Source organism: Mesorhizobium sp. M0808 (assembly GCF_040320025.1).
Classification (GTDB): domain Bacteria; phylum Pseudomonadota; class Alphaproteobacteria; order Rhizobiales; family Rhizobiaceae; genus Mesorhizobium.
In genome coordinates this window covers 1-53,114 of the sequence record NZ_JAMYOX010000041.1, presented here as the reverse complement: position 1 = coordinate 53,114, position 53,114 = coordinate 1, and the positions used below count along the sequence as shown (strand labels likewise).

The following is a 53,114-nucleotide window of genomic DNA, read 5'->3' as shown; positions in this document are numbered from 1 at the left end:
AGCACAAGAAGGAGAGCCTGAGGGCCTTGGCCGCCTGAGCACCGTCATGTGTCCGCCGCTCCGCTAAACACGGGGGCTGCGCGGCGGACACGCCGACGTCACCGCAATGCCACGCCATTTTGCAGAACTTGACGCACACAACTGGATTCGAGACGGGATTTCTGCTGTGACGGAAGGACTCGGTAGCGACGTCAAGCGGTCGTTCGATGTAAGCGGTCCCATTGTCGGCTTGGGGTCATGAGCGTGACTTCGGCCGCTGGCCAGCGAACTTTCCGCCAAAGGGTCATCTTCCGCCGTGACACACCGATACCAGTGTCGGATTTTTCCACTGGCCCACGACTGCAAGGTCAAGGCGCTATAGCGTCCTTTGCGCGCCCAAAGGACGCGCGGCTCTGTAGACCAGCGGCTTTGTCCCCCGAACTGTCCGCTTTGAACGCTTGAAGGGGCACTGTGGCTGTGCGATAGGCACTCCACAAAGTAGAGAACCTTGCGGAGAGCGCTGAGATGGCGGGTGGACGGGGCCTTATGGCCGGCAAGCGCGGCCTTATCCTTGGCATCGCCAACAATCGCTCGATCGCTTACGGCATCGCCAAGGCCTGTGTCGACCATGGCGCCGAGATCGCGCTGACCTATCAGGGCGAGGCGTTCAAGAAACGCGTCGAGCCGCTCGCGGCGGAACTGGGCGCGCATGTCGCCGGCCATTGTGATGTGACCGACCCGGCCAGCCTCGATGCGGTGTTCGAAAATGTCAGCAAGCACTGGGGTGGCAAGCTCGATTTCCTCGTCCACGCAATCGCCTTTTCCGACAAGGACGAACTGACCGGCCGCTATGTCGAGACGACGCGCGACAATTTCCTGCGCACAATGGATATTTCGGTCTATTCCTTCACGACCATCGCCAAACGTGCCGAGGCGCTGATGACCGACGGCGGCTCGCTGCTGACGCTGACCTATTACGGCGCGGAAAAGGTGATGCCGCACTACAACGTCATGGGTGTCGCCAAGGCGGCACTCGAAGCCAGCGTGCGCTATCTGGCCGTCGATCTCGGCGCCAAGAAGATCCGTGTCAACGCGATCTCCGCCGGCCCGATCAAGACGCTTGCCGCATCTGGCATCGGCGATTTCCGCTATATCCTGAAATGGAACGAATACAATTCGCCGTTGAAGCAGACGGTCACGCAGGAGGAGGTTGGCGATTCCGGCGTCTATTTCCTATCCGACCTTTCGCGCGGCGTCACCGGCGAGATCCATCATGTCGATTCCGGCTATCATGTCGTCGGCATGAAGGCGGTCGACGCGCCGGATATTTCGACGGTCAAGGACTGACGCCACCGCCTGACCTCTTCCGGAAGACCTGATGTACCCGCTCGTCTATATCGTGCGCCACGGCCAGACGGCGTGGAACGCCGAGGCCCGGCTGCAGGGGCAGGCCGATACCGACCTCAACGAGCTTGGCCGCGAGCAGGCTAGCCGCAACGGGCGCAGACTGGCCGAACTCATCGACAAGCCCGAAGATTTCGACTTTGTCGCCAGCCCGATGCGGCGCACGCGCGAGACGATGGAGCGCCTGCGCGCGGCGATGAAGCTCGATCCGCACGCCTATCGTACCGAGCCGCTGCTCGTGGAATTGAGCTTTGGCGACTGGCAGGGTTTCACCTTTGCCGAACTCGAGGCGAACAATCCCGGTTCGACCAGGCGCCGCCGCCTCGATAAATGGAATTTCCAGCCGCCCGGCGAGGGCGCCGAAAGCTACCAGATGCTGCTCGAACGGGTGAAGCCGTGGTTCGACGCGCTCGATCGCCAGACGGTCTGCGTAACCCATGGTGGCATCATGCGCGTAATGTTCCGCTTGGTACTGGGGATGTCCGAACAAGATGCGGTCAGCATGGAAGTGCCGCAGGACCGCGTGCTCAGGCTGGACGGCCGGCGCCTGGAGTGGCTTTGAGACCGATGACGTAGCCTATGTTGAGATCAGGTCGGGCCGGCCTCAGCTGAATATCGACGCGCCCTATTCCGTCGATCCGGTGTCCGGCAGTTCCATGTCGGTGACGACGTTCTCGCCATTCGTCACGTCGTAGGCGAGGACGATGTCCATGCCTGGCTTCAGCGCATCGAGGTCGGTTTCGGCGTTCAGCTTGTAGGATTTGCCGTCGTCCAGCGTCAGCGTCAGCGCATCCTTGTCGACCTTCTTGATCAGGCCTTCGGTCTGGCCGGCGAAGGCGGCGGTGGAAATCAACAGCGTGGCGGCAACAGCGCCAATCAGGATACGCATCATCGTCCTCTTTAATCATTGCCGGTACAGCGGCTCGGTCCAACGGAACGGAACTGAGCAGAAACCAATCGAATGTGTCAAAACTAAATCCGCGGGATCACAGTTTGACCACTGTGGAAAACGCCAATAGAAGGCAGGCGACAGCGCCGCGCGTCCTCCTGGACGCGCAAGGACGCTGTAGCACTTTTGATTTTGTGCATGATCCTTTCCGAAAATCGCTCCGATTTTCGGGGTCATGCGCTGAGCCGGCTCCGACGCTGGCAGGGCTGGTTCCATGTCGCACAACACGTTCGGCCATCTTTTCCGCGTCACCACCTGGGGCGAAAGCCACGGGCCGGCGCTGGGCTGCGTCGTCGACGGCTGTCCGCCCGGCATCCGCTTCAGCCGCGACGAGATCCAGGCCGAACTCGACAAGCGCCGCCCCGGCCAGTCACGTTTTGTGACGCAGCGTCGCGAACCTGACGAGGTCAAGGTCCTGTCCGGCTTCATTCTCGATGAGGACGGCGAGACGATGATCACCACCGGCACGCCGGTGTCGATGCTGATCGAGAATGTCGACCAGCGCTCCAAGGATTATGGCGACATAGCCCGTCAGTTCCGGCCGGGCCATGCCGATTACACTTACGAGGTCAAATACGGCCTGCGCGATTACCGCGGCGGCGGCCGCTCCTCGGCGCGTGAGACGGCGGCGCGGGTGGCGGCCGGAGCGCTTGCCCGCAAGGTCGTGCCCGGCATGGTGGTGCGCGGCGCGCTGGTGTCGATGGGCGATAAATCGATCGATCGCGCCAATTGGAACTGGAATTTCGTCGGCGACGCTGAAAACCCGTTCTTCACGCCTGATCCGGCGTCCGTCGCCGTCTTCACCAAATATCTGGACGGCATCCGCAAGGCGGGCTCCTCGGTCGGTGCGGTCATCGAGATCGTCGCCGACGGCGTTCCGGCGGGGCTTGGCGCGCCGATCTATGCCAAGCTCGACCAGGACATCGCCGCCGGCCTGATGTCGATCAACGCCGTCAAGGGCGTCGAGATCGGCAACGGTTTCGAGGCCGCCCGCATCACCGGCGAGGAGAATGCCGATGAGATGCGCATGGGCAATGACGGCAAGCCGGTCTTCCTATCCAACAATGCCGGCGGTATCCTCGGCGGCATCTCGACCGGCCAGGCGATCGTCGCGCGTTTCGCCGTCAAGCCGACCTCGTCGATCCTGACGCCGCGAAAGTCGATCGACAAGGACGGTAACGACGTCGAGATCATGACCAAGGGCCGGCACGATCCATGCGTCGGCATCCGCGCCGTACCGATCGGCGAGGCGATGGTTGCCTGCGCCATTGCCGATCATTATCTGCGTCATCGGGGACAAACGGGAGGGGAGTAGGGGAGTAGGTTACGCAACTCCCACAACAGCATTTTTTCCTTTCCCCTACTCCCGTACTGCCCTACTCCCCTATTCCCTGCGAGCGAAGCGAGCACTTATGCCTTACGACCAGAAGAAGATCGTTGAAGCCCTGCGCGCCTTCGAGCGCGGCGAGATCGTCGTCGTTATGGACGATGACGGCCGCGAGAACGAGGGCGATCTGATCGTCGCCGCCGTCCATTGCACGCCGGAAAAGATGGCGTTCATCGTCCGCAACACGTCAGGCATCGTCTGCACGCCGATGCCGCGCGAGGAAGCAAAGCGGCTCAACCTGTCGCCGATGGTGGCCGACAATGATTCGGCCCACACCACCGCCTTTACCGTCAGCGTCGACTTCAAGCACGGCACCACGACCGGCATTTCGGCCGACGACCGCACGCTGACGGTGCGCAATCTGGCCAACGGCAATGTCGGCGCCTCCGATTTCGTCCGCCCCGGCCACATCTTTCCGCTGATCGCGCGTGAAGGCGGCGTGCTGATGCGTTCGGGCCATACCGAAGCCGCTGTCGACCTCTGCAAGCTCGCCGGCCTGCCGCCGGTCGGCGTCATTTCCGAGCTGGTCAATGATGACGGCACCGTCATGCGTGGCCCGCAGGTGCAGGCGTTCGCCGAAAAGCACGGGTTGAAGCAGATCTCGGTTGCCGACCTTATCGGCTACCGGCAACGCAAGGAAACGCTGGTCGAGCGCGTCGCCTGTTCCGACATCGAGACGCCGGGCGGCAAGGCGCAGGTCTTCACCTACACGCTGCCCTGGGACTCCATGCATCACGTGGCGGTCGTCTTCGGCGATATCCGTGACGGCGTCGAGGTGCCGGTGCGCCTTCATTCCGAGGACGTGGTCAGCGACGTCTTCGGCACCAGCCACCGGCTGGACGCCATCATGAAGGCGATGGGCGAGCGCCAGCGCGGCGTCATCGTCTATCTGCGCGAAGGCTCGGTCGGCGTCGCCCATCAGGAGCGCAAGCGCCCGGCTGCCGGCGATCGCGAGGATCACGAAGAGGCTCGTCGCCGCGAAAACGAATGGCGCGAGATCGGCCTCGGCGCGCAAATCCTCAAGGATCTCGGCATTTCCTCGATTAATCTGATCGCCTCGCGCGAGCGCCATTATGTCGGCCTCGAAGGTTTTGGCATCCACATCGCCAAGACCGAGATTCTTTAGGCCATTCTCACGGTGCTGGTATGCGTCCGGCCCGGCTCGGGCCGGACGCACCGGAAACTATTCCGCAGCGACCGCGGCTGCGTCGCATGCAGCCATGTCGCAGCCCGGCGCGGCAAGGCTGCGCTGGCCGGCGAGCACGATGACCAGCGCGATTGTGCCCGATGCCACCGATACCCAGAACCCGTTCTGCGCGCCGAAAGCGTCCACCACCCAGCCGGCGGCGAACGAGCCGAGCGCCATGCCGATGCCGATGCCGGTCATCACCCAGGTCACGCCCTCGGTCAGCACCGCCTCGGGCACGCGCCGCTCGATCAGGCCGAATGCCGTGATGAAGGTCGGCGAGATTGCCACGCCGCTGACAAAGACGGCCAGTGCCAGCAGCGGCACGGTGTCGGCGACGAGCAGCGGCAGCGTGGTAAGCGCAATGATGGCGATTGCGATGGCAAGCTGAATCTGCAGCGGCACTTTCAGGTTCAGGGCGCCGATGATGATGCTGACGACGAACGATCCGAGCGCGTAGACGCCGATGACGAAGCTGGCGGCGCCCGGCTGGGCAAGCTCCTTGGTGATCGCCACGGTGCTCACCTCCGTGGTGGCAAAGGTCGCGCCGATGAAGATCAGGGCCAAGGTGATGATCTGGACCGGCCGCAGGCGGATTGCCGAGCCGCCTGAACCATGTTCCACCGGTCGGGCTCGCGGTTCGGTCGAGCGCTGCAGGATGAAGGCCGTCGAACCGAAGGCGAGGAACAATGTGCTCGCGAGCACTCCCGCTTCCGGGAAAAGCGCGACACTCAGTCCGACCGACAGCGATGCGCCGGCGATGTAGACCAGTTCGTCCGCCGCCGACTCGAAGGCGAACGCCGTGTTCAACTCGGGGCGGTTGCGAAAAATCTCGGTCCAGCGTGCGCGCACCATTGCCGGTATGCTGGGCACGACGGCGGCGAGCAGCGCCGAGACGAATAGCGTCCATATCGGCCAATGCTGATTGGCCGCTGCAGTCAGGATCGCGAAAGCGAGCGTGGAAATGATGGTGGTCGGCACCACAATCCGCGTCTGGCCGAGGCGGTCCACCAGTCGCGATACCTGCGGGGCGACGAAAGCGTTGGCCAGCGCATATGTCGCGGAGACGGCACCGGCCAGCCAGTATTCGCCATCGGTCTGCGACAGCATCGCGACGATCCCGATCGGAGCCATGGCCATCGGCAGCCGGGCAACGAAGCCGGCGGCGGCAAAGCCCTTGGCGCCCGGCGCGCGAAAGATCTGGGAGTAGGGATTTTGCATGGTCTGGTTCCTCGACAACGGCCGGTTCGGCGATTACATACGTGGCGTATGAGTCTAAATAGATCATACGCGGCGTATGTCAATTGGCATACGAGACGTATGTTAATAGGGCCAGAGCATGCATAGACCACGCAAGGAGATGATTGCCGAAACCCGCGCCAAGCTGATCGGGGCGGCGCGCCAGGCCTTCGGCACGCTCGGCTATGCCGAAGCCTCGATGGACGATTTCACGGCATCGGCCGGGCTGACGCGCGGTGCGCTCTATCATCACTTCGGCGACAAGAAGGGCCTGCTCCAGGCGGTTATCGCCGAGATCGACGCCGAAATGTCGGCCCGGCTGAAGGTCGTTTCGGCCAAGCCGGACAATCTCTGGCAGGGCTTTGTCGACGAATGCACCGCCTATATCGAGATGGCGCTGGAGCCGGAGATCCAGCGTATCGTGCTTCGTGACGGGCCGGCGGTGCTCGGCGATCCATCGCAATGGCCAAGCCAGAGCACATGCATCCGCTCGATGACAGAGAGCCTGCAAAGACTGAGCGACGAGGGGACAATTCTCGCCGTCGATCCCGAAGCCGCGGCAAGGCTGGTCAGCGGCGCCTCGTTGCATGCGGCGCAGTGGATCGCAACTTCGAACGATCCCGAAGCGACGTCGAAGAAGGCAGTGAAGGCGTTCAAGGTTCTTCTGGAAGGGCTGCTCAATCGCACCGGCAGGCTGCCTCAGCCTGATCGATCGTCAGCGAAGCAGCCCCAGATTGACCGATCACCGGCCTGAGGTCATTCTTTTCGCAGATCCCAGGCGGCTCGCGGTGGGCTCAGCCGACGCCGGTTGCCTAAACCCTGTTGAACATCGCCTCACCAGCGCGCGAAAACATGGCCAAAGCGGCGAGGCGCGCCTATATCGGGGCATGGTCACGAGACTTTACACCCACCCGATTTTCCTCGAGCACATAACACCGCCCGGTCATCCGGAGCGGCCGGACCGTTTGCGCGCCATAGAGCGTGTGCTTGACGACGAGGCCTTCGCGGCGCTCGATCGCGTCCAGGCGCCCGAAGGCGACGAGGCAACCATCCTCTACGCGCATCCGCCCGAATTCGTCGAACGTGTCCGCGCAGCGATACCGGACACCGGCATCGCCCGTATCGACGCCGATACCACCGCCAGCCCAAAGAGCTGGCAGGCGGCCGTGACCGCGATCGGCGCAGCCAACGCCGCGGTCGACGACGTCTTCACCGACCGTGCCGAAAACGTCTTCGTCGCCGCACGGCCGCCCGGCCATCATGCCGAAAAGACCACCTCCATGGGTTTTTGCCTGTTCAACACCGCCGCGATCGCGGCACGCTACGCGCAGAAGAACCATGGCGCCGACCGCGTCGCCGTCGTCGACTGGGATGTGCATCACGGCAACGGCACGCAGGACATTTTCTGGGACGATCCATCGGTGCTCTATTGCTCGACACACCAGATGCCGCTTTACCCGGGAACCGGGGCCGTGAGCGAAACCGGCGCCGGCAACATCGTCAACGCGCCGCTGGCGCCGCAGAGCGGCAGCGATAGTTTCCGCGACGCCTTTCTGTCGCGCATCCTGCCGGCGCTCGACAATTTTGCGCCCGACCTCATCATCATCTCCGCCGGTTTCGATGCCCACCACCGCGATCCGCTGGCCGAGATCAACCTGACTGAGGATGATTTCGACTGGGCGACCGGCCAGTTGCTCGAACGAGCCGGGCGCCATAGCCGCAACCGGCTCGTCAGCGTGCTCGAGGGCGGCTACGATCTGCAGGGATTGGCATTTTCAGTCGCCGCCCATGTCGGGCGGCTGATGAAGGGATAGACGATGGCTGGTGAGACCAACGAAGATGTCAAGGCGATGAGCTTCGAGCAGGCGCTCGAGGCGCTGGAGAGGATCGTCGACGATCTGGAGCGCGGCGACGTTCCGCTCGACCAGTCGATCCGCATCTACGAGCGCGGCGAGGCGCTGAAGGCGCATTGCGACCGGCTGCTGAAGGCGGCCGAGGACAAGGTCGAGAAAATCAGGCTGTCGCGTGACGGCAAGCCGGCGGGGACAGAGCCGTTGGACGCGGATTGAGGCGCGGCCTCGAACGACAATTTTGCTTACCGGCTTTGGACATCATCACGATTGAGGATAAAACTCATCCCGTTTGAAACGGCTCCAGGACGAGAGGAGATTGCGAACGATGTGCAGAAACATCAAAACCCTGTTCAATTTCGATCCGCCGGCAACCAATGACGAGGTCCGCGATGCCGCGCTTCAGTTTGTCCGCAAGCTGAGCGGAACGACGCGGCCGTCGAAACAGAACCAGCATGCGTTCGACCATGCCGTCGAGGCCATTGCCGCCTCGGCGCGCGAATTGCTCGACAGCCTCGAGACGACGCAGCACCCGCGCAATCGCGAAGAGGTGGCGGCCAAGGCGAAGGCCAAATCTGCACTTCGCTTCGCCTGAGGGGACCGCGTGAGCTTCTTTCCCGGAAACGATCCGCAGATGGGCGATGCCTTCGCCAGCGATCAGATCGAGCTGATGGTCATTCCGAACGCCAAAGATATTGGCGGATTTCAGGTTCGCCGCGCCTTGCCGACGGCCAGGCGCCGGCTGGTCGGACCCTTCATCTTCTTCGACCGCATGGGTCCAGCCGTTCTGCGAGCGGGCCAGGCGCTGGACGTGCGTCCGCACCCACATATCGGCCTGTCTACGGTGACTTACCTGTTCGATGGCAAGATCAGGCACCGCGATTCGCTCGGCACCGAGATGGTAATCCAGCCCGGGGACGTGAATTTGATGACCGCCGGCCGTGGCATCGTCCATTCGGAGCGGACGCCGGAAGAACTCCGCGGCGCGCCGATGTCGGTTTCCGGCCTGCAGACATGGCTGGCGCTGCCGGACGGCAAGGAAGAAGTCGCGCCGGTCTTCGAGAACACCCCGGCCCTGCGCCTGCCCGAAATCGATGCGGAGGGGGTTAGCGGCCGTGTGATCATCGGTGCGTTTTCCGGACTGCGCTCCCCGGTCGCCACCGCTTCGGACACGCTTTATGCCGATCTCAGGCTGGCGCCGGGTGCCAGCGTGAAAATCCCGGCCGATGCCGAGGAGCGCGCCATCTATACGCTGGAAGGCCAGGTTTCGATATCCGGTGACCGCTTCCCGGCCGAGCGGCTGCTGGTTTTCCGGCCCGGCGATGAGATCGTTGTCTCATCGGAACGCGGCGCCCATTTCATGCTTTTTGGCGGCGCTTCGCTCGGTTCGAAACGTTATATCTGGTGGAATTTCGTATCGTCCTCAAAGGAACGCATCGAGCAGGCGAAAGAAGAATGGAAGACGGGCCGCTTCGATATCGTTCCTGGAGACGAGCAAGAGTTCATCCCGCTGCCCGAAAGCTGATGCGCGTTACCGCCACATTTACATTCGCCGGCCAGCGGCATATTTCACGATGAACAGAAAATCTGACCAGGCTCGCAAACAGTGAACGCAAAGCCCGATACGCCGCTTCTCGACAAGGTCCGCGTCCCAGCCGATTTGCGCACGCTTGCCGAAGGCGACCTGCCGCAGCTGGCGTCAGAGCTTCGCGCCGAACTGATCGACGTCGTTTCCCACACCGGCGGCCATCTCGGCGCCGGCCTTGGCGTGGTCGAGTTGACCGTCGCGCTGCACTACGTCTTCAACACGCCGGACGACCGGCTGATCTGGGACGTCGGCCACCAGGCCTATCCGCACAAGATCCTGACCGGCCGCCGCGATCGCATCCGCACGCTGCGCCAGGAGGGCGGCCTGTCCGGCTTCACGCGTCGCGTCGAGAGCGAATACGATCCGTTCGGCGCAGCCCACTCCTCGACCTCGATTTCAGCCGGCCTCGGCATGGCGATGGCGCGCGATCTGTCCGATGGCCGCAACAATGTCATTGCCGTCATCGGCGACGGCGCCATGTCGGCCGGCATGGCCTATGAGGCGATGAACAATGCCGGCGCACTCGATGCCCGGCTGATCGTCATCTTGAACGACAACGATATGTCGATCGCTCCGCCGACCGGCGCAATGAGCGCCTATCTGGCCCGTCTGGCGTCGGGCAAGACCTATCTGGGCTTGCGCGATTTCGGCAAGAAGCTGACGTCGTATCTCGGCGAGCGCGCCGATCGCGCCATCAAGCGAGCGGTCGAGCATGCGCGCGGTTACGTCACCGGCGGCACGTTGTTCGAGGAAATGGGGTTCTACCACATCGGCCCGATCGACGGTCACAACCTCGAGCACCTGATCCCGGTGCTGAAGAACGTCCGCGACAATGCCGACGGCCCGGTGCTGATCCATGTCGTGACCCAGAAGGGCAAGGGCTACGCCCCGGCCGAGGCGGCGGCCGACAAATATCATGGCGTCAACAAATTCGACGTCATCACTGGCGCCCAGGCCAAGGCGCCCGCCAATGCGCCGAGCTACACCAAGGTGTTTGCCGAAAGCCTGATCCAGGAGGCCCGAGAGGACGACCGCATCGTCGCTATCACCGCCGCCATGCCGAACGGCACCGGGCTTGATCTGTTCGGCGAAGCGTTTCCGGCGAGGACCTTCGATGTCGGCATCGCCGAGCAACATGCGGTGACCTTCGCCGCCGGCCTTGCCACGGAAGGCTTCAAGCCTTTCGCGGCGATCTACTCGACCTTCCTGCAGCGCGCCTACGATCAGGTCGTCCACGACGTGGCGATCCAGAATTTGCCGGTGCGCTTTCCGATCGACCGCGCCGGCTTCGTCGGCGCCGATGGTGCCACCCATTGCGGCGCCTTCGACACGACCTTCCTGGCGACGCTGCCCGGTTTCGTCGTCATGGCCGCGGCCGATGAGGCCGAGCTGCGCCACATGGTACGCACCGCCGCAAGCTACGATGACGGCCCGATCGCGTTCCGCTACCCGCGCGGCAACGGCGTTGGCGTCGAGATGCCGCAACGTGGCTCGGTATTGGAGATCGGCAAGGGCCGGATCGTCAGGGAAGGCACTAAGGTTGCGCTGCTTTCCTTCGGCACCAGGCTGCAGGATTGCCTGGCCGCAGCCGAGGAGCTTGGCGCGGCCGGGCTTTCGACCACGGTCGCCGATGCCCGTTTTGCCAAGCCGCTCGACGAGGACCTGATCCGGCGGCTGGCCCGTTCACACGAGATACTGGTGACGGTGGAAGAGGGCGCGGTCGGCGGCTTCGCCAGCCATGTGCTGCAGTTCCTGGCCCATGAAGGGCTGCTGGAGAGCGGCTTGAAGGTGCGCCCGCTGGTGCTGCCCGACACATTTGTCGACCATGCCAAGCCGGAAAAGATGTATGCCGATGCCGGGCTGGACAGCGCCGGCATCGTGCGCACCGTGTTCGTGGCGCTGGGGCATACCGCGCAGGCCCAGCGCGCCTAGCTTTTAGACGCATTCCCGCGACGCCGACGCGATTCAACTTGGCTGCAAGATGCCAGTCTGAATCAAATTCTCAACTGCTTGAATAAAATTGCCGGCGGACGGTCGTAAGATGCTGTTTACGCTGCCGTTTGGTGATCTGCTTACCGTGTCCTTTGGCCGTTTTTCAACGCCGCCCTGCTAGAAGGCAACCAGGCAGCGGAAAGCAGACCAATGAGATCGCTTTTGGGCGGCATCGCGCTTGCGGCCATCTTCGTCTTGTCGGCTACAGCCGAAACGCGCTACGACCGCAAACTCGAAAAGGCGGTGATGGGCATCGTCGCCGGCAAGATCGGCGAAATCCGTGGCGGCTTTTCCTACAAGCAGGCGCCGCAATTCGTCGTCGTGCCAGATACCTTGCCGAAGGCGTCCAGTTCCGCTGACCGGCCGCACACGCAGGTGTCCGGCGACAGCAGCGACGGTCTGACGCCGGCCGTCGAACGGCGGGCTTCGCGGACCATATTCTAAAGCACGATCCCGAAGAGACTCTAGAACTAGAACCACATGTCGCGCACACAGCGACCATCTCTCGGCAAATCCTCGAATGTATCGAGACCATCGAAATGGTCGATCGGGAGATCGGCGACGGCCTCGGGCGGCGCAAGCCTCACATTGACGGCGACGCGGTAGCGCCCAGCCGCATCGGGATGCAAACCGCGCCAGGCCAGGACGCAAGCGCAGGTTGGGCAGAAGAGAATCTCAAGCGAAGGATGAGCCTTTCCGACGCGCCGATAGGCGCTTACGGGCCCGGCAAGGCGGATGCGTTCGTCGACATAGTCGTAAGCCCAGAGCGTGCCGTAGCGACGGCAAAGTGTGCAACTGCAGGCAGTGATCGAACCGGGATCGCCCTCCAGGGTCCAGTGGGCTGCCCCGCAGTGGCAGGTTCCCGTCAGCATGTTCCTCCTCCACGTTTCGACGGCTAAACGGCATCTCTTTCTTAGCATTGCTTCGGGTCTCGTGCGAGGTTCGACAAACAGCGCAGTGGCTTGATGCGTTCACCGCCTTTCCAACTATGCCTTGTCTGATCGCCAATCTCCTTGCCATCATCGTTGGCTTTCGCCATGAAGGCCGATGACTTCCCTTCCGCCAGCCAGCATACGCCAGCGGCTCGACGAATTGCTCGTCCAGCGCGGCCTGTTTGCCAGCCGCTCGCGTGCCCGCGACGCGGTCGAGCGCGGCACCGTGACGGTCGATGGCATCGTCGCCCTCAAGCCGGGCCAGGCCGTTCTGCCTGAGTGCAACATCGTCGTTGACGATCCGGCGCAAGGTTACGTGTCGCGCGCTGCACTGAAGCTGAAGGCTGGTCTCGACCATTTCGCCCTCGACCCCACCGGCAGCGAAGCGCTCGATGTCGGCGCCTCGACCGGCGGCTTCACGCAGGTGCTGCTCGAACGCGGCGCGGCGCATGTCACGGCGATCGATGTGGGGCACGGCCAGATGCACTCCAACATCGCCGGCGATCCGCGCGTGACGGTAATTGAAGGCCTGAATGCGCGCGAACTGTCGGCCGCCGATCTCGGCGGCCGTGTGCCGGATTTCATCGTCTCGGATGTCAGCTTCATATCGCTGAAACTGGCGCTGCCGCCGGCGCTTGCCTTGGCCAGGAATGGCGCAAAAGCTGTGTTTCTGGTCAAGCCGCAATTCGAGGCCGGCCGCGAGGCGATCGGCAAGGGCGGCCTGCTGAAGGACCCCTATGATGCGGCGCGCATTGCCGGCCTGATGCAGGACTGGCTCGATGCCATTCCCGGCTGGCGCTCGCTGGGGCTTTATCTGTCACCGATAGAGGGCGGCGACGGCAACCGCGAGTTCCTGCTCGGCGGCATCAAGGACGTCGAGACCCAGAAGCGATGAGCACCCGTTTCACGATCGCAAGGTTGGGCTCGCAGGGCGACGGCATCGCCGAGACGGAAACCGGCGAGGTTTTCATTCCGTTCGCGCTGCCGGGAGAGGTCGTCACCGCCGCGCGGGAGAAAGATCGCGCCACCTTGATGTCGGTCCTTCAGGCTTCGCCGTTGCGGGTCGATCCGCCGTGCCGGCATTTCGGCGCGTGCGGCGGCTGCGCCGTCCAGCATCTCGAGACTGAAGCCTATCACCGGTGGAAGCGCGAAAAGGTCGTGCATGCGCTGAAGAGCAAGGGCATCGCTTGCGATCTCGGGGCGCTGGTGCCGTGCGCGCCGCACACGCGCCGCCGTGTCGTCTTCACCGCCCGGCGGAGCGAGGTGGGAATGCAGTTCGGCTTCGTTCGCGCGCTGTCATCCGAGATCATCTCGATCGAGGAATGCCCGATCTCGCTGCCGCAGATCGTCGCTGCGCTCGACCGTTTGAGGATGCTTGCCGGACTGATCTGCACCACGACCAAATCGTTCCACATGGCGGTGACGGTGACCGGTTCCGGCCTCGATGTCGCGGTTCACGATTCCGGCAAGCTCGGCGAGAACCAGCGCCGCGTCGCCTCCAACTTCGTCATCGCCGAGGGGCTAGCCAGACTGTCGGTCGACGGCGAGGTCATTATCGAACCAAACAAACCGGTCGTCCTGTTTGGCGGCGTCGCCGTCGCAGTGCCTCCGGGCGCTTTCCTGCAGGCGACCGAGGCTGCCGAACAGGCGATGGCCAACATTGTCGGCCAGCATTTCGCGCGCGCCAAAAAGGTCGCCGATCTCTTCGCCGGCTGCGGCAGCTTCGCGCTGCGCCTGGCCGCAAGATCGGAGGTTCATGCGGTGGAAGGCGATGCGGCAGCACTCGCGGCGCTCGACCGGGCATTCCGTTTCGCCAGCGGCCTGAAGCGGGTGACCGGCGAACGTCGCGACCTGTTCCGGAGGCCGCTGACATTCAAGGAGTTGAATGCCTTTGACGGCGTTGTCTTCGACCCGCCTCGCGCCGGCGCCGAGGACCAGTCGAAGCAGATCGCGCGCTCCGACGTGCCGCTCGTCGCCGCGGTGTCTTGCAATCCGGTAACGCTGGCGCGGGACCTACGCATCCTCATGGACGGCGGCTACGCCCTGAAGAGCGTGACGCCGATCGACCAGTTCCTGTGGTCGCCGCATGTCGAGGCCGTGGCGCTGTTGGAGAAGCCGAGACGAAGGCGCTAGCAGCCAGGGCCTGAAACGCGCACCAAAAAAGCACATTTTTAGCGCACGTCGTTCAAACTGTGCCAGGAAATTGCCATGAGCACCGCAGCCTTCGAATTTCGGCATCGCGCTTCGGCGAGGAGCGGGCGCCGTTTCTCTCGCCAAGGCGGGTCGCTGAACTGCTAGGGGTCAATATGACAGAACTGGCGGGGCTGACCGGTCTCGCGCGCAACACGCTTGCCGCCAAGCCCGGTGCGCGCATGGTCGACGCCGCATTGAGTCCCATCGTCCGTATCCTGGCGATGGCCGGCGAGATGGCCGGTGATGAACATCGTGCGGCGATCTGGTTCAAGCATCAGCCGATCCCCGGTTGGGCCGGAAAGACCGCCTACGATCTGGTTCGCGAAGGCAAGACGGACAAGGTGCTTGCCTATCTGGAGGCAGTCCGCTCCGGCATCTATGCCTGAAACCAGGCTGACCCTGTGGCGCGCTTTTGTGCCGCGCTGGGCCGCTGTGAGCTGCTATGCTTCTTGCACGCGTTCGTATCCGGCCGCCTTCGCGGCCCTGACGAACTTGCGGTCAAAAGTCGCGAAGCCAGCGCAGTGAGCGGACTTGCCCAGATGCAGCGCATCAGCGAAATCCAACCCCTGTTCCGAGAGGTCGAGCGCGGACGACACGACCGCCCCGTCTTCCACCTCTACCGTGGGAAGCCCGCTAAACACCCGTAGCGTACGGGCGATTTCAAGAGGCGCAAAACCGTAGGCGCTGCGCAACACCCATTCGACTTCCAGCATCACCGTGACGGCGACAAAGACCGGCTGGCTATCGATCAGCGCCCGGGCGCGGGAAGACTGCGACGGGTGATCGCCCGTCAGGTAGCGGACGATCAGGTTGGTATCAATTGCGAGCATGGCGCCGCCGCGCTTCGGCGAGCACGCCCGCGTCCATTTCTTCCAACGTCTTCGGCCTGCCGCTATAGCGCAGCGATCCAAACACGTCCTCTGGCCGCGTCTCGGCGAAGACTGGCGCAGGCTTCAGTAGCACGCCCTCCGGGGTATCCTCGACCAGAAGGCGTGTGCCGGCATGCCATTCCCTCCGTTTCCGGATCGCGCTGGGCAGGATGACCTGTCCCTTGGTCGAGACCGTAGTTACGAGCTTCTCTGCGGCAGCCATCTCGGCACGTCCTTAGGTGTAAGACGAATGTAAGATAGTCGAAGCTCTCGGCAAATTCAAGGCGCAAGCTACTCCTACTTAAAGCGATGACAAGGCAGTGGGCGGCGGGGATTGGTTGTTCCGGAGCGGCGATAATTCGACGTCAACTCCATCAAACCCTGGTGCCGCCGACTGTCATCTGGTTCATCCTGAGATGCGGCTGGCCGACGCCGACCGGCACGCCCTGTCCGGCCTTGCCGCACATGCCGATGCCGGTGTCGAGCTTAATGTCGTTGCCGATCATCGCCACACGATGCATGGCATCCGGCCCGTTGCCGATCAGCATGGCGCCCTTGATCGGTTGCGTCACCTTGCCGTTCTCGATCATGTAGGCTTCGGTGCAGCCGAACACGAACTTGCCCGAAGTGATGTCGACCTGGCCGCCACCGAACGACACGGCATAGATGCCGTTCTTGACCGAGGCGATGATCTCGTCCGGCTCCATGTCGCCTGCTGTCATGTAGGTGTTGGTCATGCGCGGCATAGGCTCGTGCGCGTAACCTTGGCGTCGTCCGTTGCCCGTGGCTTTCATGCCCATCAACCGGGCGTTCTGGCGGTCCTGCATGTAGCCGACCAGCTTGCCATCGTCGATCAGCACGTTATGGGCCGATGGCGTGCCCTCATCGTCGACGGTAAGCGAGCCACGCCGCTCGGGCAGGGTGCCGTCATCAACGACGGTGACGCCTTTCGCTGCCACCTGCTGGCCAAGCAGGCCGGCGAAGGCCGACGTCTTCTTGCGGTTGAAATCGCCTTCCAGCCCGTGGCCGACCGCCTCGTGCAACATGACGCCCGGCCAGCCGCTCGACAGCACGATGTCGAAAGTGCCGGCAGGTGCTGGAACCGCTTCGAGATTGACCAGCGCTTGCCGCAATGCCTCCTTGGCCGCGTGCCGCCAGCTGTCCTCGATCAGGAATTCACCAAAATCCTTGCGGCCTCCCATGCCGTAGGAGCCGCTCTCCTGGCGGTCGCCGCCGCCGACCACCACCGACACGTTGATCCTGACCAGCGGACGGATGTCGCGCACCATCTGGCCGTCGGCGCGCACGATCTCGACATGCTGCCAGGAGGCGGCGAGCGACGCCGTCACCTGCCTGACGCGCGGATCCTCGGCCCGCAGCCATGCATCGATTTCCTGAAGCAGCTTGGCCTTGGCTTCGAAGGAAGGTGAGGGGATAGGGTTTCCGTCGCCGTAGAGATGGCGGTTGGTGCGGGCAGGCGCTGCGGCAAGCGTACCGGAATAGCCGCTCTTCACCGTCGAAACGGCATCGGCGGCGCGCAGCAGCGAGGCTTCGGAGAGATCGCTGGAATGGGCGTAGCCGCTGGCTTCGCCGGCGACGGCGCGCAGGCCGAAACCCTGGTCGGTGTTGAAATTCGCGGTCTTCAGCTTGCCATTGTCGAACATCAGCGATTCGCTTTCGCTATATTCGAGAAACAGTTCGCCGTCGTCGGCGCCGTTAATAGTCTCGGCAACGATTTGCTTGATGCGATCGTCGGAAAGGTCAAATTGGCCGATCAGGCTGTTCATGGCAGGTCCATTCGCAGGAGGATTGTTTCCCACGATGTAGGCGCGAAGGCCCTCACAGACAATCTGAAATGAGATTTGCCGTGACCCGGCCGGTCAACATCACTGGATCGTGCTACAAGACCCAGTCTCAAGGCAGGGCGGCGAAGCCGTCGGCGAAACCCTTGAGGTCGACGGGAATGCCGATGCCCTCTTCCGGCGTCTGGAAGACGATGAAGGTCGCCGACGTACCGGTCTTCAGCGTGTCGAGCAGCGGCTTTTCCAGGATGACCTCGGCATAGCAGCCGTCCTGGAAACAGCGCACGAAATAGGCACGGCCGATATCCTTGCCGTCGACATTGAGGCCGAGGCCGTTGGGCAACAGCACGCCGAGCGGCGCCAGCACACGCAGGATTTCGGCCTTGTTGTCGGCTGTGAGGAGCACGACGACGGAAAGCCCCATTTCCGGGCGGTCCTCGGCGACGACGTTCTGCATCATCACGCATTGTTCGGATGTAGCACCGGCCGGCGTATCGCAGATGATCGACCACGCCCCATGCGTCGACTTCACCGTGCCGCTTGGCTGCGCGGCATTGGCCAGGCCGGCGCCGGACAAGGCTATTGCGGCGGCAACAAAGATGACCTTCGCCAAGGTTCTCGAAAGCCAAGGGTTCATGACGGCTCCATTGCGAATCACGGCACTTTAAGCCGCACTAAACCCAAGTAAAGGACGAGACCCCGGCGATCTGCCCCGACACAGGCGACAATGCGCTTTTCAGTGCCAATTTCGCCCTAATTGCGACGGCTCCGCACGCCGCGCGGCTCATTCTACCCGGATGCCGCTCTGGTGATTCGCGGCAAGCAGTCACCGCACGAAGCCACAGCCGCGCTTGCGCGCAAAAATGCCGCACGGGTTCCGGCGCTCCTTTCTTGCGGAGGCAAATAGAGTATGGTTTGAACCAGCCTTGAATTGTCCGGGATTCCCGTCCCGGCATTGTTCGACATTCTTGCGGTCCGATCGCGAGGAACTGGGAGATGACGAGGGCGATGAGAAAATTCCTGGCAACCGCCAAAATCGTAGCTAGTGCCGCCGCCACGTTGTTTGCCGCTGCATCCGCTCATGCAGCCCAGCCCCAACCTTGGGAAACCAGTTTTCAGCCTCCGGCGACCGACATTATGCGGCAGATCGAGTGGTTCGGGAACTACTCGTTCGCGTTCATCATTGTGATCACCGCCTTGGTGCTTTTCCTGATTGCCTACTGCATTTTGCGGTTCCGGGCGAGCGTCAACCCGACGCCGTCGCGCACCAGCCACAACACGCTGATCGAGGTCATCTGGACTGTCGGTCCCGTGGTCATCCTGCTCTGTCTCGCCATTCCCTCGTTCCAGCTGCTGACCGCGCAATACACGCCGCCGGAAGAAGCCAAGCTGACCGTCAAGGCGACCGGCAATCAGTGGAACTGGGACTACGAATACCAGGTCGACAACACGCTTTCCTTTAATTCCGCGATCCTTCAGGATGCCGACAGGGCTGCTGCCGGCAAGGAAGATCGCGCCGCGTATCCGCGCCTGCTCGCCGTCGACAATGAGATGGTGGTGCCGGTCAACACCATGACCCGGGTGCTGGTGACGGCGACCGACGTCATTCACGCCTTTGCCATGCCGTCCTTCGGCATCAAGACCGATGCGGTGCCGGGCCGCATCAACGAGGTCTGGTTCAAGGCGGACAAGGAAGGCCTCTATTACGGCCAGTGCTCGGAACTCTGCGGCAAGGACCACGCCTTCATGCCGATCGCCATTCGCGTCGTCTCCGATGCACAATACAAGACCTGGCTGGCGGCAGCCAAGACCGACCTTCCCGGCGCCAACAAAGCGCTGATGGCCGAGGTCGATGGCACGAACAAGGTAGCGGCCGCCGGCAATTGATGCCGCGACCAGAAAAGATTCAGGGAACGGAGCCGACCATGGCGAACGCTGCAGCTCACGACGACCACGACCACAAGCCGTATCATGGCTGGGTCCGGTGGGTGTATTCGACCAACCACAAGGACATCGGTACGCTTTATCTGATCTTCGCGATCATGGCGGGCTGCATCGGTGGCGCCTTGTCGGTCGTCATGCGCATGGAATTGCAGGAGCCGGGCATCCAGATCTTCACTGGCCTGGCGCAGATGGTCTACGGCATGAACGGCGACGCCGCCATCGACGGGGGCAAGAGCATGTACAATGCTTTCACCACCGCGCATGCGCTGATCATGATCTTCTTCATGGTGATGCCGGCGCTGATCGGCGGCTTTGCCAACTGGATGGTGCCGATCATGATCGGCGCGCCGGATATGGCCTTCCCGCGCATGAACAACGTCTCGTTCTGGCTGCTGCCGCCGGCTTTTATCCTGCTGATTTTCTCGGCCTTCGTCCCGAGTGCGCCCGGCGCCTACGGCGTCGGCGGCGGCTGGACGCTTTACCCGCCGCTGTCGACATCGGGCCAGCCTGGACCAGCCATGGATCTGGCGATCCTGTCAATCCACATCGCCGGCGCCTCCTCGATTCTTGGCGCCATCAACTTCATCACCACCATCTTCAACATGCGCGCGCCCGGCATGACCATGCACAAGATGCCGCTTTTCGCCTGGTCGGTGCTGATTACCGCCTTCCTGCTGCTGCTGTCGTTGCCGGTGCTGGCCGGCGGCATCACCATGCTTTTGACCGACCGCAATTTCGGCACCACCTTCTTCGCCCCGGACGGCGGCGGCGATCCGATCCTGTTCCAGCACCTGTTCTGGTTCTTCGGCCATCCGGAGGTCTACATTCTGATCCTGCCGGGTTTCGGTATCATCAGCCATATCATCTCGACCTTTTCGAGGAAGCCGGTGTTTGGCTATCTCGGCATGGCCTATGCGATGGTTGCCATCGGCGCGGTGGGCTTCATCGTCTGGGCCCACCACATGTACACGACGGGCCTATCGCTCGACACCCAGCGCTATTTCGTCTTCGCCACCATGGTCATCGCGGTGCCGACGGGTGTGAAGATCTTCTCCTGGATCGCCACTATGTGGGGCGGGTCGATTTCGCTCAAGACCCCGATGCTGTGGGCGATCGGCTTCATCTTCCTGTTCACTGTTGGCGGCGTCACCGGTGTGCAGCTGGCCAATGCCGGCCTCGACCGCCCGCTGCACGACACCTATTTCGTGGTCGCGCACTTCCACTACGTGCTGTCGCTGGGCGCGGTCTTCGCGATCTTCGCCGGCTGGTACTACTGGTTCCCGAAGATGACCGGCTACATGTATTCGCCGGTGATCGCCAACACCCACTTCTGGGTCACTTTCGTCGGCGTCAACCTGGTCTTTTTCCCGCAGCACTTCCTCGGCCTTTCCGGTATGCCGCGTCGCTATATCGACTATCCGGATGCCTTCGCCGGCTGGAATATGGTGTCGTCCTACGGCTCGTACATCTCGGCTGTCGGCGTCGTCATCTTCCTGTTCGGCGTCTTCGAGGCGTTCCAGAAGAAGCGGGTCGCCGGCGCCAATCCTTGGGGCGAGGGTGCGACCACGCTGGAATGGCAGCTGCCTTCGCCGCCGCCGTTCCACCAGTGGGAACAGTTGCCGAAGATCAAGTAGGCGGTTGCCTCCTTAATACGGAACCGCCGGCCGGCCGGCGGTTTTGGCCAACGGAATGATGGACTTTAAGTACGCATGGCCCTTGCCGAAGACAGACTGATTGACGAGCCGGGCTTCCGCATGTCGGAAGCGACGGCGGGCGATTTCTTCGCCCTGCTGAAGCCGCGCGTCATGTCGTTGGTGGTGTTCACTGCGTTTGTCGGCATGGTCGCCGCCCCGGTGACCATCAATCCGCTGCTGGCGGTGATCGCGATCCTGGCTATTGCCATTGGCGCCGGCGCGTCCGGTGCGCTCAACATGTGGTACGACGCAGACATCGATGCGGTGATGACGCGCACCGCCGGCCGTCCCGTGCCGGCCGGCCGCATCCGGCCAGGCGAGGCATTGAGTTTCGGGTTGGTGCTGTCGGTTCTGTCGGTGATGACGCTCGGCGTGCTGGTCAACTGGTTGGCAGCGTCGCTTCTGGCCTTCACCATCTTTTTCTATGCCGTCATCTATACGATGTGGCTAAAGCGCTGGACGCCTCAGAACATCGTCATCGGCGGGGCTGCCGGTGCCATTCCGCCGGTCATAGGCTGGGCGGCGGTAACCGGATCGGTCAGCCTCGAAAGCTTGGTGCTGTTCCTGGTCATCTTCCTGTGGACGCCGCCACATTTCTGGGCGCTCGCGCTCTTCAAGTCGGAGGACTATGCGAAGGCAGGCATTCCGATGATGCCGAATGTCGCCGGCCAGGCCTCGACCAGACGCCAGATCTTTGCCTATGCGCTGGTCCTCGCGCCGGTTGGCGTGCTGCCCTGGGTTCTCGGGTTCACCACGCCGGCCTATGGCATCGTTGCATTGCTGCTCGGCGCCGGCTTCGTCTGGTATGCGTGGAAGGTGCTGCAAATGGCCGATGACGACCGGGCGATGAAGCCGGCCAAGGCCTTGTTCGGCTATTCGCTGCTCTATCTCTTCGCCATCTTCGCCGCCTACCTTGGCGATTGCGTCGTCGCGCGCGCGCTGACCATCGGTGGAGCATGAGCATGATCGAAAAGAAGCTTGAACTGGTCACGCTGACCGAACGTCAGCAGAAGGCCCGCCGCAATCGCTCGGCCGCAATCGGTTTCGCGCTGGCGGCGCTGGTCGTCATATTCTACGTCGCGACCATCGTGAAATTTGGTCACAGTTTCCCCGGCTCGATGTGAGCTCACAATGACCAGGCAAACAGTCACCGATCCTAAGAAGAAGAATACGAACCGCGTCGTCGCCGGCGTCTGCATCGCGTTCTTCGGCGGCATGATCGGCATGGCCTACGCCGCGGTACCGCTCTACGCGATGTTCTGCCAGGCGACAGGCTACGGCGGTACCGTCAAACGGGCGACCCAGCAATATGCCGATCGGGTGCTCGATCGCGACATCACCATCCGCTTCGACGCCAACACCGCCGGCGTTCCCTGGCAATTCCAGCCGGTCGCCCGCTCGATCACCATCAAGATCGGCGAGACCGCCGAAGCGCATTTCAGCGCGACGAACAAATTCAGCCGGCCCATTACCGGACGCGCCACCTTCAATGTACAGCCTGAACTGGCCGGACCTTACTTCAACAAGGTCGAGTGTTTCTGCTTCACCGACACGACACTGAAGCCGGGGGAGACACTGGACATGCCGGTCGTGTTCTATGTCGATCCCGATATCGTCAACGCGCCGGAACTGAAGGATTTGAGGACGATTACCCTGTCCTACACGATGTTCCCGGTCGACAAGACCAAGCCGGTCGCATCATCGGTGCCGGCCGACGGCCGCCGCAACAAGATTTCAGATACCGAAGCAAGCCTCGGGGGTTGATATGGCAGACGCACACGCAAAACCACAACATGACTACCACCTCGTCGACCCGAGCCCGTGGCCTTTCCTGGGCTCCGTCGGGGCGCTGGTGACCGCGTTCGGCGGCGTCTGTTACATGCAATATCTCAAGGGCGGCGATTTCCCGATCTTCGGTTTCAACATCGCTAATCCATGGTTGTTCTTCATCGGCCTGCTGATCGTCATCTACACGATGTTCGCCTGGTGGTCGGATACGATCAAGGAGGCGCATGAGGGACACCACACCCGTGTCGTGTCGCTGCATCTGCGCTACGGCATGATCATGTTCATCGCCTCCGAGGTGATGTTCTTCGTCGCCTGGTTCTGGGCCTTCTTCGACGCCAGCCTGTTTCCGGGCGAGGTCCATCAATACGCCCGTACCGCCTTCACCGGCGGCGTCTGGCCACCCAAGGGCCTCGAAGTTCTCGACCCCTTCCATCTGCCGCTCTACAACACCGTCATCCTGCTTCTGTCGGGTACCACGGTGACCTGGGCGCACCACTCGCTCATCCACGGCGACCGCAAGGGCCTGATCAATGGCTTGGTGCTGACCGTCGGCCTCGGCATGCTGTTCACCATGGTGCAGGCCTACGAGTACATGCATGCGCCGTTCGGCTTCAGGGATTCCATCTACGGCGCCACCTTCTTCATGGCGACCGGCTTCCATGGTTTCCACGTCATCATCGGCACGATCTTCCTGCTGGTCTGCCTGATCCGCGCCATGAAGGGCGACTTCACGCCCAAGCAGCATTTCGGCTTCGAGGCCGCCGCCTGGTATTGGCACTTCGTCGACGTGGTGTGGCTGTTCCTGTTTGCCTCGATCTACGTCTGGGCGTCGAACGGTGCGATGATCGAACCACACTGACATTCGCCTCAGGAAATTGAGGCCCGAGGAATTGGGGTCTCAGGAAATCGACAAGGCGGCTGCGGCGACGTGGCCGCCTTATCTTTTGCGGCAAATGCTCCTAGGATGACCTCATGAGCGACGACAAGGCGATCTGGCCACCAATCGATCCGATCTCGGCCGGCCTGCATGGCCGCTGCCCCCGCTGTGGCGAGGGCAAGCTGTTCTCCGGGTTCCTCACGGTCGGTGATCGCTGCTCCAATTGCGGCCTCGATTATTCCTTCGCCGATGCCGGCGACGGGCCGGCGGTGTTCGTTATCCTAATCATCGGCTTTATCGTCGTTGGCCTGGCGTTGTGGATGGAGGTGACGCTCAATCCGCCGCTCTGGCTGCATCTGCTGCTGTGGATTCCGCTGACGCTGGTGCTTTGCCTGGCGGCGCTCCGGCTGATCAAGGGCGTGCTGCTGACGCTGCAATACCGCAACAAGGCGGCCGAGGGCCGGCTGGACCGCGGCGAATGAGCGAGGCATCCGGTTCGGTGGCCGGCCGGTCGCGGCCGAAGCGCGCATTGGCACTCGGCCTGGGTATCGTCGTGTTTTTGATCCTGCTGGCGCTCGGCACCTGGCAGGTTCAGCGCCTGCACTGGAAAGAGGGGCTTCTCCAGACGATAGACCAGCGCACGCATTCGGCGCCTGTGCCATTGGCCGAGCTCGAAAAGCGGTTTGCTGCCGCCGGCGACGTGGACTACACGCCGGTGATAGTGACCGGCACTTTCCTGCATCAAGACGAGCGGCATTTCCTCGCCACCTGGGAAGGCCAGTCCGGTTTCGACGTCTTCACGCCGCTACGGCTCGACGATGGCCGTTTCGTGCTGATCAACCGCGGCTTCGTGCCTTACGATTTCAAGGATCCAGCCAAGCGGCCGCAGGGACAGGTAACGGGCAAAGTGACGGTGACGGGGCTCGCCCGCAACCCGCTGCCGGCCAAGCCCTCGATGATGCTTCCCGACAACGATCCGCAGAAGAATATCTTCTACTGGAAAGATCGTGACGCGATGGCCTCGAGCGCCGGCCTGCCGACAGGTGCGGCGCTGGTGCCGATCTTCATCGATGCGAACGCCACCCCCAACCCCGGCGGGCTGCCGGTTGGCGGTGTCACCGTCATCGACCTGCCGAACAGCCATCTGCAATATGCGATAACCTGGTACGGCCTTGCCGCCGCCCTTGCCGGCGTCCTGATCTCCTGGCTCCGCCGCCCGGCGAAAGACCAATGATCGCCGCCACTACCCTTGACAGGGCAGGGCCGCGCACCTCATTTCCCGCCTTGAGCTCAGAAGTCATAGTCCGATCAACCGGCCTACAATCAGCGTAAGATGCAATCATGCTTCACACAAAGCCGCCGCTGACCATCCGGCTCTGCCAGCCCCGCGGTTTCTGTGCGGGCGTTGACCGTGCCATCCAGATCGTCGTGCTGGCGCTGAAGAAATACGGCGCGCCGGTCTATGTCCGCCACGAGATCGTGCACAACCGCTACGTCGTCGAAGGGCTGCAAAGCCTCGGCGCGGTGTTCATCGAGGAGCTCTCCGAGATCCCGCCCGAGCATCGCCAGAGCCCGGTCGTCTTTTCGGCGCATGGCGTGCCGAAATCTGTGCCGGCCGACGCCCAGTCCCGCAACCTGTTCTATCTCGACGCGACTTGCCCGCTGGTCTCGAAGGTCCATAAGCAGGCGATGCGCCATCAGCGGCTTGGCCGCCACGTGCTTTTGATCGGCCATGCCGGGCATCCAGAGGTGATCGGCACAATGGGCCAGTTGCCGGACGGCGCGGTCACTCTGATCGAGACCGAAGCCGACGCCGCAAGCTTCGTGCCCGCAGACCCGCAGGCGCTCGGTTTCGTCACCCAGACGACGCTGTCGGTCGAGGACACCGCCGGCATCATCCGCGCCCTGCAGCAGCGTTTTCCCGACCTGCACGCGCCGGCGGCGGAATCGATCTGTTATGCCACCACCAATCGCCAGGAAGCGGTCAAGGAAACAGCGGCCGGCGCCGATCTCTTCCTGGTTGTCGGCGCACCTAACTCCTCCAACTCGCGGCGCCTGGTCGAAGTGGCCGAGCGCGCCGGCGCCTCGATGTCGCTTCTTGTGCAGCGCGCCTCCGAAATTCCGTGGAATGAGATTGCCGGCATTTCGACGCTCGGCCTGTCGGCGGGCGCCTCGGCGCCGGAGATCATCGTCGACGAGATCGTCGATGCGTTCAGGCAGCGCTTCGACGTGACCATCGAGCTGGCCGTGACGGCGACGGAGACGGAGGACTTTCCGGTGATGCGGGTGTTGCGCGATGTCGAACTGACGGCTGCCGACATGGCCTTCGTCAACGGGGCCGCGTAGCAACGATGGCGGTTTACACCGACGTCAACGAGGGCGAGCTCGGCGCATTCCTCAGGAACTATCCGGTCGGCGACCTCTTGTCCTACAAGGGCATCGCCGAAGGTACCGAAAACTCGAATTTTCTGCTGCACACCAGCAGCGGCTCCTACATACTGACGCTTTACGAGAAGCGCGTCGACAAGGCTGACCTGCCGTTCTTTCTCGGCCTTATGGCCCACCTCGCCAGAAAGGGCATTTCGTGCCCGCTCCCGGTCACCGCACATGATGGTGGTGTGATCGGAACACTTGCCGGCCGGCCGGCGGTCATCATCACCTTTCTCGAAGGCCTGTCGCTGAGGCGGCCGACGGCTGCGCATTGCGGCGAGGTCGGCAAGGCGCTGGCGGCACTGCATCTCGCCGGCGCGGATTTTCCGATGACCCGCCCCAACGCCCTTGCCATCGATGGCTGGCGCAAGCTGTGGAATGCCGCCCGCGCCCGCGCCGACGAGGTCGAGCCGGGACTGGCTGCCGAGGTCGATGCCGATTTCGCCGATTTCGAGCGGAACTGGCCGAACGGTCTGCCGCGAGGCATCATCCATGCCGATCTTTTCCCGGACAATGTGTTCTTCCTCGGCGAGAAACTGTCCGGGCTGATCGACTTCTATTTCGCCTGCAACGACCTCTACGCCTATGACGTTGCCACGTGCCTGAACGCCTGGTGCTTCGAGAAGGATTTTTCCTTCAATCTGACCAAGGGCACGGCGCTGCTTGCCGGCTACCAAAGCGTGCGGCCGTTGAGCAGTGACGAGAAAGCTGCGCTGCCGATGCTGGCGCGCGGTTCGGCGCTGCGCTTCATGCTGACCCGGCTCTATGACTGGCTGACGGTCCCGGACGGCGGGCTGGTGATGAAACGCGACCCGACCGAGTATATCCGCCGGATGCGCTTCCACCGGGCGATCAACTCTCCTTCCGAATATGGACTGACATGACCAAGCGCGTTGAAATCTTCACCGATGGTGCCTGTTCGGGCAATCCCGGGCCTGGCGGCTGGGGCGCAATCCTGCGCTTCAACGGCGCAATCAAGGAGCTCCATGGTGGCGAGGCTGCCACCACCAACAACCGTATGGAACTGTTGGCGGCCATCTCGGCGCTTAATGCGCTCAAGGAGCCCTGCGCCGTCGATCTTTATACCGACAGCAACTATGTCAAGGACGGTATTTTCAGCTGGATCGACGGCTGGAAGCGCAACGGCTGGAAGACGGCCGCCAGGCAGCCGGTGAAGAATGCCGAGCTGTGGCAGCAGCTCGACGCGGCGCGTAACCGCCATCAGGTCACCTGGCATTGGGTCAAGGGCCATGCCGGCCATCCTGAGAACGAGCGCGCCGACGAATTGGCGCGGCTCGGCATGGCGCCTTTCAAGAAAGGCCTCGTCAAGACTGCGGCGCCAGAACCAGGTTCGCAGTCAAAGCAGCCGGCGGCCACAAAGGCGCGGCGCTCGACGCAAAGCTATTGAATTCCGGCTGCGGGTCCGCTCTCTGGCAGGAAGAGCTGTTATCATGCCGATTGCATACTACATCACGCATCCCCAGGTTCAGGTCGATGCCAACGTTCCAGTGCCGGAGTGGGGACTGTCCGACATCGGGCGAGCGAGAACATCTGCAATGCTCGATCAGCCGTGGGTTGGGTCGATCCGGCGGATCGTGTCGTCGGGTGAACGCAAGGCGATAGAAACCGCCGGGATACTCGGAAGGCATCTCCGCCTTGCAGTCGAGGTGAGGGAACGGATGCATGAGAATGACCGATCGGCAACCGGTTTCCTGCCGCCATCGGAGTTCGAGGCGGTCGCCGACCAATTCTTCGCCAATCCAAACAGCAGCATTCGTGGATGGGAGCGAGCTATCGAAGCCCAGCGTCGTATTCTAAGCGAGGTAGACACTGTGCTACGCACCGACGCCGCCGTCGACGTTGCTTTCATAGGTCACGGAGGTGTCGGAACGCTCCTGCTGCTCTCTTTGAGCGGTCGGGAAATCAGCCGCGAGGCGGATCAGCCAGCGGGCGGTGGGAACTACTTCGCATACGATATCAGCGCGCGTCGCGTTATCCATGGATGGCAGCCGATCGACAGGCCGACGCAGCGCCGCGACGGTTAATTACCTATCGGATCAGCAGGGCGGTGCCGAACAGTCCGATGGCAAACACCGTATGCGACACAAGATTGAGGGCGCGGACCTGCATCGGATTGGGGCGCTTCGAAGCGGCCCAGCCGGCGCCCATGCCGGGCGCCAGCAGAAACCATCCGGCGCCGACGGTGACGATACCGAGCATAAAAGCCGGCAGGAAGGTCGGCGCGGTGAGCCAGGCCGTTCCGGCCAGCACGACCAGTATGATGCCGTAGACGATGCCGACAGCATAATGAAAGGCCCAGCCAAGTACTGATTCATGCGGGTAGGGCGAGGCCTCGCCAATGTCGTCATGGAAGACCTCGCCTTCCCTGAGATGCCAGACCCAGCGGCCGACCAGCCCCCAGTTCGGCCGCGGTTGAGCAAACGCCTTGCTCAGGAAAATCGCCCAGACATCCATAAGCGCGGTTGCGCCGATGCCGATCGCGACGCTGCGCCAGACGATGTCAGACATAATCGAGGTCCCCAAAAGCAAGCAGTCCCGAAGAGCCGACGCATGGTCCCGAAAACCGGGTCGGCTTTCGGAAGGATCATGCGCCGATGCAAAAGTCAGCGTCCTTTGGACGTTGAGCGCTCGAAGGCGCCCTTTGCCGTGCCTGGCCTAGGCTGTCGCCAGGACGGAAAGCTGTCCGAGAATGTGAGCCGCACCGGATTCGTCGACGCCGGGCTTTGTCTCGACATTGAGTGCGGTGACCTTGCCGTCATCGACGATCATCGAAAAACGCTTCGAGCGTAGCCCCATGCCGCCGCTGGAGAGGTCGGCGTCGAGGCCGACCGATTTGGCGAAATCGCCATTGCCATCGGCAAGATAAAGGATTTTGCCTTCACCGCCGCTGAAGCGGGCCCAAGCCCCCATGACGTGAACATCGTTGACCGAGACAACGGCGATAGTGTCGACGCCGCGCGCCAGGATGGCGTCGTAATTGTCCAGGTAGCCGGGCAGATGATTGTTGCTGCAGGTCGGCGTGAAGGCGCCTGGAACGCCAAACAGCACGACCTTCTTTCCTGAGAATATCTCGCCCGTCGTGATCGGCCTTGCACCGTCGGCGGTCATTGTCTTGAAGGTCGCATCGGGCAGTTTGTCGCCAACGGAGATCGTCATGATGGTCCTCGCTTGGAAATGGAAGGGAGCTCCTTGCGATAGCGAATTAAGGCGCGCCCGGCAACCGTCCAGACGTTGGCATCACGGGAATGGCAACAGGCCTTCGACCGCGCCTGCGGCACTTGTCAGTGTGTAGTGCAGGCCGCCATCGGTTGGCGTTGTCGACGGCCTGTCGAGGATCGGTACAGTAAAGATCAGCTTGCCATCCTTTTCGCTGCGTGCCGGGGCACCGAACATGTAGTCGCGTTCGCCGGCAACGAAGAAGTCGGCGCCCTCGGGGCTGCCCGGAAAGCTCGCTTCGACAATCAGCGTTTCGTGGTCGCCCGGCAGTACGTTTATGCCGAAATCGGGCGTTGCCGTGGCGGGCAGGGTTGCAAGGCCCGCCTTGACCAGTGCCGCATCCTCGGCGTTGTCGGGATCGGCGCCGGGATCGACGGTCAGCCTTGTCTGCACCGGGATGCAGATGGTTTCGCAAATGCCGAGGAAGATGTCCGCATCGATGACGGCCGGTTGGCCGGGCGCTGCAAGCGTGAACGTCACCGGCAACGAAACCGGGTGGTCGTAGCCGGCCCATTTGCCATAGCCGTCATCGTGGCGCTGCGGCGGCGGAAACGAAAGCGTCGCGTCGGCAATGTTGGTGCTGGCCGAGACGTCGATCTGTGGCGGCACCCCCGCATCGCCCGGATCGCGCCAATAGGTTTTCCAGCCGGGCTTCAGCGCAATGTCGAGGACGCCCTGGAGACGTCCGGCCTCGTCGGCTTTGCCGCTTGTTATCAGCCGCACCCTGCCGCCTTCGCTGTTGTACCAGGCCGACGAGGAGGCTGAGGCGGGGAAGCCGGTCGCCGATCCAATGGCCACACCAAGCAGCAGGATTTTCAAGCTTTGCATGGCGATGATTTGATCGTCCGTTGATGGCCGCGCAATGATTTCATGACGCCGCCGGCATCATATTTGCGTGACCTTCGGCTTTTGAGCCTGATCAAATCGGGCGCCGCCCATCTTTTCGACGCCCCGGAAACGCGTTACGCTGTGGCCATGGATTTGTTGCGCCATAAAAGGACGGCCGCAGGACCCGGCTTTCTCGACGATCAGTTCCTGATTGCCATGCCCGGCATGAAGGACGACCGCTTCACGCGCTCCGTCATCTACATTTGCGCGCACAGCGACGAAGGCGCGATGGGGCTGATCATCAACCAGACGCAGCAGATGCTGTTTCCGGACCTGCTCGTGCAACTTGGCATCATGAACGAGCTGGAGGCAATTCGCCTGCCGCCGCCGGCGCGCGACTTCGTCGTGCGCAATGGCGGACCGGTGGATCGCAGCCGCGGCTTCGTTCTGCATTCGGGCGACTACCGGGTGGAATCCTCGCTCGCCGTGTCCGATGATGTCTGTCTCACCGCGACCGTCGACATATTGCGCGCCATCTCCTCCGGCCGCGGACCCCGGCGGGCTCTGATGGCGCTCGGCTATGCCGGCTGGGGTGCAGGCCAGCTTGAAAACGAGATCGTCGAGAATGGCTGGCTGACTTGCCCGGCAAGTGCCGAGCTTCTGTTCGACGCCGACATCGATCGCAAATATGACCGGATCCTCGCCTCGATCGGCATCGATCTCGCGCATCTCAGCCTGGCTGCCGGTCACGCCTGAGCCTCATCACGTCCCCGAAACTTGTCACGCTTGAGTGAGCGGATACTGTTCCTTCAGCGTCTTCAGCACCTGGTCGCCCGGCATCGGCGCGCCGAACATGAAGCTCTGCACGTATTCGCAGCCCATCTGCCGCAACTCCAGCGCATCGCTCTCGTCCGAAATGCCTTCGGCGACAACCGACAGGCCGAGTTCATGCGCCATGTTGACCATGGATTTGAGCAGCACCGCACGTTTCGGCGTCGCGTCGTCGACGAAGCTCTTGTCGATCTTGATAGTGTCGAACGGAAAGCGCGTCAGATAGGCCAGCGATGAATAGCCGGTGCCGAAATCATCCAGCGACAGGCCGATGCCAAGCTGCTTCAACTTGGTCAGCACATGGGCGGTCTGCTCGGGATTGTCCATCACCAGCGATTCGGTGAGTTCGAGCCGGAAGCAGCGCGGTTTCAGGTTGGCTCGCGCGATCACCGAGCGGACGTCGCTGACCAGGTCGCGGCGGATGAGCTGGCGGCTGGACAGATTGACCGAGACCGACAGCGGCGCATCGCCGATCTGCTTTTGCCATCCCGCCAGGTCTTCGGCAGCCTGCTGCATGGCAAACAGCCCAAGCTGCACGATCAGGCCGCAGTTTTCGGCAACCGGAATGAAATCCGCCGGCGGGATCATGCCGCGCCGCGGATGGTCCCAGCGCAGCAGCGCTTCGAAGCCTGCGACGCTGCCGTCCTCCAGCCGCACGATCGGCTGGTAGGCAAGCGTGAATTCGCGTCGTTCGATGGCGCGGCGCAGATCGGACTCGAACTGCAGCCGGTCGGTGCCGACGGTGCGGAAGGCGGGACGGAACGGCTCGATCCGGTCGCCGCCGAAGCGCTTGGCCTGATGCATGGCAAGCTCGGCATCCTTGACCATGTCCTCGGCCGAGGTCTGCGTGGCGGTCCAGGTGATCAGCCCGATCGAGGCCGTCAGCACGATCTCGCGCTTGGCGAAGGTGATCGGGTTGTTGATGGCGTGCTTGATGGCATCGGCAATGGCCGCGATGCGGGCCGGATCCTGCTCCGACAAAAGCATCAGCGCGAACTGGTCGCCGGCAAAGCGCGACAGCGAATCCTTCGGCTTGAGCAGTCGGTGCAGCCGCCGCGCGATAGTCAAAAGGATGGTATCGCCGGCCGAGATGCCGAGCCCGTCATTGACCTGCTTGAACCGGTCTATGTCGATGACGAAGACGGTCGGGCGCACCTTCTCTTCGGTGCGGGCAATCGAAATGATCGCCTCCAGCCGGTTCATGAACAGCTCGCGGTTGGGCAGGCCGGTCAGATTGTCGTGCACGGCGTCATGCAGCAGCCGTTCCTCGGATTTCTTCTGCTCCGTCACGTCGACCATGGTGCCGACGCAGCGGATGACCTCGCCGTCCGAGCCGATCACCGGCCGGGCGCGCAACGAAAACCAGTGATAGTGCCCGTCGGCGCCGCGCAGGCGAAAGTTTTGCGACACCCGGCCGCGCCGGTGCTCGAGCACCACGTCGAGTGTCGTGCGAAACGTGTCGCGGTCGTCGGCATGCAGCACCGGCAGCCAGTTGCGGGCAGGGCCGCCGAGGCTGTTGGGGGCAAGACCGAGCTGAATGCTGACGTCGGGACGAGTGACGACGCGGTCGCGCAGCACGTCCCAGTCCCACACAGTATCGCCCGATCCGGCAACCGCCAGCGCCTGCCGCTCAAGGTCGGAGAACAGGCCCTGATGCAGCGCGCCGCCGGCAAAAGCGTGCTGCATCACGGTGAAGCCGATCAGCAGGATGATGAGGATCAGCCCACCGCCCAGCGCCGGCTGAGCGATATCGTTGTCCAGCATGCCGGTGATTGCCATCCACGATCCGCATAGCCACAGCAGAACCATCACCCAACTGGGCACCAGCATGATGGCGCGGTCGTAACCGCGGATACCGAGGAAGATGATCAGGCCGAGCCCGGTCAGCGCGGTGGCGGCGAAGGACAGCCTGGCAATGCCGGCGGCAACCGCCGGATCGATGATGGCGACACCGGCGATCAGCACCAGCCCGAGAATCCAGACCAGTGCGCCGTAGCTGAAATGGCCGTGCCACCGGTTGAGGTTGAGATAGGCAAACAGGAACACCACGAAGGTCGCCGCGAGCGCCACCTCCGTTCCGGCGCGCCACATCTGCTCATTGCCCGGTGAGATCTCTATGATCTTGTTGAGAAAGCCGAAATCGACGCAGATATAGGCAAGCACCGCCCAGGCTAGGGCCGCCGTTGCCGGGAACATCGAGGTCCCCTTGACGACGAAAAGAATGGTCAGGAACAGCGCCAGCAGGCCGGCGATGCCGATGACGATGCCACGAAACAGCGTGTAGGAATTGACCGAGTCCTTGTAGGATTCAGGATCCCACAGATAGACCTGCGGCAGCTTGGGCGAGGCGAGCTCGGCGATGAAGGTAATCACCGTTCCGGGGTTCAACGTCACCCGGAACACATCGGCGTCGGGGCTGGTCTGACGGTCGAGCGCAAAGCCTTCGCTGGGCGTGATCGCAGCGATACGGGTCGAGCCGAGATCCGGCCAGAACAGGCCGGAATTCACCAGCCGGAAATGCGGTGCGACAATCAGCCTGTCGAGCTGCTGGTCGGTGGTATTGGCCAGCGCGAACACCGCCCAGTCACCGGTCGAGCGCGCATCATTTGCCTCGACCTCGATGCGCCGCACGATGCCGTCCGGGCCTGGCGCGGTCGACACCTGAAAATTCTCGCCCTGGTTCCGGTAGATCGAGACGGCCCCCGAAAGATCGAGCGCAACGTCGTCGCGGGCGATCTTGATCGGTTCTACGGCAAACGCCGAGGATGCCGCGCAGAGCGTGACGATTGCCGCCAGCATAAAGGCAAGCAGCGACCCCTTGCGCAGAAAATTCGTCAAAATCAGTCCTTTGTTCCAACGCCCGGCGGATCGTCCGCGATTCGGGCGTATAGGTAATGGTCCTGCCAGATGCCGTTGATCCTGAGATAGGATCGTAGCAGTCCTTCGCGCCGGAATCCGGCTTTTTCAAGCACGCGGATCGACCGGGCGTTGTCGGGAATACAGGCAGCTTCGATCCGGTGCAATCGCAGCGTTTCGAAGGCGAAACGCGTCACCACCTTGACGGCATCGGTCATCAGGCCGCGTCCGCTGAAGCGCTCGCCGATCCAGTAGCCGATATGGCCGCTTTGGGCGACCCCGTGGCGGATATTGCCGAGGGTGATACCGCCGGCCAGCCTGCCGCTGCTTTTCTCGAAGATGAAGAAGGCGATCGCCGTCCCCTGCGCGTAGTCCTCGCGGTAGCGCCCGATACGATGCCGCCACGCCGTGCGGTCGAGTTCGTCAGGGGTCCATCGCGGCTCCCACGGCTCAAGAAAAGCGCGGCTTTCACTGCGCAGCACCGACCACTCGCGATAGTCGTTGGTCAGCGGTACGCGCAGCGTGACAAGCTCGCCCTTCAGTGCCGGCAGGTCGCGGCGAAAGAAAGGGAGCGCGAACACGACGCTCGAATAGGCTTAGACGGCAAGCTTACGGGCAGTGGTCTGCGTGCCCGAAAGCGAATCGAGGATTGCCTCATAGGGCGCGAGCGTACCCACCGGCCCGACGGCTGTAAGCGTCGGCTTGGTCGAAAAAAGCCGGGACGACAGATCCGTCAGCCGCTCGACAGTCAACGCCGCCAGCCGCTCCATCAGCTCTTCCTTGGCGATCGGCCTGCCGAACAGAAGCAACTGCCTGGCGATCTGCGAGGCGCGGCTGGCCGGGCTCTCGGCCGACATGATCAGCCCGGCGCGGTATTGGGCACGCGCCCGGTCAAGCTCCTCCTGCAGGATGTTTTCACCGGCCTTTTGCAGCTCGTCAATGATCACAGGCACCAGCTCGGCAATATCGCTTTGTCCGGTCGCCGCATGGACCCCGAAGACGCCGGTGTCGGAAAAACCCCAATGGAAGGCATAGACCGAATAGCACAGGCCGCGTTTTTCGCGGACTTCCTGGAAAAGTCGCGACGACATGCCGCCGCCCAGGATCATCGACAGGACCTGGGAGGCATAGAAATCGCGGACGTGATAGGCGCGGCCCTCGAAACCCAGCACGATCTGGGCGTCCATCAGGTCGCGGTCCTCGCGAAAATCGCCGCCGACATACTGCGCATATTGCGGGATGGTGCCGTCGGCCTTGCCGCGGAAGCTGCCGAGACGCTTTTCGACTTCCCGCACGAAATCGTCGTGCTTGATATCGCCGGCCGCCACCATCACCATGTTCTCGGCACCGTACTGTCGTTCGATGAAGTCGTGCAGCTGCTTCGAAGTGAAGGATTTGACGGTTTCCGGCGTGCCAAGAATCGAGCGGCCGATAGTCTGGTGGCGGAAGGCGGTCTCGGTAAAGTGATCGAAAACGACGTCGTCGGGCGTATCGTGCGCGGCGCCGATCTCCTGCAGAATCACATGCTGCTCTCGTTCCAACTCCTGCGGATCGAATTCGGATTCCTGCAGGATGTCGGAAAGGATATCGACGGCCAGCGGCACGTCGTCGCTCAGAACCCTTGCATAATAGGAGGTCGTCTCGACGCTGGTGGCGGCATTGATCTCGCCGCCGACGTCCTCGATCTCCGAGGCAATCTCGAAGGCGCTTCGCCGCCTGGTGCCCTTGAAAGCCATGTGCTCGAGCAAGTGCGCCATTCCGTGCTCTTCGTCACGCTCGTTGCGTGCGCCCGACTTGACCCAGGCGCCAAGGGCAACAGATTCGAGGCTTGGAAGGGTTTCGGTGGCGACTGTCAGGCCGTTCGACAGACGGCTTACCTCAACACCCATATGGCAATTACTCCCTAACGCGCCGCCCGCGTGTGGCGGCCGAGATAATCTTCCACCATTTTCAGGTCGGATGGAAGTACCGTGTATTTTTCCTCGGCGCTCATCAACCCGCCTAGCCATGCAGGCAGGGCAGGCGACACGCCGCTGGCGGCTTCGACGGCGGCGGGAAACTTTGCCGGGTGCGCAGTGCCCAGCACCACCATCGGCACCTCACCCGCAGCCTTGCCGGCGGCCACATGCACGGCCGCGGCCGTATGCGGGTCGAGCAGATAGCCGCTCGCCGCAAGTGTGGTGCGGATGGTGGCGGCGACCTCGTCCATGGTGGCGCGGCCGGCGTCGAATTCGGAGCGGATCCTGGCGATTTCCCCGGCCTCGATGGTGAAGGCGCCGGACTGCTTGAGCCCGTCCATGTAGCGCCGCACGGTCGAGGCATCGCGGCCGGACGCCTCGAACAGCAAGCGTTCGAAGTTCGAAGACACCTGGATGTCCATCGAGGGCGACGTGGTCGAAAAGACCCCCTTCATGCGGTATTCGCCGGTCGCCAGCGTGCGCGCCAGAATATCGTTGTCGTTGGTGGCGATGATCAGCCGTTCGATCGGCAGCCCCATCTTCTTGGCGGCATAGCCGGCGAAGATGTCGCCGAAATTGCCGGTCGGCACGGTGAAGGAAACCGGCCTGTCGGGCGCGCCGAGCGACAGGCCGGACGAGAAATAATAGACGATCTGGGCCATGATGCGGGCCCAGTTGATCGAGTTGACGCCGGACAGCGATACCCGGTCGCGAAAACCGTGGTCGTTGAACATGGCCTTTACCAGGCCCTGGCAGTCGTCGAAATTGCCTTCGATCGCCAACGCATGGACGTTTGCGGCGGTCGAGGTCGTCATCTGCCGCTGCTGTACCGGCGAGACGCGGCCGTGCGGGAAAAGCACGAAGATGTCGGTGCGGTTGCGCCCGGCAAAGGCATCGATGGCGGCCCCTCCGGTGTCGCCGGAGGTGGCACCGACAATGGTGGCGCGCTGGTCGCGCTCGGCCAGCACATGGTCCATCAGCCGCGCAAGAAGCTGCATCGCCACGTCCTTGAACGCGAGCGTCGGGCCGTGGAACAGCTCGAGCACGAAGCTGTTCGGCCCGGTCTGCACGAGCGGGCAGACGGCCTCATGGCGGAAGGTCGCATAGGCTTCGCGCACCAGCCGTTCGAACACCGGCGCCGCGATCTCGCCGCCGAGGAACGGCGACAGCACACGGATGGCAAGATCGGGATAGGCAAGGCCGCGCATGGCGCGGATCTCGGCTGCGGAAAAATGCGGCCAGGCGCTCGGCAGGTAGAGCCCGCCGTCGCGCGCCAGTCCGGCCAGCACCGCGTCGGAAAATCCAAGCGCGGGCGCTTCCCCGCGGGTACTCACATATTGCATCGTCACGTTTCCATTGCTGCCGGGAATTTTCGCCCGCCGCGAGGTGGTGGATTTCTGCGCAGGCTCAGTCGCATTTTTGCCGCGCGGTTGATATACGTCACCGGCTTTGCGAGAGGGAAGTGCAGTTCATGGCGTTTCATTCATTCAACGGTCGTTTTGTCGCGGGTCTGGCGCTCGCCGGCTTTATGCTTGCCGCCGCAGGTTGCCAATCGAGCGACAATGGAATTCTCGGCTTCGGCAAAAAGGATACGACACCGCCACCGCCACCCGATCCCAAGGTGCTTTCCAGCCAGCTGCAGGCCTATTGCCCGAAAGTGACGTTGCGTGACGGCACTGCCTTCTTCAATACCTACGCCAAGAGCGGTCCGAAGCCGAAGAAAAAAACCGATGTTGCCGCCGAGGAAGCCGCCCAGCCGGCAGCGGACGCGGCTGGCGCCGATCAGCCGGACGATTCCGCCAAGATCATCTATCAGGCTTCGATCACCGATGTGACCCGCGACTGCAGCCGCGCCAACGGCTCCTTGTCGATGAAGATAGCCGTCGCCGGCAAGGTCGTGCCTGGCCCGATGTTCACCCCCGGCACCATCACCATGCCGATCCGCATCGCGGTGATGCACGGCACCGAAGTTCTCTATTCGCAGCTTCACTCCTATCAGGTCCAGGTTACCGATCCTTCGAGTGCCACGCAGTTCGTCTTCACCGATTCCAACGTCGTCGTTCCGGAGCCGACGGCGAAGGACTACCAGGCATATGCCGGGTATGACGAGGGCGCTCCGAAAGTAGCGACAGACAAGCCGAGGAAGAAGAAAGCCGCCGCGACCAACTGAGCCGCTGCATTCGCGCCACGGCGGTTGGAGGCGGCCTCTCAGGCGTCCGCCGACCATTCCGACAGCGCGGCGATCACGCTTTTCAGTTCCGCCCAGCGGCGGATGACCGTTTCCGCGCCGGCCTCGGTCAGCGCATCGGCGTGGCCGGGATAGCTATGCGCCGCGCCGGTGAAGCCGATGACGCGCATTCCCGCCGTCTTGGCGCCGGTGACGCCATGCACCGAATCCTCGATGACAAAGGTGTTCGCAGGATCGGCCTTGAGCTTTTCCGCGGCGAACCGAAACACGTCCGGCGCCGGCTTGGATTTCCCGGTCGGGGTTTCCAGCGAGGAAAAGATACGGCCGGCAAAGAACGGCAAAAGCTGCACCTTCTCCAGCATGAATTCGATTCGCTCCGAACGCGAATTCGAACAGACGCAGCGCGGCACTGCTACCGCGGCGACAGCCTCGTGCGCCCCGTCGATGGCACGCACGTCGCTGCGCAGCCGACGATCGACCAGCTGTTCCTCCTTGTCGATCAGCGAGGCCTGGAACGGGATCCGGGACTTTTCCTCGACCCGCATCATGATGTCCTTGAAAGTCAACCCGGCATAGACCTCGGAAATCTCCTCGGCCGATATCTCGTAGCCGGCCGAGGTCAACAGCTCGGCATCGATCCGCGCGGCGATGATTTCGGAATCGACGAGCACGCCGTCGCAATCGAAGATGACAAGGTCTGGCTGGGGCATGGTGATCCGGAAAGCGGGATGAGGGGAATGCCGAGGGCCCTTTGGTCCAAACGGCTCAGGCGGCGCGGCATACACCAACAGGCCGGGCTTCGCAAATTCGGCGGGCTGCTTCACTGAATATTTACGCTGATCGGTAACCATAACGGACAGTAAACAGTAACGCGTGCCTTGGGTGTCACAATGTCTGCCGTGCGTCTTCTCGACGAGCTTTCCGATGCTCCCCAGCAATCCGAGTGGCTGGATACGATCCTGAAGGGCGACTGCGTCGCCGCGCTCGAACGGCTGCCGGAAAAGTCGATCGACGTGATCTTCGCCGATCCGCCCTATAATTTGCAGCTCGATGGCGATCTGCACCGGCCCGACCAATCCAAGGTCGATGCCGTCGACGACCATTGGGACCAGTTCGACAGTTTTGAGGCCTACGACGCCTTCACCCGCGCCTGGCTGCTGGCGGCGCGCCGTGTGTTGAAGCCCAACGGCACGATCTGGGTTATCGGCTCCTACCACAATATTTTCAGGGTCGGGGCAAAGATGCAGGACCTGGGCTTCTGGATCCTCAACGACGTCGTCTGGCGCAAGACCAATCCAATGCCCAATTTCCGTGGCCGCCGTTTCCAGAACGCGCATGAGACGATGATCTGGGCATCGCGCGACCAGAAGGGCAAGGGCTACACTTTCAACTACGAGGCGCTGAAGGCATCGAACGACGACGTCCAGATGCGCTCGGACTGGCTGTTTCCGATCTGCACCGGCGGCGAGCGCCTGAAGAACGACAATGGTGACAAATTGCATCCGACGCAGAAGCCGGAAGCGTTGCTTGCCCGCGTCATGACGGCATCGACCAGGCCGGGCGACATCGTGCTCGACCCGTTCTTCGGCTCAGGTACCACCGGGGCTGTGGCCAAGCGGCTTGGCCGCCACTTCGTCGGCATCGAGCGCGAACAAACCTATATCGATGCCGCCATGGAACGTATCGATGCGGTCCGGCCGCTGGAAGGCGCCAATTTGACGGTACTGACCGGCAAGCGCGCTGAGCCGCGCGTCGCCTTCGTCACGCTTCTCGACAATGGCCTGGTGGCGCCAGGCGCCACGCTTTACGACGCCAAGAAGCGCTGGGCGGCAAAAGTGCGCGCCGACGGCACGCTGGCGATCGGCGACAGTGCCGGGTCGATCCACAAGATCGGCGCCGAGGTGCAGGGGCTGGACGCCTGCAACGGATGGACCTTCTGGCATTATGAGCGCAGCGGCGGCCTGACCCCGATCGACGAGCTTCGCCGCATTGCTCGGCTAGGCATGGAGCGGGCGGGCGCCTGACGGCTTCCGAGTTGCGACAGATCGGTTAATGCGAAGGCTCAACCAACTCCTGGAACCGATTCAAATCACACTTTGATCCCAAGCCGCTCAAGGTCCGCCCTGAGCGTCTTTGCATCGGTGAACAGCACCGACTGCCAGCCCGCCGCCTTGGCGCCGTCGACGTTCTTCTGGCTGTCGTCGATGAACAGCGTCGCTGACGGTTCGAGGCTGAACGCGGCGACGTGGTGGTCATAGATGGCGCGATCCGGCTTGATCTGGCGGATGTCGCCGGAAACGGTGACGCCGCGCGGCCGATTGAGGAAATCGAAGCGCTCGCGGGCCTCGGCGAGCGTATCCGCAGCGAAATTGGTGAGCATCGTCACGTCATGGCCGCTGTCGATCAGGCCGATCATGATGGCGACGCTGTCCTCATAGGCGTGAGGCACCATCTCGTGCCAGTGCCGGCGGAAATTGCGGATATTTTCGGCGTGCTCGGGATATTGCGCGATCGCCAGCGCTTCGGCCTCTTCCCAACTGCGGCCGCGATCCTGCTCGATGTTCCAATCATGCGTGCAGACATTGTCGAAGAACCATTTCCGTTCGTCGGGATCGGGGATCAAGCGACTGAAGGGCAGGTCCGGATCATAGTGGATCAGCACTTTGCCGATGTCGAAAACGATGTGGCGGATTTCAGTCATTCTTCTCTCTTTCAACGCGGCCGCTGCTTTTTCGTCGCGCCCGGCATCGCCGCTTCGATTACCTTTTTCATGACGCTCGGCAGCGCTTCCCCGGAAATTTCATGCGCCAGCGACCAGAAATGCCCGACCGGGGCGGCAACGTCGGTCTCCGCCTTGAACACGTCGAGTTCAAGCGCAAAATGGGTAAAGATATGGCCGATGCGTCCGGCCTGCTGCCAGTTGCCGGGGAGCGGGGCCGCCGCTTCCGTGGTGGCGCCGTCTATGCGCGCCGTCCAGCCGGTCGTCGGCACCTCAGTCATGCCGCCGAGCAGGCCTTTGTCCGCGCGCTTGCGCAGAAGGATGGCGCCGTCGCACCTGACGGCAACGAAGGCGGCACCGCGGCGTAAGGGTCTTTCGGCCTTGGGCAGGCGGACCGGAAAGCGTTCGGGGTCGCCCGAGGTCGTGGCGCTGCAGTCCACGCGAACGGGGCACAGAATGCAGCGGGGCCGGCGCGGCGTGCAGATCGTCGCGCCCAGGTCCATCATCGCCTGCGCGAAGTCGCCGGGCCTTGTCAGGGGAACCATGCGTTCGACCTGGCCGCGTATCTCGCCCTTGGCTTCGCCCAGCGGCGTGGCGATCGAAAACAGCCGTGAGACGACCCGTTCGACATTGCCGTCGACGACCGCGGCTGGTCGGTCGAAGGCGATCGCTGCGATCGCCGCCGCCGTATAGGCGCCGATGCCGGGCAGTTCCTTCAAGCCGGACTCGCTGTCCGGAAAGCGGCCGCCTTGCCGCGCGACGAGATCGGCACAGGCTTTGAGGTTACGGGCGCGGGAATAATAGCCGAGCCCGGCCCAGGCCTTCATGACGTCTTGGGTCGGTGCCGCCGCCAGCGCCTGGACCGTTGGCCATTTCTGCATGAACGCCTGAAAATAGGATTTTACCGCCTCGACCGTGGTTTGCTGCAGCATCACCTCGGAAAGCCAGACCAGATAGGGATCGGGCCGCGCCCCGCCCGCCAGCGCGCGCGGCGAAACGCGCCAGGGCAGGTCGCGGTGATGCGCGTCGTACCAGCCAAGCAGCCGGGAGGCGATCTCGACATTGTCTCCGGATACGGCCTTGCGGGTCTGGTCGTGCAGTGCCATTGATCGAGGGTCGGCCCTAATCCATTGGTGCTGAAGCTGGAGAACGCACATGGCAGGGAAAAGGCCCTTCGGCAATCCCGTTCCGGTGAGCGATCTCGCAACCGAGATCCTCGACCCGGTGCTGCGCAAGCGGGCCGGTATGTCGATCGGACTGGTCCAGTCATGGGAAGAAATTGCCGGGCCGCGGCTTGCCGGCCGCTCGCGCCCGGAAAAGATCCAGTGGCCGCGCCGCATGCATGAGGACGATCCTTTCGAACCGGCGGTGCTGGTGATTGCCTGCGAGGGTGTAGCGGCACTGCATCTGCAGCACGAGACCGGCGAGATCATCAACCGGGTCAATGCCTTCCTCGGTTTCAATGCGATCGGCCGGATCAGGATCGTGCAGAAGCCGGTAATGGCGGGCAAGGACAAGCCGAAACCCAGTTTGCGGCCGCTGACTGCGGCCGAGAAAGCGAAGCTGTCGGGCACCGTTGGTTTGATCGAGGACGGCGGGCTGCGCGCCTCGCTGGAGCGGCTTGGCGCCACCATTCTCGGTCAAAAGAAACCGTGATCTCGCGCTATCGTGATGGTATGCCCCGATATGGCGATTGGAATAGGGACGGTAATGCCTTAATTCGCGCCAACTCTCGCTTTTTGTAGACTTTGCATTGCAAAATCCAACTATTGCCAGGTGATTCGTATGATCCGTTCCTTGTCCCGCAGAAACCTTTTGACTTCGCTGGCCGCAATACCAGCGGTGGCGCTGCTTGCCGCCTGCAGCGACTCGGGCGAGAAAGCCGAGGCGCAGGATGTGAAGCCTGCGGCTCCGGAACCTGCGAAGCCGGCCGCTCCGGCCGCCGCGGCGCCGGAGGCTCAGGGCACGGTCGATATGGCGGCACTGCTGAAGCCCGGCGCATTGCCCGACATGCAGCTCGGCAAGGACGATGCAAAGGTCACTATCGTCGAATATGCATCGATGACCTGCCCGCATTGCGCGCATTTCGCCGAGACCACTTTTCCGGAGCTGAAGACGAAATATATCGACACCGGCAAGGCCCGTTACATACTGCGCGAGTTTCCGTTCGATCCCAGCGCCGAGGCCGGTTTCATGCTGGCGCGCTGCTCCAAGGACAACTATTTCCCGATGGTCGACGTGCTGTTCAGGCAGCAGGCGAACTGGGTTGGTGTGAACAATACCAAGGACGCGCTGCTGCAAATCGCCAAGCTTGCCGGTTTTACACAGGAGTCCTTCGAGGCCTGCTTGACGGACCAGAAACTTCTGGACGATGTGAGATCTGTCCAGAAGCGCGGCGCCGACGAATTCAAGGTCGATTCCACACCGACCTTTTTCATCAACGGAAAGACCTACAAAGGGGCGATGTCGATTGCGGAAATGTCGGCCATCATCGACCCGCTGCTCTGACGTTTCGGCAGCGCCGAAGCGGCGTAGCTTCGGCGTGCGCACTACTTTGTCTTGCCGCGGGTTCTCCTTGCAAAACAGCGGCACAGTTTTGCGAAACTTGGCTATGGGCCGGCGCGAATGAAGTTCTCGCGCCTTCGCCTCCTCGGCTTCAAATCCTTCGTCGAACCCGGCGAGTTCGTCATCGAACGCGGTCTGACCGGCATCGTCGGGCCGAACGGCTGCGGCAAGTCGAACCTGGTCGAGGCGCTGCGCTGGGTCATGGGCGAAAGCTCCTACAAGAACATGCGTGCGTCCGGCATGGACGACGTCATCTTTTCCGGCTCGGGAACGCGTCCGGCCCGCAACACCGCCGAAGTCACGCTGTTCCTCGACAATAGCGACCGCACCGCGCCGTCCGCCTTCAACGACGCCGACGAATTGCAGGTCTCGCGCCGCATCGAGCGCGAGGCCGGCTCGCTCTACCGCATCAACGGCAAGGAGGCTCGCGCCAAGGACGTTCAGCTGCTGTTCGCTGACCAGTCGACCGGCGCCCGCTCGCCCTCGATGGTCGGCCAGGGCCGCATCGGCGAGCTGATCCAGGCAAAGCCGCAGGCGCGCCGCGCGCTGCTGGAGGAGGCGGCCGGCATTTCCGGCTTGCACACACGGCGCCACGAAGCCGAGCTGCGGCTGAAGGCGGCGGAACAGAACCTCGAAAGGCTGGACGACGTCGTCGGCGAGCTGGAGGGTCAGATCGAAAGCCTGAAACGCCAGGCCCGCCAGGCCTCGCGCTTCAAGAACCTGTCGGCCGACATCCGCAAGGCCGAAGCGACGCTGCTGCATCTGCGCTGGACGCTGGCCAAGACGCAGGAAGGCGAAGCGCGTTCGGCGCTGGCGATTGCCACCGCGCTGGTCGGCGACCGTGCCGCCGCCCAGATGGCTGCCGCCAGGGAACAAGGCATCAACGCCCACCGGCTGCCGGACCTGCGCGATGCGGAAGCCGCTGCCGCCGCCGCCTTCCAGCGTCTATCGATCGCCAAGGCGCAGATCGAGGAAGAGGCAGGCCGCATCCGCGCCCGCCAGGCTGAGCTCGACCGCCGACTGCAACAGCTCGATGGCGACCTTGCCCGCGAGGAGCGCATGGTCCGCGACAATGCGGATATCCTCGAACGCCTCGCCGCCGAAGAAGCCGCGCTCAACGCCGAAAACGCCGGCGCCGCCGAGCGCGAGGCCAGCACCCGCGCGGCTTTCGAGCAGGCGGCATCGACGCTTGCCTCGAGCGAGGCCAGGCTCGCCGCGCTGACCGCCGAACGGGCGGAGGCTGCCGCCTCGCGCAACCAGATCGAACGGACGCTGCGCGACACCGCTGAGCGCCGCGACCGCTTTGCCCGCCAGCTTGCCGATGTCGACCGCGAACTGTCGGAGATCGTCTCCAGAGTCGCCGGCCTGCCCGATCCCGCCGAGAAGCGGCTGCTGGTCGATCAGGCGCTGGCGCTGCTCGAAAAGGCTGAGGCAGCCGCCATTGCCGCCGAACAGGCGGTCGCCGAGGCGCGTGCAGGCGAAAGTGCTGGCCGCCCACCGGTTCAGGACGCAAAGGCCGAGCTGGCGCGGATCGAAACCGAGGCCCGCACGCTGGCCAAGATCCTCAACGCCGCCAGCGGCGATCTATTTCCCTCGGTGCTGGAGCAGATCAGCGTCGAGCGCGGCTACGAGACGGCGCTGGGTGCCGCGCTTGGCGAAGATCTCGACGTGCCGCTCGACCGCAGTGCGCCGGTACATTGGGGCCAGAGCGAAATCCAGCCTGCCGACGCCGCATTGCCCGAAGGCATAAGGAGCCTCGCCAGCGTTGTGCGTGCGCCGGCACAGCTGGCCCGCAGGCTGGCCCAGATCGGCATTGTCGAAGCCGCCGACGGAAGACGGCTGCAGACGCTGCTTGCTCCCGGTCAACGGCTAGTCAGCCGCGAAGGCGCGCTCTGGCGTTGGGACGGCTTCACCGCCAGCGCCGATGCCCCGACCGCCGCCGCGCAGCGGCTGGCGCAGAAAAACCGGCTGGCCGAGCTCGATGCCGAAGCAGTCCATGCCACGCGCACCCTGCGCGAAGCTGAACAAGCCCTTGCCCAGGCCGAACAGGCGCTTGCCCAGGCGAGCGAGGCCGAACGCAACGCCCGACAGGCCGGGCGCGACGCCCAGCACGGGCTCGACGCTGCCCGCAATACGCTGGCCGAGGCCGAAAAAGCCGGCGGCGAGCTGTCGAGCCGGCGTGCAGCACTTGACGAGGCGCGCGCACGCATTGTCGACAGCCATGAGGAAACGGCGGCGGCATTCGTCGAGGCGGAAATGCTGCTGCAGGACGCGCCCGATCTCGGCGATCTGCAATTGCAGCTCGAGCAGTCGGCCGCCAACGTCGCCCGCGACCGCGCCGCCCTTGCCGATGCGCGTGCCGTTCACGAGGGCCTGAGGCGGGAAGCCGAGGCACGTGCGCGCCGGCTCGACGCCATCAGCGTTGAACGGCGCAACTGGGTCGAGCGCGCCGAAAACGCCTCGACGCAGATCGCGGCGCTCGGCGAACGCAAGGCAGAGGCCGAGGCCGAGCGCGAGCAACTGGCCGACGCTCCCGACGAGATTGACGCCAAGCGGCGCGCCCTGCTGTCGCAGCTCGCCGAGGCCGAAAGCCTGCGCAAGGCAGCGGGCGACCGCTTGCAGGAAGCGGAGAACCGGCAGTCCGAGCTGGACAAGGCTGCGACTGCTGCCATCCAGTCGCTGGCCGAGGCGCGCGAATCCCGCGTTCGCGCCGAAGAGCGGCTGACCGCCGCCGACGAGCGTCGGCTGGAAGTCGAGGCGCGCATCCAGGAAACGCTGAACACGCCGCCGCATCTGGTGATCCGCCACACCGGCCTCGAATCCGACAGCCCGATGCCCGAAATGGCCGAGATCGAGCGTCAGCTCGACCGGCTGAAGGTCGAACGCGAACGGCTCGGTGCCGTCAATCTGCGCGCCGAGGAGGAGCAGAAGGAACTGTCGGACCGGCTGGAGACCATCGTCTCCGAGCGCGACGACATCATCGAGGCGATCCGCAAGCTGCGGCAGGCGATCCATAGCCTGAACCGCGAAGGCCGCGAGCGGCTGCTCGCCGCCTTCGAGGTGGTCAACGGCCATTTTCAACGGTTGTTTTCGCATCTGTTCGGCGGCGGCACCGCCGAGCTGCAACTGATCGAGTCCGACGATCCGCTCGAAGCGGGGCTCGAGATCCTGGCGCGCCCGCCCGGCAAGAAGCCGCAGACGATGACGCTGCTGTCCGGCGGCGAGCAGGCGTTGACGGCGATGTCGCTGATCTTCGCCGTGTTCCTGACCAATCCGGCGCCGATCTGCGTGCTCGACGAAGTCGACGCGCCGCTCGACGACCACAATGTCGAGCGTTTCTGCAATCTGATGGACGAAATGGCCGCAACCACCGAAACGCGCTTCGTCATCATCACACACAACCCGATCACCATGGCGCGCATGGACCGGCTGTTTGGGGTGACCATGGCCGAACAAGGCGTCAGCCAACTGGTGTCGGTTGACCTGCAGGCGGCCGAAGCCATGCGCGAGGCAAGCTGACGCATCAGCTTAATGGTGGTCTCCACCTCGGCTTTCGACTATAGCACGACAAAATGGGCCGGATCTGCCGCTCCAGATACCGGCCCGGCTATGCGCGTGGAGAAGCTTGTTGCCTATACTTGTCACCGGAGCCGCGGGATTCATTGGCAGCCACGTTTGCCACCATCTGCTCGACCGGGGAGAAGCGGTCGTCGGCGTCGACAACATGAACGACTATTACGACCTGGCGCTCAAAAAGGGGCGGCTTGCCCGCCTTCTGCCCCATAAGGATTTTTCGTTCCACCAGATCGATATTGCCGAACAGGGCGCGCTTGCAGCCGCTTTGGCCGGGCAAGGCATCGTTAGGATCGTGCACCTTGCAGCGCAGGCGGGCGTGCGCCACTCACTCGACAATCCGCGGCTCTATATCCGCTCCAATGTCATGGGCCACCTCGAAGTGCTCGAATTCTGTCGCGCCGAACCGGCATTCGAGCATCTGGTCTATGCCTCGTCGAGCTCGGTGTATGGCGGCAACCGCAGCGTGCCGTTCAGCGAAGCCGATCAGGTCGACAAGCCCGTTTCGCTTTACGCTGCCACCAAGAAAACCGATGAGTTGATGAGCCACACCTACGCCCATCTGTTCGGCATACCGCAGACCGGCCTGCGGTTTTTCACGGTCTACGGTCCCCGGGGCCGTCCCGACATGGCCTATTGGATGTTCACGCAGGCGATGCTCGAGGGCAAGCCGATCCGGGTCTTCAACAATGGCGAAATGTGGCGCGATTTCACCTACATAGACGATGTTGTAAAGGCGGTTGTCGCCGTGCTCGACAAGCCGCCGGCGGCTGACGTTCCGCCGAGCAGGCTCTACAATGTCGGCAACAACCGGCCGGTGCGTCTGGGCGACTTCATCGACATTCTGGAAAGGCTGCTCAAGGTCAAGGCAATCCGCCACAACGAGCCGATGCAGGCGAGCGACGTCGAGAAGACTTACGCCGACATGACCGCGCTGGAGCGGGATTTCGGCTTCAAGCCTAGCGTTTCGATAGAGGACGGGCTGAAGAAGTTTGTTGACTGGTACCGGCCGTACTCGAAGCAGTGATTTGCATCGCTCGCCGTGACGCCTTCAAGCGTGACACCTGGAGTGGGGCGCAAGTCGGTCCGCAAAATCATCGTTTTGTCCTAACATCCTGTTAACCACATGCTTGCTGAAAAGTATCTGATTAACCTTTGAGGCGCTTATGACCGCTATGTTTCGTGGCTTGCTGTTCAGTATGAGCTGTGTGGATGTGCGGATTCGGGGGCTATTTCGGTTCAGTCCGGGATGCGGAAGCTTTGCTTGCGCGCATGACGTCTGCGATCGCCCATCGCGGGCCGGATGAACAAGGGAAATTCGTAGCGCCCGAGGCTGGACTTGGGCATGCGCGGCTGTCGGTGATTGGAATTGGTGATGGCCAGCAGCCGATGTCCGACGAAACCGGCAATTTGACGATTGCGTTCAACGGCGAGATCTTCAACTACGTGGAATTGCGCGAAGGGCTGCTGGCCAAAGGTCGACGCTTCCGCACGTCGAGCGATACCGAAGTTCTCCTGCAGCTGTATGACGAGATGGGCGAAGACTGCCTGTCGCTCCTGAACGGTGATTTCGCCTTCGCGATTTGGGATAACCGGCGGCGGCGGATGGTGCTTGCAAGAGACCGCATGGGTGTTCGGCCGCTGTTCTACACCAGCAAGGACGGGGTGCTCTACTTTGCGTCGGAGATAAAGGCCCTGCTGAAGATACCCGGCGTCTCGGCCGAAATCGATCCGATTGCACTCGACCAGATCTTTACGCTGTGGGCGCCGATCGCTCCACGCACGGCTTTCCGCAACATCCACGAGCTGGAGCCGGCAAGCGTGATGATCGCGACACAGGGGCAAGTCACGGTCAAACCATATTGGCACCTAGACTACCCGTATCCGGATACGCCATCGAAGATCACCAATGAGGACGACGCGGCCGAGGAACTGCAGGCCCTGTTGACCGACGCGGTGAGGCTTCGCATGCGCGCCGACGTGCCGGTCGGTTCTTACCTTTCGGGCGGGCTCGATTCATCCCTCGTTTCGGCACTCGCGGCCGGCATGACTCCTCTTAAGCTGCAGACATTTTCCGTGACGTTCGACAGCGCCGAGCATGACGAAAGCGCCTTCCAGACCGAAATGGCGTCAGCACTTGGCACGCGCCATCGAACCATTGCGTGTCGTGCCGGCGATATCGCCGGTGTGTTTCCCGAAGTCATCCGCTTTACCGAGCGGCCGATCATCCGCACGGCCCCGGCCCCCCTATATCAACTGTCCGGCCTCGTTCGCCAGGCCGGTTTGAAAGTGGTGCTGACAGGCGAAGGCGCCGACGAGGTCTTTGCCGGTTATGATGTCTTCAAGGAAGCGCGGGTTCGCCGTTTCTGCGCGCGACAGCCGGCATCGCGCATAAGGCCACAACTGTTCCGCAAGCTTTATCCCTATCTGCCGGGCCTGCAACAGCAGTCCGTGGAGTACCTGGCTGCGTTCTTCGGAACCGGTAGCGCTGCCCTGGACGATCCGCTGTTCTCGCATCGGCCGCGTTTCAAGACCACATCAGCGGCGAAGATGTTCTTTTCCGGTGACCTGCGCGCGACATTGAAGGGGTATGACGCAGCCGAGGACCTGGCCAGCCGGTTGCCTGAGGCATTTTCCCGGTGGCATCCGCTGCATCAGGCGCAATATCTCGAAACCCGCTTTCTCCTGCCAGGCTACATCCTCTCCAGCCAGGGCGATCGCATGGCCATGGCGCACGGTATCGAAGGGCGTTTCCCCTTCCTTGACCATCGCTTGGTAGAGTTTGCGGCCAGACTTCCGCCGGAGATGAAGCTGAAGGGACTGGTGGAAAAACACATATTGCGCAAAGCTGCCAAGCACCTGCTTCCGACGGCCATCCGCGAGCGCACCAAACAGCCTTACCGGGCACCGGAAGCCCGCTCCTTCGTTGGAGCGGGAGAACTGGACTACGTACGCGATTCACTGAGCGAGGCGAGCATCGCCGCCGGAGGACTATTCAACGCCAAGGCGGTGGCGAACCTGCACGAGAAATGCCGCTTGCAGCCAGCGTCCGGATTCCGCGACAATGCGGCTTTCGTCGGCATTTTGTCGACGCAACTGTGGCAGAAGATTTTCACTGGCGAAAAGGTCGGTGCAGCACGAGCGGCCTGAGAAATCGAGGGAATGAAAAATCATGGTAGCAATCAAGGACAAGGTCAAAACCTTTATCGTCGACAACTTCCTGTTCGGGGACACGTCCTACGAGCTTGCAGACTCCGTATCACTGATCGAGAACGGCATCATCGACTCGACGGCCGTGTTGGAGCTCGTGGCATTCATAGAGGATGATTTCGGCATAGCGATGGTCGATGCCGACATCGTACCGGCCAATCTGGATTCGATTGACCGCATCTCAGCCTTCATCAAGGCAAAGGCAGAAGCGCTGGCAGCGTAGGCGCCATCGGCGAGGAGGGTCCGTGCGGATCGAACATTTTCTGACGGCGAAGGCCGCTGCCCATCCAGCCAAAACGGCATTGATCACCGAGCACAAAAGGCTGTGCTATGAAGAGCTGGACGATCTTTCGAGCCGTCTGGCCGCCGCCCTTTTCATGAATGGCGTCAGTCGCGACGACCGGGTCCTGATCTTCATGGACAATTGCTGGGAGGCTGCGGTTTCGATTTTCGCAGTTCTTAAAGCAGGCGCGACTTTCAGTCCGATCAATGCATCCACCAAGGCCGAAAAGCTGGCCTACATCATCGCCGATTGCGACGCAGCTGCGATCCTCACGCAAGCAAAACTGATGCCCGTGGTCGCCGAGGCGTGCGGATCGTCCGGCAAGACGTCCTCCGGCAAGACCGGCATCTTCGTGGCCTCCACCGTTGCTGCCGATAACCAATGCCCGGCAGGGGCCACATCCCTGGCGGATTGCTTGACGCTCCAAGCCAGGGAGATTGATCACCGCGGCGTTGACGTCGATCTTGCGATGTTGATCTACACCTCGGGCTCGACCGGCCGGCCCAAGGGCGTGATGATGACGCACCGCAATTGTGACGCGGCGGCCGACTCCATCACCACCTACCTGCGCAACTCGCCCGACGACATCATCTTGAATGTTCTGCCCCTCGCTTTCGACTACGGCCTCTATCAGTTGCTGATGGCTGTCAGGCTCGGCGCCACGCTCGTGCTCGAGAAGTCCTTCGCTTTTCCCCAGGCGGTCTTTGAACGCATCCGCCAGGAAGGCGTCACCGGGCTTCCGCTCGTGCCCACGATGGCAGCGATGATCCTGCAGATGCGTGATCTGGCGCCGGGCTTCCTGCCCAGCCTTCGCTATATTTCCAACACGGCGGCTGCCTTGCCGACGGCTCACATAGAACGCTTGCGGTTCCTTTTTCCCGGAGTCAGGCTCTATTCGATGTATGGCCTGACGGAATGCAAGCGCTGCACCTATCTGCCGCCCGAGGAGCTCGACCGCCGGCCGGGGTCGGTCGGAATAGCCATTCCAAACACCGAAGCCTTTATCGTCGACGACCACGGGCAACGAGTGCCGCCGGGCATAGCAGGTGAATTGGTCATTCGCGGGCCGCACGTCATGCAGGGTTATTGGCGAAACGAAGCTGCGACGGAACAAACCCTGCGCCCAGGCCCGAACCCTTGGGAGAAGGTTCTCTACACCGGCGATCTGTTCAGGGCCGATGAGGACGGCTTTCTTTATTTCGTCGGCCGCAAGGACGACATCATAAAGTCGCGGGGAGAGAAGGTGGCGCCCAAGGAAGTGGAAGCCGTGCTTCACGCTCATCCGGGCATCGCGGAAGCGGTTGTCTTCGGCGTGCCGGATCCTGTGCTTGGGCATGCGATCGGCGCATGTGTCGTACGGTCCGACCCAGCGCTTGGCGAAAAAGATGTCGTTCGTCACTGTGCACGTCATCTTGAGGACTTCATGGTGCCCAAGATCGTCGAGTTTCGCCGCGAGCTGCCCAAGACGGATACCGGCAAGGTCAGCCGTCGGCTTGCGGCAGAGATGATGGAGGCCGCGCAATGAATGTTCGCCCGACCGAGGACGCGCGGACCTTTGTGGCGAAGGCTCTGGCGATCGACCCAGCCGCTGAAACGGACCGTATCGTAACGGCCTTGCGCCAGCAGTTGCGCGAGCTCCGCAAGCGGGGCCTTGTGCTCGGTCTTTCGGGCGGGATCGATTCGAGCGTGTCGGTCGCGTTGGCCGCACGTGCCGTCGGTCCGCGGAATGTGCTTTGCCTGTTCATGCCGGAAAGCGATTCTGATCCCGAAAGCCTGCGGCTCGGCCGCCTCGTCGCCGAAACTTTTGGTGTCGAGGCTGTGACGGAGGATATCGGGCCGGCCTTGCGCGCGATGGGCTGCTACCAGCGCCGCGACGCCTTCATCCGCGAATTGGTCCCGGAATACGGCGAAGGCTGGGCCTCGAAGATCGTGATCGCGAACGCGCTCGAGGGCCAAGGCTATAATATCTCGTCGCTGGTGGTGCAGGATCCCGAAGGCAAGCAGACGAAACTGAGAATGCCGTTGCCTGTCTATCTCGGCGTCGTCGCCGCTACCAATATGAAGCAGCGCACCCGCAAGCAGATCGAATACTATCATGCTGATCGTCTGAACTTCGCCGTTCTTGGAACACCGAACCGGCTGGAATATGATCAGGGATTCTTCGTGAAGAACGGTGACGGCGCCGCGGACGTGAAGCCGATCGCCCACCTCTATAAAACGCAGGTCTATGCGCTGGCGCCCCATCTCGGTGTTCCGGAGGAAATCCGGAACCGGCCGCCGACCACCGATACCTACTCGCTGGCGCAGACACAGGAGGAGTTCTATTTCTCGCTTCCATATGACCGTATGGATATTTGCCTTTACGGTCTCAACAACGGCATGGCGGCCGAAGTGGTGGGGCAGGCGGCGGGGTTGGCCGCCTCACAAGTGGAACGCGTCTGGGCCGATATCATCGCCAAGCGCAAGGCGACGCGTTATCTGCACCAGCGTCCGCAACTCGTCGAGGAAGTCGAAGAACTCGGTACCTGACCTGCTTCGAGACCGGCCACGTCCCAAAAAGCGCCTTAGGGTCAAAACTCAATCAGCAGGCTGCCGCCAATGGCCGAGATGGGCGGGAAGTTGCCGTTCGTCTCATCTGCCAGACGAGCACGTTGCGCCAATGAACGAACCCGCTCGCGGGAGGGGCGCGGGGTTTGAGGCGTGAGCTTTGTTGGCAGCGTCGGTGAGGCTTTAATCGATCAGGGGTGACGGACGGCCATCGGC

At 62.8% G+C, this 53,114-nt stretch carries 54 protein-coding genes; 37 read left to right on the top strand and 17 right to left on the bottom strand.

What is annotated here, in order from left to right:
* Positions 1–504 precede the first annotated feature (504 nt).
* Positions 505–1,326, top strand: a complete 822-nt coding sequence (gene fabI / locus NKI25_RS30175; RefSeq protein ID WP_352449903.1) for an enoyl-ACP reductase FabI — start codon at positions 505–507, stop codon at positions 1,324–1,326.
* A gap of 31 nt (positions 1,327–1,357) precedes the next feature.
* Positions 1,358–1,945, top strand: coding sequence for a histidine phosphatase family protein (locus NKI25_RS30170; protein WP_352456876.1), 588 nt, complete (start codon positions 1,358–1,360; stop codon positions 1,943–1,945).
* A 63-nt stretch (positions 1,946–2,008) separates the two neighbouring features.
* On the opposite strand, the gene NKI25_RS30165 is transcribed toward NKI25_RS30170, so the two are convergent.
* Entirely contained in the window at positions 2,009–2,272 is a 264-nt protein-coding gene (locus tag NKI25_RS30165) for a DUF1344 domain-containing protein (protein ID WP_023716902.1), read from the bottom strand.
* A gap of 274 nt (positions 2,273–2,546) precedes the next feature.
* On the opposite strand from NKI25_RS30165, the gene aroC reads away from it, so the two are divergent.
* Together aroC and ribB are read left to right on the top strand one after the other, a co-directional pair.
* Complete coding sequence (aroC, locus tag NKI25_RS30160) at positions 2,547–3,647, top strand: chorismate synthase (RefSeq protein ID WP_352788311.1); 1,101 nt, start codon at positions 2,547–2,549, stop codon at positions 3,645–3,647.
* Between the two features lie 97 nt (positions 3,648–3,744).
* On the top strand, positions 3,745–4,845 hold the full coding sequence (ribB, locus tag NKI25_RS30155; RefSeq protein ID WP_352449900.1) for a 3,4-dihydroxy-2-butanone-4-phosphate synthase: 1,101 nt from the start codon (positions 3,745–3,747) through the stop codon (positions 4,843–4,845).
* A gap of 57 nt (positions 4,846–4,902) precedes the next feature.
* On the opposite strand, the gene NKI25_RS30150 is transcribed toward ribB, so the two are convergent.
* Entirely contained in the window at positions 4,903–6,126 is a 1,224-nt protein-coding gene (locus NKI25_RS30150; RefSeq protein ID WP_353000185.1) for an MFS transporter, read from the bottom strand.
* 118 nt (positions 6,127–6,244) lie between these two features.
* Here NKI25_RS30150 and NKI25_RS30145 point away from each other — a divergent pair, with 118 nt between their 5' ends.
* The 7 genes from NKI25_RS30145 (at position 6,245) to NKI25_RS30115 (ending at position 12,018) form a co-directional block, all read left to right on the top strand.
* Positions 6,245–6,898, top strand: coding sequence for a TetR/AcrR family transcriptional regulator (locus NKI25_RS30145; RefSeq protein ID WP_352593335.1), 654 nt, complete (start codon positions 6,245–6,247; stop codon positions 6,896–6,898).
* Between the two features lie 133 nt (positions 6,899–7,031).
* Positions 7,032–7,958 carry a histone deacetylase family protein gene (locus tag NKI25_RS30140; RefSeq protein ID WP_352456880.1) on the top strand — a complete coding sequence of 309 codons (927 nt, stop codon included), beginning with the start codon at positions 7,032–7,034 and terminating at the stop codon, positions 7,956–7,958.
* Between the two features lie 3 nt (positions 7,959–7,961).
* Positions 7,962–8,213 (top strand): exodeoxyribonuclease VII small subunit, encoded by a 252-nt coding sequence (locus NKI25_RS30135; protein ID WP_352593338.1) that lies wholly within the window; start codon positions 7,962–7,964, stop codon positions 8,211–8,213.
* A 109-nt stretch (positions 8,214–8,322) separates the two neighbouring features.
* Entirely contained in the window at positions 8,323–8,589 is a 267-nt protein-coding gene (locus NKI25_RS30130) for a DUF2277 domain-containing protein (RefSeq protein WP_023716908.1), read from the top strand.
* A gap of 9 nt (positions 8,590–8,598) precedes the next feature.
* Positions 8,599–9,519, top strand: a complete 921-nt coding sequence (locus NKI25_RS30125) for a pirin family protein (RefSeq protein ID WP_352593341.1) — start codon at positions 8,599–8,601, stop codon at positions 9,517–9,519.
* Positions 9,520–9,600: 81 nt separating this feature from the next.
* Positions 9,601–11,514 carry a 1-deoxy-D-xylulose-5-phosphate synthase gene (gene dxs, locus NKI25_RS30120; RefSeq protein ID WP_352593344.1) on the top strand — a complete coding sequence of 638 codons (1,914 nt, stop codon included), beginning with the start codon at positions 9,601–9,603 and terminating at the stop codon, positions 11,512–11,514.
* Positions 11,515–11,724: 210 nt separating this feature from the next.
* Positions 11,725–12,018 (top strand): hypothetical protein, encoded by a 294-nt coding sequence (locus NKI25_RS30115; RefSeq protein WP_352593347.1) that lies wholly within the window; start codon positions 11,725–11,727, stop codon positions 12,016–12,018.
* 26 nt (positions 12,019–12,044) lie between these two features.
* On the opposite strand, the gene NKI25_RS30110 is transcribed toward NKI25_RS30115, so the two are convergent.
* Positions 12,045–12,446, bottom strand: a complete 402-nt coding sequence (locus NKI25_RS30110; RefSeq protein ID WP_352622973.1) for a GFA family protein — start codon at positions 12,444–12,446, stop codon at positions 12,045–12,047.
* Positions 12,447–12,621: 175 nt separating this feature from the next.
* Between NKI25_RS30110 and NKI25_RS30105 the strand changes: the two genes are divergently transcribed.
* Genes NKI25_RS30105 through NKI25_RS30095 form a run of 3 tightly spaced genes read left to right on the top strand, consistent with a single transcriptional unit; the run spans position 12,622 to position 15,085 of the window.
* The gene (locus NKI25_RS30105) at positions 12,622–13,401 is read left to right on the top strand and encodes a TlyA family RNA methyltransferase (protein ID WP_352622972.1); all 780 of its coding nucleotides are present in this window, start codon (positions 12,622–12,624) and stop codon (positions 13,399–13,401) included.
* A complete protein-coding gene (locus tag NKI25_RS30100; protein WP_352622971.1) occupies positions 13,398–14,639 on the top strand; it encodes a class I SAM-dependent RNA methyltransferase in 1,242 nt (413 codons plus the stop codon). The genes NKI25_RS30105 and NKI25_RS30100 overlap by 4 nt, the downstream gene beginning before the upstream one ends.
* 59 nt (positions 14,640–14,698) lie before the next feature.
* On the top strand, positions 14,699–15,085 hold the full coding sequence (locus NKI25_RS30095; RefSeq protein ID WP_352622970.1) for an antitoxin Xre/MbcA/ParS toxin-binding domain-containing protein: 387 nt from the start codon (positions 14,699–14,701) through the stop codon (positions 15,083–15,085).
* A 54-nt stretch (positions 15,086–15,139) separates the two neighbouring features.
* Here the strand turns inward: NKI25_RS30095 and NKI25_RS30090 are convergent, their stop codons facing one another.
* From NKI25_RS30090 to NKI25_RS30075, 4 genes are all read right to left on the bottom strand, one after another.
* Positions 15,140–15,529, bottom strand: a complete 390-nt coding sequence (locus NKI25_RS30090; RefSeq protein ID WP_023674128.1) for a type II toxin-antitoxin system VapC family toxin — start codon at positions 15,527–15,529, stop codon at positions 15,140–15,142.
* Complete coding sequence (locus NKI25_RS30085; RefSeq protein WP_023674129.1) at positions 15,516–15,791, bottom strand: AbrB/MazE/SpoVT family DNA-binding domain-containing protein; 276 nt, start codon at positions 15,789–15,791, stop codon at positions 15,516–15,518. The genes NKI25_RS30090 and NKI25_RS30085 overlap by 14 nt, the downstream gene beginning before the upstream one ends.
* Before the next feature lie 151 nt (positions 15,792–15,942).
* Entirely contained in the window at positions 15,943–17,355 is a 1,413-nt protein-coding gene (tldD, locus tag NKI25_RS30080; RefSeq protein WP_353000182.1) for a metalloprotease TldD, read from the bottom strand.
* Positions 17,356–17,482: 127 nt separating this feature from the next.
* Positions 17,483–18,007 carry an invasion associated locus B family protein gene (locus NKI25_RS30075; RefSeq protein WP_353000180.1) on the bottom strand — a complete coding sequence of 175 codons (525 nt, stop codon included), beginning with the start codon at positions 18,005–18,007 and terminating at the stop codon, positions 17,483–17,485.
* Between the two features lie 359 nt (positions 18,008–18,366).
* Here NKI25_RS30075 and coxB point away from each other — a divergent pair, with 359 nt between their 5' ends.
* The 12 genes from coxB to NKI25_RS30015 all read left to right on the top strand — a co-directional run bounded on the left by coxB (position 18,367) and on the right by NKI25_RS30015 (position 28,148).
* Entirely contained in the window at positions 18,367–19,257 is an 891-nt protein-coding gene (gene coxB, locus NKI25_RS30070) for a cytochrome c oxidase subunit II (RefSeq protein WP_352622968.1), read from the top strand.
* Between the two features lie 38 nt (positions 19,258–19,295).
* Positions 19,296–20,948: a cytochrome c oxidase subunit I gene (gene ctaD, locus NKI25_RS30065; RefSeq protein WP_352622967.1), complete on the top strand. Its 1,653-nt coding sequence runs from the start codon at positions 19,296–19,298 to the stop codon at positions 20,946–20,948.
* Between the two features lie 75 nt (positions 20,949–21,023).
* A complete protein-coding gene (locus NKI25_RS30060) occupies positions 21,024–21,968 on the top strand; it encodes a heme o synthase (protein ID WP_352622966.1) in 945 nt (314 codons plus the stop codon).
* A complete protein-coding gene (locus tag NKI25_RS30055) occupies positions 21,965–22,132 on the top strand; it encodes a cytochrome c oxidase system small membrane protein (RefSeq protein ID WP_502894815.1) in 168 nt (55 codons plus the stop codon). The genes NKI25_RS30060 and NKI25_RS30055 overlap by 4 nt, the downstream gene beginning before the upstream one ends.
* A 7-nt stretch (positions 22,133–22,139) precedes the next feature.
* Positions 22,140–22,772: a cytochrome c oxidase assembly protein gene (locus tag NKI25_RS30050; RefSeq protein WP_352622965.1), complete on the top strand. Its 633-nt coding sequence runs from the start codon at positions 22,140–22,142 to the stop codon at positions 22,770–22,772.
* A gap of 1 nt (position 22,773) precedes the next feature.
* Positions 22,774–23,655, top strand: a complete 882-nt coding sequence (locus tag NKI25_RS30045) for a cytochrome c oxidase subunit 3 (protein WP_352578608.1) — start codon at positions 22,774–22,776, stop codon at positions 23,653–23,655.
* 113 nt (positions 23,656–23,768) lie between these two features.
* Complete coding sequence (locus NKI25_RS30040; protein WP_352621654.1) at positions 23,769–24,155, top strand: DUF983 domain-containing protein; 387 nt, start codon at positions 23,769–23,771, stop codon at positions 24,153–24,155.
* Positions 24,152–24,907: an SURF1 family protein gene (locus NKI25_RS30035; RefSeq protein ID WP_352622964.1), complete on the top strand. Its 756-nt coding sequence runs from the start codon at positions 24,152–24,154 to the stop codon at positions 24,905–24,907. Before NKI25_RS30040 ends, NKI25_RS30035 begins: the two co-directional genes overlap by 4 nt.
* 107 nt (positions 24,908–25,014) lie before the next feature.
* Positions 25,015–26,019, top strand: a complete 1,005-nt coding sequence (gene ispH / locus NKI25_RS30030) for a 4-hydroxy-3-methylbut-2-enyl diphosphate reductase (protein ID WP_352829439.1) — start codon at positions 25,015–25,017, stop codon at positions 26,017–26,019.
* A gap of 5 nt (positions 26,020–26,024) precedes the next feature.
* The gene (locus NKI25_RS30025) at positions 26,025–26,987 is read left to right on the top strand and encodes a homoserine kinase (protein WP_023674141.1); all 963 of its coding nucleotides are present in this window, start codon (positions 26,025–26,027) and stop codon (positions 26,985–26,987) included.
* Positions 26,984–27,511, top strand: a complete 528-nt coding sequence (gene rnhA, locus NKI25_RS30020; protein WP_023674142.1) for a ribonuclease HI — start codon at positions 26,984–26,986, stop codon at positions 27,509–27,511. The genes NKI25_RS30025 and rnhA overlap by 4 nt, the downstream gene beginning before the upstream one ends.
* A 43-nt stretch (positions 27,512–27,554) precedes the next feature.
* Positions 27,555–28,148, top strand: a complete 594-nt coding sequence (locus NKI25_RS30015; protein WP_352456891.1) for a histidine phosphatase family protein — start codon at positions 27,555–27,557, stop codon at positions 28,146–28,148.
* A 4-nt stretch (positions 28,149–28,152) separates the two neighbouring features.
* Here NKI25_RS30015 and NKI25_RS30010 read toward each other — a convergent pair whose 3' ends face one another.
* The 3 genes from NKI25_RS30010 to NKI25_RS30000 all read right to left on the bottom strand — a co-directional run bounded on the left by NKI25_RS30010 (position 28,153) and on the right by NKI25_RS30000 (position 30,168).
* A complete protein-coding gene (locus NKI25_RS30010) occupies positions 28,153–28,632 on the bottom strand; it encodes a DUF2938 domain-containing protein (RefSeq protein WP_352571387.1) in 480 nt (159 codons plus the stop codon).
* A gap of 147 nt (positions 28,633–28,779) precedes the next feature.
* Positions 28,780–29,280 (bottom strand): peroxiredoxin, encoded by a 501-nt coding sequence (locus NKI25_RS30005; RefSeq protein WP_023674145.1) that lies wholly within the window; start codon positions 29,278–29,280, stop codon positions 28,780–28,782.
* An 81-nt stretch (positions 29,281–29,361) separates the two neighbouring features.
* Positions 29,362–30,168 (bottom strand): protein-disulfide reductase DsbD domain-containing protein, encoded by an 807-nt coding sequence (locus tag NKI25_RS30000; protein ID WP_353000178.1) that lies wholly within the window; start codon positions 30,166–30,168, stop codon positions 29,362–29,364.
* Between the two features lie 147 nt (positions 30,169–30,315).
* On the opposite strand from NKI25_RS30000, the gene NKI25_RS29995 reads away from it, so the two are divergent.
* Positions 30,316–30,924: a YqgE/AlgH family protein gene (locus NKI25_RS29995; RefSeq protein WP_031211061.1), complete on the top strand. Its 609-nt coding sequence runs from the start codon at positions 30,316–30,318 to the stop codon at positions 30,922–30,924.
* Positions 30,925–30,948: 24 nt separating this feature from the next.
* Here NKI25_RS29995 and NKI25_RS29990 read toward each other — a convergent pair whose 3' ends face one another.
* The 4 genes from NKI25_RS29990 to thrC are packed head-to-tail and all read right to left on the bottom strand — an operon-like array spanning position 30,949 to position 37,156.
* Positions 30,949–33,837: an EAL domain-containing protein gene (locus NKI25_RS29990; protein ID WP_023674148.1), complete on the bottom strand. Its 2,889-nt coding sequence runs from the start codon at positions 33,835–33,837 to the stop codon at positions 30,949–30,951.
* Positions 33,838–33,839: 2 nt separating this feature from the next.
* On the bottom strand, positions 33,840–34,436 hold the full coding sequence (locus tag NKI25_RS29985; RefSeq protein ID WP_023674149.1) for a GNAT family N-acetyltransferase: 597 nt from the start codon (positions 34,434–34,436) through the stop codon (positions 33,840–33,842).
* 15 nt (positions 34,437–34,451) lie between these two features.
* Complete coding sequence (locus tag NKI25_RS29980; protein WP_023674150.1) at positions 34,452–35,744, bottom strand: M16 family metallopeptidase; 1,293 nt, start codon at positions 35,742–35,744, stop codon at positions 34,452–34,454.
* A gap of 14 nt (positions 35,745–35,758) precedes the next feature.
* A complete protein-coding gene (gene thrC, locus NKI25_RS29975; protein ID WP_023674151.1) occupies positions 35,759–37,156 on the bottom strand; it encodes a threonine synthase in 1,398 nt (465 codons plus the stop codon).
* A gap of 128 nt (positions 37,157–37,284) precedes the next feature.
* On the opposite strand from thrC, the gene NKI25_RS29970 reads away from it, so the two are divergent.
* Positions 37,285–37,983 carry a hypothetical protein gene (locus NKI25_RS29970; RefSeq protein WP_023674152.1) on the top strand — a complete coding sequence of 233 codons (699 nt, stop codon included), beginning with the start codon at positions 37,285–37,287 and terminating at the stop codon, positions 37,981–37,983.
* 38 nt (positions 37,984–38,021) lie between these two features.
* Here the strand turns inward: NKI25_RS29970 and NKI25_RS29965 are convergent, their stop codons facing one another.
* Entirely contained in the window at positions 38,022–38,711 is a 690-nt protein-coding gene (locus NKI25_RS29965; RefSeq protein ID WP_023674153.1) for an HAD family hydrolase, read from the bottom strand.
* 180 nt (positions 38,712–38,891) lie between these two features.
* On the opposite strand from NKI25_RS29965, the gene NKI25_RS29960 reads away from it, so the two are divergent.
* A complete protein-coding gene (locus NKI25_RS29960) occupies positions 38,892–40,025 on the top strand; it encodes a site-specific DNA-methyltransferase (RefSeq protein ID WP_023674154.1) in 1,134 nt (377 codons plus the stop codon).
* Between the two features lie 65 nt (positions 40,026–40,090).
* On the opposite strand, the gene NKI25_RS29955 is transcribed toward NKI25_RS29960, so the two are convergent.
* Together NKI25_RS29955 and mutY are read right to left on the bottom strand one after the other, a co-directional pair.
* Positions 40,091–40,702 (bottom strand): HAD family hydrolase, encoded by a 612-nt coding sequence (locus NKI25_RS29955; protein ID WP_023674155.1) that lies wholly within the window; start codon positions 40,700–40,702, stop codon positions 40,091–40,093.
* Between the two features lie 11 nt (positions 40,703–40,713).
* The gene (gene mutY, locus NKI25_RS29950) at positions 40,714–41,826 is read right to left on the bottom strand and encodes an A/G-specific adenine glycosylase (protein ID WP_353000176.1); all 1,113 of its coding nucleotides are present in this window, start codon (positions 41,824–41,826) and stop codon (positions 40,714–40,716) included.
* A gap of 49 nt (positions 41,827–41,875) precedes the next feature.
* Here mutY and NKI25_RS29945 point away from each other — a divergent pair, with 49 nt between their 5' ends.
* The 8 genes from NKI25_RS29945 to nadE all read left to right on the top strand — a co-directional run bounded on the left by NKI25_RS29945 (position 41,876) and on the right by nadE (position 52,880).
* Complete coding sequence (locus NKI25_RS29945) at positions 41,876–42,376, top strand: DUF721 domain-containing protein (RefSeq protein ID WP_023674157.1); 501 nt, start codon at positions 41,876–41,878, stop codon at positions 42,374–42,376.
* Positions 42,377–42,505: 129 nt separating this feature from the next.
* Positions 42,506–43,228 (top strand): DsbA family protein, encoded by a 723-nt coding sequence (locus NKI25_RS29940; protein ID WP_352622951.1) that lies wholly within the window; start codon positions 42,506–42,508, stop codon positions 43,226–43,228.
* A 117-nt stretch (positions 43,229–43,345) separates the two neighbouring features.
* Complete coding sequence (gene smc, locus NKI25_RS29935) at positions 43,346–46,804, top strand: chromosome segregation protein SMC (protein WP_353000173.1); 3,459 nt, start codon at positions 43,346–43,348, stop codon at positions 46,802–46,804.
* A gap of 109 nt (positions 46,805–46,913) precedes the next feature.
* Positions 46,914–47,885, top strand: a complete 972-nt coding sequence (locus tag NKI25_RS29930; protein ID WP_353000171.1) for an NAD-dependent epimerase/dehydratase family protein — start codon at positions 46,914–46,916, stop codon at positions 47,883–47,885.
* Positions 47,886–48,070: 185 nt separating this feature from the next.
* Entirely contained in the window at positions 48,071–50,008 is a 1,938-nt protein-coding gene (gene asnB / locus NKI25_RS29925; RefSeq protein WP_352829453.1) for an asparagine synthase (glutamine-hydrolyzing), read from the top strand.
* 19 nt (positions 50,009–50,027) lie between these two features.
* A complete protein-coding gene (locus tag NKI25_RS29920) occupies positions 50,028–50,291 on the top strand; it encodes an acyl carrier protein (protein ID WP_352449958.1) in 264 nt (87 codons plus the stop codon).
* 22 nt (positions 50,292–50,313) lie between these two features.
* Positions 50,314–51,876 (top strand): class I adenylate-forming enzyme family protein, encoded by a 1,563-nt coding sequence (locus NKI25_RS29915; RefSeq protein ID WP_353000169.1) that lies wholly within the window; start codon positions 50,314–50,316, stop codon positions 51,874–51,876.
* Entirely contained in the window at positions 51,873–52,880 is a 1,008-nt protein-coding gene (nadE, locus tag NKI25_RS29910) for an NAD(+) synthase (protein WP_352708219.1), read from the top strand. Before NKI25_RS29915 ends, nadE begins: the two co-directional genes overlap by 4 nt.
* Positions 52,881–53,114: the final 234 nt, after the last annotated feature.

Coding starts and splice junctions, on each gene's coding strand:
- fabI (WP_352449903.1), top strand. CDS start 505: ATGGCGGGTGGACGGGGCCTTATGGCCGGCAAGCGCGGCCTTATCCTT.
- NKI25_RS30170 (WP_352456876.1), top strand. CDS start 1,358: ATGTACCCGCTCGTCTATATCGTGCGCCACGGCCAGACGGCGTGGAAC.
- NKI25_RS30165 (WP_023716902.1), bottom strand. CDS start 2,272: ATGCGTATCCTGATTGGCGCTGTTGCCGCCACGCTGTTGATTTCCACC.
- aroC (WP_352788311.1), top strand. CDS start 2,547: ATGTCGCACAACACGTTCGGCCATCTTTTCCGCGTCACCACCTGGGGC.
- ribB (WP_352449900.1), top strand. CDS start 3,745: ATGCCTTACGACCAGAAGAAGATCGTTGAAGCCCTGCGCGCCTTCGAG.
- NKI25_RS30150 (WP_353000185.1), bottom strand. CDS start 6,126: ATGCAAAATCCCTACTCCCAGATCTTTCGCGCGCCGGGCGCCAAGGGC.
- NKI25_RS30145 (WP_352593335.1), top strand. CDS start 6,245: ATGCATAGACCACGCAAGGAGATGATTGCCGAAACCCGCGCCAAGCTG.
- NKI25_RS30140 (WP_352456880.1), top strand. CDS start 7,032: ATGGTCACGAGACTTTACACCCACCCGATTTTCCTCGAGCACATAACA.
- NKI25_RS30135 (WP_352593338.1), top strand. CDS start 7,962: ATGGCTGGTGAGACCAACGAAGATGTCAAGGCGATGAGCTTCGAGCAG.
- NKI25_RS30130 (WP_023716908.1), top strand. CDS start 8,323: ATGTGCAGAAACATCAAAACCCTGTTCAATTTCGATCCGCCGGCAACC.
- NKI25_RS30115 (WP_352593347.1), top strand. CDS start 11,725: ATGAGATCGCTTTTGGGCGGCATCGCGCTTGCGGCCATCTTCGTCTTG.
- NKI25_RS30110 (WP_352622973.1), bottom strand. CDS start 12,446: ATGCTGACGGGAACCTGCCACTGCGGGGCAGCCCACTGGACCCTGGAG.
- NKI25_RS30105 (WP_352622972.1), top strand. CDS start 12,622: ATGACTTCCCTTCCGCCAGCCAGCATACGCCAGCGGCTCGACGAATTG.
- NKI25_RS30100 (WP_352622971.1), top strand. CDS start 13,398: ATGAGCACCCGTTTCACGATCGCAAGGTTGGGCTCGCAGGGCGACGGC.
- NKI25_RS30090 (WP_023674128.1), bottom strand. CDS start 15,529: ATGCTCGCAATTGATACCAACCTGATCGTCCGCTACCTGACGGGCGAT.
- NKI25_RS30085 (WP_023674129.1), bottom strand. CDS start 15,791: ATGGCTGCCGCAGAGAAGCTCGTAACTACGGTCTCGACCAAGGGACAG.
- tldD (WP_353000182.1), bottom strand. CDS start 17,355: ATGAACAGCCTGATCGGCCAATTTGACCTTTCCGACGATCGCATCAAG.
- NKI25_RS30075 (WP_353000180.1), bottom strand. CDS start 18,007: ATGAACCCTTGGCTTTCGAGAACCTTGGCGAAGGTCATCTTTGTTGCC.
- coxB (WP_352622968.1), top strand. CDS start 18,367: ATGACGAGGGCGATGAGAAAATTCCTGGCAACCGCCAAAATCGTAGCT.
- ctaD (WP_352622967.1), top strand. CDS start 19,296: ATGGCGAACGCTGCAGCTCACGACGACCACGACCACAAGCCGTATCAT.
- NKI25_RS30060 (WP_352622966.1), top strand. CDS start 21,024: ATGGCCCTTGCCGAAGACAGACTGATTGACGAGCCGGGCTTCCGCATG.
- NKI25_RS30055 (WP_502894815.1), top strand. CDS start 21,965: ATGAGCATGATCGAAAAGAAGCTTGAACTGGTCACGCTGACCGAACGT.
- NKI25_RS30050 (WP_352622965.1), top strand. CDS start 22,140: ATGACCAGGCAAACAGTCACCGATCCTAAGAAGAAGAATACGAACCGC.
- NKI25_RS30045 (WP_352578608.1), top strand. CDS start 22,774: ATGGCAGACGCACACGCAAAACCACAACATGACTACCACCTCGTCGAC.
- NKI25_RS30040 (WP_352621654.1), top strand. CDS start 23,769: ATGAGCGACGACAAGGCGATCTGGCCACCAATCGATCCGATCTCGGCC.
- NKI25_RS30035 (WP_352622964.1), top strand. CDS start 24,152: ATGAGCGAGGCATCCGGTTCGGTGGCCGGCCGGTCGCGGCCGAAGCGC.
- ispH (WP_352829439.1), top strand. CDS start 25,015: ATGCTTCACACAAAGCCGCCGCTGACCATCCGGCTCTGCCAGCCCCGC.
- NKI25_RS30025 (WP_023674141.1), top strand. CDS start 26,025: ATGGCGGTTTACACCGACGTCAACGAGGGCGAGCTCGGCGCATTCCTC.
- rnhA (WP_023674142.1), top strand. CDS start 26,984: ATGACCAAGCGCGTTGAAATCTTCACCGATGGTGCCTGTTCGGGCAAT.
- NKI25_RS30015 (WP_352456891.1), top strand. CDS start 27,555: ATGCCGATTGCATACTACATCACGCATCCCCAGGTTCAGGTCGATGCC.
- NKI25_RS30010 (WP_352571387.1), bottom strand. CDS start 28,632: ATGTCTGACATCGTCTGGCGCAGCGTCGCGATCGGCATCGGCGCAACC.
- NKI25_RS30005 (WP_023674145.1), bottom strand. CDS start 29,280: ATGACGATCTCCGTTGGCGACAAACTGCCCGATGCGACCTTCAAGACA.
- NKI25_RS30000 (WP_353000178.1), bottom strand. CDS start 30,168: ATGCAAAGCTTGAAAATCCTGCTGCTTGGTGTGGCCATTGGATCGGCG.
- NKI25_RS29995 (WP_031211061.1), top strand. CDS start 30,316: ATGGATTTGTTGCGCCATAAAAGGACGGCCGCAGGACCCGGCTTTCTC.
- NKI25_RS29980 (WP_023674150.1), bottom strand. CDS start 35,744: ATGGGTGTTGAGGTAAGCCGTCTGTCGAACGGCCTGACAGTCGCCACC.
- thrC (WP_023674151.1), bottom strand. CDS start 37,156: ATGCAATATGTGAGTACCCGCGGGGAAGCGCCCGCGCTTGGATTTTCC.
- NKI25_RS29970 (WP_023674152.1), top strand. CDS start 37,285: ATGGCGTTTCATTCATTCAACGGTCGTTTTGTCGCGGGTCTGGCGCTC.
- NKI25_RS29965 (WP_023674153.1), bottom strand. CDS start 38,711: ATGCCCCAGCCAGACCTTGTCATCTTCGATTGCGACGGCGTGCTCGTC.
- NKI25_RS29960 (WP_023674154.1), top strand. CDS start 38,892: ATGTCTGCCGTGCGTCTTCTCGACGAGCTTTCCGATGCTCCCCAGCAA.
- NKI25_RS29955 (WP_023674155.1), bottom strand. CDS start 40,702: ATGACTGAAATCCGCCACATCGTTTTCGACATCGGCAAAGTGCTGATC.
- mutY (WP_353000176.1), bottom strand. CDS start 41,826: ATGGCACTGCACGACCAGACCCGCAAGGCCGTATCCGGAGACAATGTC.
- NKI25_RS29945 (WP_023674157.1), top strand. CDS start 41,876: ATGGCAGGGAAAAGGCCCTTCGGCAATCCCGTTCCGGTGAGCGATCTC.
- NKI25_RS29940 (WP_352622951.1), top strand. CDS start 42,506: ATGATCCGTTCCTTGTCCCGCAGAAACCTTTTGACTTCGCTGGCCGCA.
- smc (WP_353000173.1), top strand. CDS start 43,346: ATGAAGTTCTCGCGCCTTCGCCTCCTCGGCTTCAAATCCTTCGTCGAA.
- asnB (WP_352829453.1), top strand. CDS start 48,071: ATGTGCGGATTCGGGGGCTATTTCGGTTCAGTCCGGGATGCGGAAGCT.
- nadE (WP_352708219.1), top strand. CDS start 51,873: ATGAATGTTCGCCCGACCGAGGACGCGCGGACCTTTGTGGCGAAGGCT.